Here is a 55,543-nt window from a genome sequence, read left to right on the forward strand (position 1 = left end):
CTGCCCTACTGCCCTACTGCCCTACTGCCCTACTGCCCTACTGCCCTACTGCCCTACTGCCCTACTGCCCTACTGCCTTTCCCCCCATCCAGCCGTTGATTTGATCGAACCTTGGCTGTACGTGTCCCAGAACAAGGGTGGCCAATGGCAGTGATCCCGAAAATCCTCGTCTTCGCCGGCTCGGTGCGCGGCGGCGCCTATAGCGGCAGGACCGCCGACGTGGCGCAGAAGGAACTTGCGGTGCAAGGTGCCGAGGTGACCCGTATTTCGCTTGCCGATTACCCCTTGCCGATTCTCGACGAGGACCTGGAAAAGGAAAACGGCGTTCCTGAAAACGCCCAGAGGCTGGCGCGGCTGATATCAGCCCATGACGGGCTGCTGATCGCGACGCCCGAATATAACGGTTCGATCCCGCCGCTGCTCAAGAACACGATCGACTGGGTGAGCCGGGTGCGACGGGATGGCGGCCGGTCGGTCAGGCCGCTTGCCGGCAAGGTCGCCGGCCTCTGCTCGTCCTCCAACGGGCACTTCGCCGGCATCCGCTGCATCAACCATTTGCGTGCCGTGCTGGTGCGCTGCCAGATGGAAGTGGTGACACCGGAATGCTCGGTGCCGGAGGGTGGCGACGCCTTCGACGGGGACGGCCATTTCCGTGACGAAAGACTGCACAAATCGATGGAGCACCTATGCCGCACGCTGATCGAAACCTCGCGCATGCTGTCGACCAGGGTCGAGGCGTGACCGCCGCACCCCTGCAGCCTCATTCCATGCAGGAGCGATTGATCGTCGGCCTCGACGTGCCGACCGTGAAGGAGGCCGAGCGAGCGGTGCGCGAGCTCGACGGCGTCGTCTCCTTCTACAAGATCGGCTATCAGCTGGCTTTTGCCGGCGGCCTCGACTTCGCCAGGGAGCTGGCCAGCGGCGGAACGAAAATCTTCCTCGACATGAAGCTGCTCGACATCGACCACACGGTGGCCAAGGGCGTCGAGAACATCGTCAGGATGGGCATGACCATGCTGACCATCCACGCCTATCCCAAGGCGATGCAGGCGGCGGTGGAGGCGGCGCGCGGCAGCGAGCTTTGCCTGCTCGCCGTCAGCGTGCTGACCTCGATGGACGAGCAGGACATGATCGATGCCGGCTATGAATATGACCCGCACACGCTGGTGCTGCGGCGGGCCGAACAGGCGCTCCATGCCGGCATGGGCGGCATCGTCTGCTCGGCCGCGGAAGCCGAAGCGGTGCGCCGCATCGTCGGCCCCGACATGGCGGTGGTGACGCCCGGCATCCGGCCTGTCGGCAGCGACCATGGCGACCAGAAGCGGGTGGTAACGCCGGGGCAAGCGATCCGCAACGGATCCAGCCACCTCGTCGTCGGCCGGCCGATCGTTGCCGCGGCCAGCAAACGCGAGGCGGCCGAGGCCATCCTCGATGAAATGCGCTCGGCCTGAGGTCCCAGATTAAAACCGGAGAACAATCATGCCCAAGGGATACTGGATCGCTCGCGTCGATGTGCGCGACACAGAAGGCTACAAGGACTATGTCGCCGCTTCGAAGCTGGCCTTCGACCGTTTCGGCGGGAAATTCCTGGCGCGCGGCGGTGCGCATGAAAAGGCCGAAGGGCCTGGTCGCGGGCGCAACGTCATCATCGAATTCGAATCGCTTGCGGCCGCGCATGACTGCTACCACTCGCCGGAATATCAGCGCGCGGTGGCCATCCGCCAGAAGGTCGCCGACGGCGAGATCGTGCTGGTCGAAGGGATTTAGGTCCGCGCGGAAAGTCGATTGGCTGCCGTCTCGGCCATGGCGTCGGTAAGGCTCAGCCCCCATTGCCGGCGGCAATAGTCGCGAAAATCGAAGCAAGGCAGGCCAGGACAGACCTCGAACTCGATGAGGTGAGCCGTGTCGTCGGCCTCCACCCTGAGATCTATGGAAAACACATCGCGCAGGCCGAGCCCGATGATCAGCCGTTCGGCGATCCCCCTGATCCTCGCATCGGCCACCGGCTGGCTGTCCGCGACCGCAGCGAGTTCGGGTTCGGCGTATTGCCCGGCAGCCTTCGCCGCCTCGCCGGTCTCGCCATAGAGCGCCAAACTGTCTTCCATGGTCTGGAAATCACCTCCCGACTCGACAAAGGCGACGCCGAGCGCTTCGACGCCGGTATCCGGCATCAGCCCTAGGAAGCTGGCGCGGACGTTGCGGCCGGAGACATAGGGCTGGACCACGACATCGTCGCGATAACAGGCGAAAACACGCCGGCTAAGCTCCAGCGCGTGAGCGAGATCGGTTACGCGCGAATCCGGCCAGATGCCGATCTTGGCGCCGAGCCGGTTGGGCTTGACGAACCAGCCGGCGGCGGAGGCCGGCGCCTCGACCAGCCATTTGCCATCCCGCGCGAGACCGGCCTGCGGCACCGGAAGGCCGAGCGCGCCAAGCACGGCGCCGGAGCGGAACTTGTCCTGGCAGAGCGCGAACAGCGAATCGTCGGCGCCGATGGTGTTGAAACCGCGCAGTCTTGCCAAAGCGGGTGCCGCGCCGCCACGGAAATAGGCGACGCCGTCGGTCAGCGTCCAGACCAGCGCGCTTCGCGGATCCTCACCGTCGAGCACCTTGGCCGCATCGTCGAGCACCACCGGCGCAAAGGACAGGCCGCGCGCCTCGCAGGCGGCGGCCAGCGCATCGAATTCGAGAGCGAGATCGGTCGACTGCGCCAGATAGGACGAGATTTCGGCGGCACGCCGCGATGCATGACCACCGGCGAGCAAGCGGTCGAAACAAGCCTTTTCGGGCTCGTGGACAAGGACCAGTTTCGGCTTGTGCGTTGGCATGATGTGGCGGTTCCCGACGGTGCGATGACCTACCATCGCACGGCCCGCACAATCGGCTTTCGCGAAATCGACGCGCCCCGGGCGCCTGTGTGACAGCGCCAGGATTGCGACCGTAGCCCCGGGTCCGCGTCCGGCAATGTCAGGCGATCAGCACGCGCGGTTCCAGGCGGCCATTGACAGGAATGTCGAGCAGGAAGGTCATGCCGCCCTGCAGGTCGAGCAGACGCTGCTTTTCATTCTTGCCCGACCAGGCCGAGGTCACGGCCAGCCGATCGGCATTCCTGCCGACGAAGGCCGGGCAGGATGGCTGCGTCACCGGCATGGCGACCGTGCGGACGAGCTCGCCGTCCGGCCCATAGGCCTCGATGACGCTGCCACCCCAGACGGCGTTCCACAGGATGCCGTCGCGGTCGAGCACCGAACCGTCGATATAGCCCTTGGCCGAGCGGTGATCGACGAAGATCTTCGGCTCGCCGACGGGCAGGCCGGTCGCCGGATCGCAGGCAACGCGCATCAGCAATCCGGTCGAGGTGTCGGTGTAGTAAGCAAGCGTGCCGTCTGATGAAAAGCAGATCGAGTTCGAGACGGTGATATCCGAAAACAGGCGGCGCAGTTCGCCTTTGAAAAACCAGTAGATCGAGCCCGCGCCCTTCTCCTCGCCCTTGCCCATGGTACCGACCCACAAGGCACCGCAGGGATGGACGCGGGAATCGTTGGAACGGGTGACCGGGTTGTCGGCCTCGATGGCGGTGTGCAGCGTCATTCCGCCGGTGGCGACGTCGCGGACAAAAAGCCCGGTTTCGGTGGCGATCAGCTGTCGCTTGTCATCGATGATGGCGATCGCGCTTGCCATCTGGCCAAGCTCGTGGATTTTCAGCGCGCCGCCTGCCAAGGGCTTTTCCAGGAGCTGGCTGTTGACGATGTCGAACCAGAATAGCGCATCCGTGCCGGGATCGTAACTTGGCCCTTCGCCGAGCTGGCAGACATGATCGGAAAAGACGGAAACGATCGGTTCACTCATCATGCTTCTCCGAATACCGCATCCCAGGCAGTGACGGCTGCGTGGGCGCGCGCCGCCACATCATCGACGCTCATGCCTGGCTTGAACAGGCTGGAGCCGAGCCCGAAGACCGTCACGCCAACCGCCTTGTAGCCGGCAAAGTCCTTTTCCGAAACGCCACCGACCGCGCCGACCAGCGTCTGCGCCGGCAGCACCGCCCGGATCGCGGAAATGCCCGATGCGCCGAGCACGCTGGCGGGGAAGAATTTCAGCGCCGAGGCACCGAGCCGGATCGCCTGGAAGGCCTCGGTGGGAGTGAACACGCCAGGCATGGTGACCATGCCGTAATGCGCGGCGCGGCCCATCACCTCGGCATCGATGTTGGGGCTGACCAGCAGTTGTCCGCCGGCCGCGTGAAGACTATCGACGTCGGCCGCGGTCAGCACCGTGCCGGCGCCGACCAAAGCTGTCTTCGGCAGCACTTGAACAAGCCTGGCGATCGACGAAAACGGCTGGGGCGAATTGAGCGGCACCTCGATAGCCTCGATGCCGGCATCGAACAATGCCTGGCCGATGGCGATCGCCTCGCTTGCCTTGAGGCCGCGCAGGATGGCGACCAGACCGCGCTTAAGTTTTGGAAAGGGTGCGGTCTCGGTCATATGGCGGCTCCACTTCTGGCAATCATGCCATTCTCCCGCGCGGCCTCGATGAGACCGGCGCGTACAGCCTCGTCCGCGTCGACTGTCCGCACACCAAGCCCGGCAAGGCCGAGGGCGGCCTGGTAGAGCCCGGCCAGCGCGCCCGAGGCAATCAGCACGACCGATGTCGCGCCGGCGCCATGCCGGCGCCGGGCAGACGCGATCTCGCCGCCGATCAGCAAGCCGGACAGGCAGGCGGCGGCATCATCGGCCTGGAGGTCCTGGAGCAGGCCGGCGGCGCGGATGGCAAACAGCCGAGAGGTGACATCGCCGCCATCGCCTAGCGCTGTTTCGCACCAGCGGCGGAAGAACGGATTGTCTGGAGCAACCGGGCTTGGATGTTCACCCAGCGAATGGCGCAGGATCGAGTGCGCGGCAAGCACGGAAAACAGCTCGCCCGTCGGCCAGGTACCGAAGCCGGCGACGGCGCCGTCCTCGACCAGCACCCATTTCGAATGCGTGCCGGGCATGCAGACCAGTTCGCGGCCCTTGGCCGGCAGGCCGGCGCCGGCAAGCTGCGTCTCCTCGCCGCGCATGACATCGGGCGCGTCGGCCAGGCGCTGGGCAAGGCCGGGAATGATTCGGATGTCGCGCTTCTGCCCGGGCACCCTAGCGGCGCCGCCGAGAATGGCACCGAGCGGCGACGGAACGCCGACATAGGGCGCCTCCAGCCAGCCCTGGCGGGAGCCAGCCATGCCGCAGATGATGACTGGCAATTCCTCCGGCGCGCCCATCGCTGCCAGATGGCCCTCCAGAACGTTGGCGAAGCCCTTTTCGCGCGCGGTGATCAGGCCATCGTCGCCGCGACGCTCGGCAAGCACCTTGCCGCCGCCGTCGATCAGCCAGGCCCGAAGCCGGGTCGTGCCCCAATCGAGCGCCGCGACTGCCGGCACGCTGCTGGCAAACCCCGGGCTCACAGGAAACCTCCATCGACGATCAGCATCTGCGCGGTCAGCATGCGCGAGGCATCCGAGGCCAGGAACAGCACCGTGCCGACCATGTCGTCCGGCCGCATGACGTCCCTGATGCACTGCTTGGCGACATGGGCGGCAAGCGCCTGTTCGGTGACCCAGAGCTGCTTCTGCCGCTCGGTGATCACCCAGCCGGGCGCGATGGCATTGACGCGGATGCGGTCGGGCCCGAGCTTGCCGGCCAACCCCTTGGTGAGGCCGAGGATGCCGGCCTTGGCGGCGGTGTAGGCCGGCAGGTCGGGATGATTGATCAGATAGGACGTCGAGGTGAAATTGATGATTGAGCCGCCGCCGGCGCGCTTCATGCCCGGCGCCACCGCCTGCGCGGTGAAGAAATGCGGCCGCAGGTTGATCGCCTGATTGTTGTCCCAGAACTCCACCGTCACGTCTTCGATGGCGTGGCGTTCGTCCCAGGCGGCGTTGTTGACCAGCACGGTGACGTCGCCATGCGCTTCGGCCGCCTTCGCGGCGGACGCCCGCAGTGCTTCGATATCGCGCAGATCGGTCCTGAGATAGAGCGGCCGACGGCCGAGCTCTTCCTCGATACGGTCGGCGAGTGCGATGCTGGGCTTGTCGGCGATGTCGATGAAGGCGACCTTGGCGCCCTGGCGCATGAACCCTTCGGTCAATGCCGCGCCGATGCCGGAGCCGCCGCCGGTGATCAGCACCGAAGCGCCTTCGAGGTCGGCAAAACGCGCCGATGGCATCATGATTTTTCGTCTCCCGGGTCAACCGGCGCGCATCCTAGCCAGACACGTCCGGCGGGCAAGGGCGAAAAGACCGATTTCGGGGCTTATGTCTGACAAAAAGGCGATCGCGCCCGCGCTCGACCCCGCCAGGCGGCATCGCCGCATCGCGGGCAGGGCCGAAACCTGCCGCTCAGATCGCCTTGGCGCGCAAGGCGCCACGGAAGGAATCACGGAGGTAGCCCAATGTCGCGTCGGCATCGGCCGGCTTGCCGAACAGATAGCCCTGCCCGCCGGCGCAACCGAACTGGACCAGGCGATGGGCCTGCGCCTCCTCTTCGATGCCTTCGGCGACCACGTCCATGCCAAGCCCTTCGCACATGGCGAGGATGGCGCGGATGATGTGTTCGGACGGCCGGTCGTCGAGAATGGAGGAGACGAAGGCGCGGTCGATCTTGAGCTTGTCGAAATGGAATTCGCGCAGGCGGCCGAGCGAGGACTGGCCGGTGCCGAAATCGTCGAGCGAGACACGAATGCCGACGCGGCGCAGATCCTCGACGATCTGCGCGGCCGAGGCCGGGTCGTTCATCAGGCCGGTCTCGGTGATCTCGATCTCCAGCCGGCGCGGGTCGAAGCCGGTACGGTCGAGGATCGCCAGTATGTGCAGGCCGGTGTTCTGGTCGACGAGCTGCGAGGGCGACAGGTTGAAGGACAGGAACAGGTCTTTCGGCCAGCTCCTGGCGGCCTCCGTGGCCTTGCGCAGCACAAGCTGCGACAACGGGCCGATGATGCCGCGCTCCTCGGCGATGGGGATGAAGACGGTCGGCGGCACCGAGCCGAGGTCGCGGTCTGTCCAGCGCGCCAGCGTCTCGAAGCCGATGGTGCGGCGCGTGGTGAGATCGACGATCGGCTGGAAATGCGGCTCCACCTCGCCGGCCGAGACGGCGCGGCGCAGCGCCTGTTCGATGCGGGTGACGCGCTTGGCGGCCTCCTCCATCTCACGGGTATAGACGACGACGCGGCCGCGACCGGAGCGCTTGGCATGGTAGAGCGCCGTTTCGGCCTTGTTGATGAGGATCTCGGTGGTCTCGTCGCCGGAATAGAACAATGAGCAGCCGACCGAGGCCGAGAGCCTGGCGGTGCGTTCGCCGACATCGTAGGGCGCCGACAGGATCTCGATCAGCATGCGGGATTTTTCGGCCGCCGCCTCCTCCGAGAACACCAGCGGGTAGAGGAAGGCGAATTCGTCGGCGCCGATGCGGCAGACCGTCGAATGGCCGTCCATCGAGGCGCGCAGCCGCATCGCGACCTGGATCAGGATGTCGTCGCCGGCCTTGTGGCCGAACAGGTCGTTGATCGGCTTGAAGCCATCGAGGTCGAGAATCCCGACGGTGAAGGGCGCGGGATCGTCGGAACGGTCGCTGATCAGACGATCGACCTTGTCGAAGAAGCGGCGATGATTGCCAAGCCCGGTCAACGGATCGGTGAACGCCAGATCCGTACTTTCCCTGTTTGCCTGACCGGTGCCAAACGGAGTTTGCATCGGTGTCCCTGTTCGTCCCTGCTTTTGTAGTCGGAATTTATTTCCAGACTGGCAGCAAACCCTTTAGGAAACGTATCCCACGGACCGATTTTTGTGGCCGGAGCATGATCCCGAAAAACGGGGTCCGGCTTTCGCCGTGAGCCGTGCCCAACAGGAAGCCGGACTGCTTCGCGAGCCGGCTATTGGATCCGTCAAACACTTGGATTTTCAGCCGTTTGGCTTGACGCGATACAGTTCCAGGGGGCTGCCCTTGGTCTCCGCCACCGGCTCCAGCCAGTCCGGCACATCGCCGCTCATCAACCTGTCTAAAAATCCGTCCGGCGCCCTGGCCAGGAGCAGGCGGCTTTCCGCATTGCCACGGCAGAGTGCGACAAGGCCGACATGGTGGCTTTCGATGACGGCTTTGGCGTCCGCCTCCGAGCCCAGCCAGGCATCCAGCGCGACCAGATTTCCCGTGACATTGCGGTGGTAGAGCCCAGCGAGCACGCGATGACTGGTAAAGGCCAGAATCGGAGAGCCAAGGTTGGACAGCGAAAGGACTGTCGTGGCCGGCATCCGGCCGAGCGCCGCGAACGATGCCTTGCCGAGGCAAGCCGTGTCTGCGGCCTTGGCACCGGTGGCAGCCGCGTCGGTTTGGAAAGCACTCGACGCCGCCCCGGCAACGCCTGCCCAGATTGCATTTACCGATATCAGCCAGGCTGCGGCCATCCTGAGTAACGAGCCGTTGGACGGACTGGTTTGCGCGCGCTGCCGCCAGCGGGCGATCCATGCCGCAAGCGGGATCACCGCGAAGAGGATGGAGAAGGTCGAGCCGCGAACTTCCCAGGCGCTGACCAGGAACGCCACCACCAGCAGCGAGCCGACAAGGCTGTCCTGCCGACGCCAGCCGTGGCCGATACGGAGCGCCATCAGGATGATGGCCACCAGCGGGGTGGCAAACCGGGCCACCGCCCTGGCCGGATCATCGGTGACGATCTGGAAAATCGGCTGCGCCTCGTCGATATGGCTGAGCCACATCTCCTTCAGGCGCGGATCGATGTTGGCATACGGCGAGGCCAGGCATTGCGGGAACAGGAATACCACGACAGCCGCAATGGCTAGCCCAAGCAGGCCGAGCGAGGCCAGGCGGCCGGCGACGGTGGCACTGGTGGCCTTCCATGAAGCGATGATCGCCAGCCCCGCGCCGGCAAGTCCGGCGACGGCGAACTGCACAATCGAAAATGTGTCGCACTGTGCCTGGGTCCATGCGGATGCCGGGACGGTGGCGACGAAGACGAGAGCCGAAACAGCGGCGACGCCGAGGCCAAAGTCCCTCGCGGTCAGCCTTTCCCGAGCGCCATTGCCAAGGAACAGCAGCGCGACGGCGGCGCCAAGGGTTCCGGCGTAGGGAGCGCTTTCCATGCCGATGGCCACGCTCAGCGTGGCGCAGATGCCCGAAAGCAAGGCGGCCGGCCGCAGCAAGGGAGCCTCGAGCAGCAAGGCAAGGCTCGCCAGGATCAGCATCAGCTGCACATTGTGATGATCCAGCGAACCTGGGGAGAAAATGCCGAGGTAATAGAGCGCGGCGCCACCGACGACGGCGGCGGGCAGGACAGCGTGGCCGCCGGCGAAAGCGCGCGCGGCGCGGATAATGAAGAAGACCGCCAGCCAGAACAGCAGGGCAGGCCAGGCCACCTGCACGACCTGTTCAGCCAGGGCGACGTTGCCCGTCAGGGCCGATACGGCAAGGACGCCAAGGGCCAGTGGCGCGTCGAGCAGCCGCGACCAATGCATGACGAAGCCGCCGTCCAGTCCCATCCTGTACTGGTGCAGGTCGAACCAGCCCTGGCCGGCCAGAAGATCGCGGACCTCGACCAGTTGCAGCAGGCTGTCGTTGTCGCCCGCCGGGTTGGCCAGTTGCGGAAATCCGGTCACGGCAAAGACCGTGAGCGGCACCAGGGCCGCGAGCAGCGCCGCCAGCATGTCCGCCCGCCAGGAGGGACGGGCGGTGTCCTTGGAAGGCATCGCGGCATGTCCAGCGGTCATTTTGCCGGGATAGCCGTGGCCGCGCGCCGGAAACACCCAAAGCCTCGAAACCAGATAACTGATGGTGCTTGTCACGACCGTCGTCAGCGCCGACATCGCGACGGGCGACAGGCCGAAACGCGTCACCGCCACCTGCGAGACGAGGCCGGCAAAAGCGGCGCATCCGGCTTGCAGGGCAAGATAGCGCGGGAACGCGACCTTGTGATCGTGTTCCGCACCGAACGTCCAGCCCCGCTGCGCCCGATAGGCAACGACGAACGCCGTCGCATAAGCGACGGCACTGCCGGCGAACGGCGGAACGCCCAGCGAAACCAGCAGCCACGAGAGCGCGAAAAACAATCCCGCCGCACCGATGCCCACCACCATGAAGCGGAACGCGCGCGCCTGGACAAGCGCCGGCAGCACGTCGGTCATTGTTGCTCGCGTGCCGTCGTTTCCCGCGACAGCCCGGCCTTCAGCCGCTTGACAGGTATCTCCAGCACACCGAGCAGGAATGCCGAAAAGAAGACCTGGAACGAAATGACGATCAGGCTCAAGCCCAGCACGACGATGCGCGGAATTTCGGAATCGTTCAGCGGACCGAAGCCGAGATGGGCCCAGCGGGCCACGGCATAACCGAAGAACAGGAAGCCGGCGGCAAAGCAGATGCCGGCATTGGCGGCGAGACGGTCGGTGCTGATGGTCCTGGTCAGCCAGTCCGATCCGCGGCTTGGCGGCAGGATGCCGGTAATTTCGGCATAGTATCGCGAAATGGCACCGAAGGTGATGAGCTGGATGCCGGTGACGATCATGAAACAGGCGGCGACGAAGGTGTTGAGATCGAGCGAAAGATTGTCGACCACCCGCAAGGGGCCGAACACCAGCAGCGCCGCGAACAGCGTGCCGAGGCCGGAAAGCACCGCCCCTGGAATGAAGAACATCCAGCGCGGATTGTAGACCAGCAGGAATTTGAGGTGCCGCCAGCCGTCGCGCCAGGTCCTGAGATGCGGCGGCCGGCTGCGGCCGTCGGGCTTGAGCGTGGTCGGCACTTCCTCGATACGCAGGCCGGCAAGCGCGCTGCGCACGACCATTTCGCTGGCGAATTCCATCCCGGTGGTCTGCAGATCGAGCTTCCTGATGCTGTCGGCGTTGAAGCCGCGCAGGCCGCAGTGGAAGTCGCCGGTCTTGATGCGGAAGAACAGGCGGCCGACGAAGCTCAGCACCGGATTGCCGAGATAGCGATGCAGAGCCGGCATGGCGCCAGCCTCTATGCCGCCGCGGAAGCGGTTGCCCATGACCAGGTCGGCGCCGCCGCGCAGCCGCGCCACGAATGCCTCCAGTGCACCGAAATCATAGCTGTCATCGGCATCGCCCATGATGATGAAGCGTCCCCTGGCGGCGGCGATGCCGCCCAGAAGGGCCGCGCCATAGCCCTTCTGCGCCACCGGGACGACACGAGCACCGCCTTGCGCGGCGATCTCCCGCGAGCCGTCGGTGCTGCCATTGTCTGCGATCAGCACCTCGCCCGCTATGCCGGATTGGTCGAGAAAGGCCTTGGCCTTGCCGATGCAGACGGCGAGCGTCTCGGCCTCGTTGAGGCATGGCATCAGGATGGTGAGTTCGAGCTGCTGGGTCGAGACTGCGCGGACGGCAGTGAGCGCGTTCATGATCGTCGTTCCATCGGGTGCCCGGCGCTGCGTCAGGTCGGCCGGCTGCATTCGGAGCCTACCGTCGCACGGCAAGGCTTAAGAAAGCGATGATGTCAGTCCTCGTCTTGTCTGCAACCGGCAGGCGCGCCTTGCTGATCCCAACGTTCAAAAGGTCGCGATTGGCAGAACGCGCCGCGACGCTTATATCGCTTGCGTCGACTATGCTGGGGACCTGCCATGAAGTTGAAAATCGCCGTCCAGATGGACCATGTCTCCACCGTGTCGATCGCCGGCGACACCTCGTTCGCCCTGTCGCTGGAGGCGCAGCGGCGCGGTCACCAGCTGTTCCACTACACGCCTGACCGGCTGTCGATGCGCGACGGCAAGGTGTTTGCCCGCGTCGAGGAGATGACGGTGCGCGACGAAAAGGGCAGCCACTATTCGCTGGGCGAAAAGGTGCGCACCGACTTGTCCGAAATGGACGTCGTCCTGCTGCGCCAGGACCCGCCCTTCGACATGAACTACATCACCACGACCCACATCCTCGAGCGCATCCATCCAAAGACGCTGGTCGTCAACGACCCGGCCTGGGTGCGCAACAGCCCGGAAAAGATTTTCGTCACCGAGTTCCCGGACCTGATGCCGGACACGCTGATCACCAAGGATCCGCTCGAAGTCGCCGCCTTCCGCAAGGAATTCGGCGACATCATCGTCAAGCCGCTCTACGGCAATGGCGGCGCCGGCATCTTCCACATGCTTGAAGCCGACCGCAATCTCGCCTCGCTGCTCGAAATGTTCGGCCAGATGTTTCGCGAGCCCTATATCGTGCAGCGTTACCTGAAGGATGTGCGCAAGGGCGACAAACGCATCATTCTGATCGACGGCGAGGCGGTCGGCGCCATCAACCGGGTGCCGGCCGAGCACGACTCCCGCTCCAACATGCATGTCGGCGGCCGCGCCGAGAAGACCGAGTTGACGACACGCGAGCGCGAAATCTGTGCCCGCATCGGGCCGTCGCTGAAAGAGCGCGGCTTCATCCTGGTCGGCATCGACGTCATCGGCGACTACATGACCGAGATCAACGTCACCTCGCCGACCGGCGTGCGCGAGGTCAAGCGCTTCGGCGGCGCCGACATCGCCGGCCTGTTCTGGGACGCGGTGGAGGGGAAGCGGACATAATTTGTTTTCAGTTTGTGTTAACCATGTTCCGCTTTTGCAGCCGGGCACAACCGGCGCGCAACCTGGGCGGCTACCGGTTGCGCCAATGTTCCCGATTTGATCAAGGGTGGCGCCTCAAAGCCGGCGCTGTTCGCGCTCCCTGACGTCAGCCGTCTGGGCCAGGACCCAATCTCGGAACAGCTTGATCTTAGGCGTGTTGCGGCGGCTTTCGGAATGCACCGGCCAGTAGCCGCTCCATGCGCTCACCTCACTTGTTCCTGTAATGTTCTTGCCCTGGGCTGAAATCTGTGGTTGTCTTGCGTTGACGTCGCTCGCGGCCTGTTCACAGAGGCAAGGGCGAGCCGGCATCGGGGGCAGACAATGGTGGCGCGGGTTCGTACGGTTGCTTTCCAGGGCATCGAGGCAGTGCCGGTCGACGTGCAGGTGATGATCGCGCCCGGCAAGGTCAACATGCATATCGTCGGCCTGCCAGACAAGGCGGTGGCGGAAAGCCGCGAGCGGGTGCAGGCGGCATTGCATGCGTCGGGCCTGTCGATGCCGTCGAAGAAGGTGACCGTCAATCTGGCGCCCGCCGATCTGCCGAAGGAAGGCAGCCACTACGATCTGCCGATCGCGCTCGGCTTGATGGCAGCCCTTGGCGCCATTCCGGGCGACATGCTGGCTGGCTATGTCGTGCTGGGCGAGCTGTCGCTCGACGGTACGATCACCGCCGTTGCCGGTGCCTTGCCGGCGGCGATCGGCGCCAATGCCGAAGGCAAAGGGCTGATCTGTCCCTTCGCTTGCGGGCCGGAAGCGGCCTGGGCGGGGCGGGAATTCGACATTCTCGCGCCCCGCAGCCTGATTGCGATCGCCAATCATTTTCGCGGCACGCAGGTGCTGTCGCGCCCGGAGGCCGGCATCCGCGCGGCGGCGCGCGACCTGCCCGACCTTGCCGACATCAAGGGCCAGGAGACGGCGAAGCGGGCGCTGGAAGTGGCGGCCGCCGGCGGACACAATCTGCTCATGATCGGTCCGCCAGGCTCAGGCAAATCGATGCTGGCGCAGCGCCTGCCGTCGATCCTGCCGCCACTGGCGCCGAAGGAACTGCTCGAAGTCTCGATGATCGCCTCGGTGGCCGGCGAGCTCGGCGAAGGCAAGCTGACCGACCGGCGGCCGTTCCGCGCCCCGCACCATTCGGCCTCGATGGCGGCGATGGTGGGCGGCGGCATACGCGCGCGGCCAGGCGAGGTGTCGCTCGCTCATCACGGCGTGCTGTTCCTCGACGAGTTCCCCGAATTCACGCCGCAGACGCTCGATGCGCTGCGCCAGCCGCTTGAAACCGGCGACTGCATGATCGCACGGGCCAACCATCGCGTCACCTATCCGGCTCGCATCCAGCTGGTGGCGGCGATGAACCCGTGCCGCTGCGGCATGGCCGGCGAACCGGGTTATCGCTGCCTGCGCGGCGATCGTTGCCGCACCGATTACCAGGCGCGCATTTCAGGTCCGCTGCTCGACCGCATCGATCTCAGGATCGAAGTGCCGGCGGTCTCGGCCAGCGACCTGATCCGGCCGGATCGAGCGGAAAAGAGCGCCGACGTGGCGTTGCGCGTGGCGCGTGCCCGCACCATCCAGCGCGAGCGTTTCGAGCGGCTCGGCGTCAACAGCGCTACCACCAACGCGCATTGTTCTCCAGCCGTCATCGAGACGATCGCCATGCCCGACGCCGCAGGCCTGTCGCTGCTCAAGGATGCCAGCGAAAAACTCGCCTTTTCGGCGCGGGCCTACCACCGGGTGCTCAAAGTGGCGCGCACGCTCGCCGACCTCGACGCCAGCGAATGTGTCGGCCGCATCCATCTGGCCGAGGCGATTTCCTATCGCATGAGTTCGGAGCGCATGGCGCAGGCGGCGTAGCCGCGTTCCGCGCAGCTCCGGTTAGCTATCGCAAGGTCGCGATGAAATGCAGGCGACGGTCGAAAAACACGCTGGCCGGGAACGGATAGAGCGACAGCTTCTCACGCCAGGTGCGGGGTGTGATGCCCGCGGCGGCAAAAATGGTGTCCCACTCGGCCTTGGAGAGATAGTTGTAAGGCAGGCGCACGTTGTGCCCCTTGTTGCCCACCCAATCCATGAAACGAAGCGTCTGGTAGGCCGCGAAGCCTTCGCGCAGGTGATCCTTGATGACAACGCCCTTGCGCGCCACCCGGGCCGCCTCGCGCACGAGATGGCCCGGGTGGTCGGCATGATGCAGCACATCGACAATCGTCACCCAGTCATAGGAGCCATTCGCGGCGGGAATGGTGCTGCCATCGAACAGTTCTACCGGGATATGGGTTTGCGGCCTGATCAGCACGTCAATGCCGCGAAACGTCAGCCCCGGCTTTTTTTCCATGATCGCCTTGGCGATGGAGCCGTCGCCGCAGCCGAGATCGAGAACGGTGCCGGCCGGGCCCAGTTCGTCGGCCAGCCGGTCGGACAGGATGCGCACGCGGCGCTGGAAAACCGCCCGGTCATGGACGGAATTCAACAGTTTCTTTTCGATCGCCATCGTGTTGGCCATGCCAATGCTCCCGAGCCTTCCAGCCAGCACTAACTGAAAAAAGCAAAGGAACCGTATCCAGCCATAAGAGCCTGCCGCCTTCGGCACGACATTGCCGCTGGGGCTGACGCCGCCGTCTTCGCCGCTCGATGGCCGACTACGCGGACCGGCGACATCCAGTCGGCGCTCCAAACCCTTTCAACGTGGCATCGCCCTACCTTGACGGGCCTTCAACTCCAGCCTGCGCTTGTGCAGCACAGGCTCGGTGTAGCCGTTGGGCTGGCTTGTTCCCTTGAACACCAGGTCGCAGGCGGCCTGGAAGGCGATGGAAGCGTCGAAGTCGGCGGCCATCGGCCGGTAGAGCGGGTCGCCGACATTTTGCAGATCGACAATTGCCGCCATGCGCCGCAAGGAATCCATTACCTGGATTTCCGAGCAGACCTTGTGGCGCAGCCAGTTGGCGATGTGCTGCGAGGAAATGCGCAGCGTGGCGCGGTCTTCCATCAGGCCGACATCGTTGATGTCGGGAACCTTGGAGCAGCCGACGCCCTGGTCGATCCAGCGCACGACATAGCCCAGAATGCCTTGGGCATTGTTGTCGAGTTCGCGCTGGATCTCGTCGGGCGTCCAGTTCGGCCGCACGGCCACCGGCACCGACAATATGTCGTCGAGCTTGGCCTTGGGCCGGCTCTTCAGCGCCGCCTGGACCGCATGGACATCGACCTTGTGATAGTGCGTGGCGTGCAGCGTCGCCGCCGTTGGCGATGGCACCCAGGCGGTGTTGGCGCCGGCCTTGGGGTGGGCGATCTTCTCGGCCAGCATCGCGGCCATCAAGTCGGGCATCGCCCACATGCCCTTGCCGATCTGGGCGTGGCCGGCGAGCCCGCATTCCAAGCCCGTGTCGACGTTCCAGGCCTCATAGGCGGAAATCCAGGCGGCCTGCTTCATGTCACCCTTGCGGATCATCGGGCCGGCTTCCATCGAGGTGTGGATCTCGTCGCCGGTGCGGTCGAGGAAGCCGGTGTTGATGAACACCACGCGCTCCCTCGCGGCGCGGATCGCTTCCTTGAGGTTGATTGTGGTGCGCCGCTCCTCGTCCATGATGCCCATCTTGATGGTGTTCCGGGCCATGCCGAGCAGGGCTTCGACACGATCGAACATCTCGACGGCGAAGGCGACTTCCTCCGGGCCATGCATCTTGGGTTTCACGACATACATCGAGCCGGCGCGAGAGTTCATCCGCCGTCCCTTCGGCCCGACATCGTGCAGCGCGATCAGGGCCGTCATCGCCGCGTCCATGATGCCTTCCGGCACCTCGTTGCCGTCGCGGTCCAGGATTGCCGGATTGGTCATCAGGTGGCCGACATTGCGCACCAGCATCAACGAGCGGCCAGGCACTGTCACCGTGCCGCCGGCAGGGGCGATGTAGGCGCGGTCGGGGTTGAGCTTGCGGACGAAACTCTTGCCGCCCTTGCTGATTTCTTCGGCGAGGTCGCCCTTCATCAGGCCGAGCCAATTGCGGTAGACCACGACCTTGTCCTCGGCATCCACGGCCGCGACCGAATCCTCGCAGTCCTGGATGGTGGTCAGCGCCGATTCCAGGATGACGTCGGCAATGCCAGCCGGATCGGTGCGGCCGATCTGGTTGTCGCGGTCGATGACGATCTCGACATGCAGCCCGTTTTTCACCAGGAGCACGGCTTGCGGATTGGCGGCGTCGCCGCGATAGCCGACGAATTGCCTGGGATCGGCCAGCGTCGTCGAGCCGGCGCCGGCGCTGAGCTTCAGGGCGGCGTTGGCAATCGACAGGCCGTTGACCCCTGCCCATTTGCCCGAGGTGAGCGGCACCGACTGGTCGAGAAAGTCCTTGGCCCAGGCGATGACCTTGGCGCCGCGCGCCGGGTTGAAGCCCTTGCCCTTCTCAGCGCCATCCGTTTCGGGGATGGCGTCCGTGCCATAGAGCGCGTCATAGAGCGAGCCCCAGCGTGCATTGGCGGCGTTGAGCGCATAGCGCGCATTCATCACCGGCACCACCAGCTGCGGTCCGGCCACGACCGCGATTTCCGGGTCGACATTGTCGGTCGAGACGCTGAAGGCCGGCCCTTCCGGCACGAGATAACCGATCTCCTTCAGGAACGCCTTGTAAGCGTTCATGTCGATGGGCGCGCCATTGTCGCGATACCAGCCATCGAGCTTTTCCTGCATGGCATCGCGTTTTGCCAGCAGCGCCCGGTTCCTGGGCGCCAGATCATGGACGATGACCGAGAACCCGTCCCAGAAACGCGCCGCTTCGATGTCGAGGCCGGGCAAAGCTTGGTCGACGACGAAGTCATGCAGCTCGCGGGCAATGCGCAATCCGGCGATCTCGATGCGATCGGTCATCAGGCTACTCCAGATGAAAGGCTTTGCGGGCGTTTGGCATGTCAGGGGTGCAGGGTCAATTCAGCTTAGGGTGTAGGTGGGGCATTTTGGGCGGTTGGCCAATCTCCCCGAGGAGGGCGGAGATGCTCTTCTTCCTCAAACCGCGATCCTCGGCCTGCCCGAGGCCACCGCCACGATATGCGCTTCGATGAACATGCGCTGCGCTTCGACAGTCGAGACCCGGAACTCCGTCGCCACATCGATCTCGGCGCTGTCGGTGCCGGCATCAAGAGCCCGCTGGGCGACAATGGCGCGCACATCGGCCTCGGCGGCCGCGATCGCCGCCGCCTCGTCGAGGAAATCGCGCACCATCTCACCCGAGGCAAGCCGGAACAGGCCTTCCTTGGGTTGGCTGACGCGGGCCTCCGCCGAAACCCTGACCTGGCCGACGACGGCGCCGAGCGCGTTGGCGACGTCGGTATCCCGGGGCACGACGCAGTCATTGCCGACCAAGGGCGCCAGGCCGGCATAGTGCAGCGGCGCCGAAGCGCCGAGCCCGATGACCGGCCGGTCGAGCGCGACGCTGAGGCGGGCGATGCCGGGGTGAGCGTCGACGGCGCGCTGCACCAGCGCGTGCGCCACCGTCGCCGCGCCGTCGAGCCCGTCCTCGGCAAAAGCGGTTTCCAGGATGTATTCGGCCGACCAGCGCGTCAGGGTCAAGAGCACCCGTTCAGAGATCACTTCCGGCGAGGCCGCGATCGCCTGGCCACGGCCGTCGCGCCTGCGGGCGAACAGTTCGGCGCCAAGGCGGGCGGCGGCGGCATCCCAGTTCGCCTGTTTGCCAAGCACGTGCGCGGCGTCCGACGGGGTGAAGCCCGAGATATGCACCAGCCCGCGCGAGACCAGCCGGTTCAGCGTGGCATTCTGGGCATTCGAGGTCAGCAGCCTGTCGAGGGCAAGCGGCGTCGCGCCGATCGCTTCGTAGAGCTTTGCCTCGGGGGCGGTCAGCCCTGCGGCAAGCCTGTCGGGCACGCCGGTGCGGACCGCGAAGCGGCCATCCATGCGGCCTGTGTTGGGCGCGCGCAACTGGCGTTCGAGTTCTGCGGTCACCGCCTCGCCATGCGCCATGCCGGACAGCGCCAGCGGCACCAGGCGGCGCGGCCCGAGCAGGATTTTCGGATTGAGCGCGCCGTCCTCGAGCATCACTTCGGAATCGCCGCCGAGGCCGAAAGTGCGCATCGCGACCGCCTCGACCATGGTGCGGAAACCGCCGACGGTGGCGCCTTCCGGATCGAGCCGCGGCCGGCCGCCATCGAGCACGGCAACGTCGGTGGTGGTGCCGCCAATGTCGGAGACCACCGCGTTGTCGAGCCCGGTCATGTGGCGGGCGCCGACCAGGCTGGCGGCGGGGCCGGAGAGGATCGTCTCGATCGGCCGCTGGCGGGCAAACGCCGCCGAAACCAGCGCGCCATCGCCGCGCACCACCATCAACGGAGCGGCGATGTTGCGGGCCTGAAGGAACCCCTCCGTCGCCGCCACCAGCCGGTCAATCATCGAGATCAGCCTGGCATTGAGCAGCGTGGTGAGCGCCCGGCGCGGACCGCCAAGCTTGGCCGACAGCTCATGGCTCGCCGTAACCGGCAGGCCGGTCCTGTCGCGGATCAGCTCGCGGGCGGCGATCTCGTGCGCCGGATTGCGGGTGGCAAAATAGGCACAGACGGCAAAGCCGGACACCGACACGCCGAGTTCCGGCAGCATCGCCTCCAGCCCGGACAGGTCGAGCTTGGCGGCATTGCCATGCACATCATGGCCGCCCGCGCAAAACACCACTGGGTCGGTGCCGAGTGCCGTCTTCAAGCCGTCGCGGGCAAGATCGGCCTCGGAAAAGCCGATCATGACCAGAGCCACGCGGCCGCCCTGGCCCTCGACCAGCGCATTGGTTGCGAGCGTCGTCGACATCGAGACCAGTTTGATATCGGCCGGATTGGTGCCCGCCTTTTCCAGCACAGCATCGACGGCGCCCGAAATGCCGACGGCCAGATCATGCCGCGTGGTCAGCGCCTTGGCCTTGGCCAGCACCTTGCCCTTGTTCGGCCCCTCCCGTGGACCTTCGGTCTCGGACCACAACACGGCATCGGTGTAGGTGCCGCCGGTGTCGATGCCGAGGAAGAGAGGGGCAGACTTGGTCTTGGCGGTCATTTTGGGCGAAAGTCCGGGCAGATTGTTTGGTTGCCTGCCCTTAGCCGATACCGGCTTGCGGATAAAGCCGGGAGAGATAGGCCACAAGCGATCTCCCCCCTCGTGGGGGAGATCGGCTACCCATCTATCCCACAAACCCAACCTTCTTGTGGCTGCCATCGCAGAACGGCTTGTTGGCCGAGTGGCCGCAGCGGCACAGGAAGACCTTTGTGGTGCGGTCGATCGTGTGGCCGGTGCCGGTGACGATCTCGACATTGCCTTCGAGCTTGAGCGGGCCGTTCGTGGTCGGCGTCGCCTGCAGCGGTCCGTCGCGGACCTCCAGCGCCGGCGTGTCCTTCAGCGCCGGTTCTCCGGTGGCGGCAAAGCCCGCCTTGATATGGCTGTTGTCGCAGAACGGCTTGTTCTGGGAGGCGCCGCAGCGGCAAAGCGTGGCGCGGAAAAACGTCTCGGCGCCAAGCACGATCTCGGCATGCACCGCCAGCGGGCCGTTTTCGCGCAGCCGCACGGTGTTGACCACGGGCGGCTTTTCCGGCGGGCCGCCATCCTTGCGCGCATAGGTGATCGCGCCCGAGGGGCAGTTCTCGGCCAGTGCGACGATCTTCTCGACGCTGGCCGCCTCGGGATGGATCCACTGGCCCGGCGCGTTGGGCACGAAGACATGCGGGTCGCCGAGCACGCAATTGCGCGAATGGATGCAGCGCTTGCCGGAAAACCCGACGTCGATTTTTTCGCCCTCGACCGTGCCGGCCATCGCGGTGCTCCTGTTGCCTGGAGTACGCCGCTCCTGAATGCACAGGCGCGGCGTGCCCTTGGTATGGTCTTGTTTCGACGCATGTCGTCGCGCCAAAACCGGAAGCCGGTTTTGGGCGGCATGCATGGCCAAGCTATGGCTCGAACAGGAAAACCGTCAAGCTGGCAAACCGGTCAGGGGACCAGGTCGATCTCCTCGGTCTCGCCGCCGCTGCAGGTGTAGCAGCAATCCTCGCATTTTTCCTTGTTGCCGGGGCCGACGCCCCAATATGTACCCTCGTCGCCATCGACCCAGGCCCCGTAGCAGATCGATTCGCCTTCGTTGCAGGAAATCGGCAGCTGCTTGGTCTCGCCGTCGTCGAGATAGAAATCCTTGCCACTGCCGGGCCAGACATAGTCGCGGTCCTGGCTATAGAGTTCCAGACGCATGGCATTGGGATGGCTGTTCTTGACAGCGAAGGTGACGTCGCCGGCCTGGGCGGCTGGTACAAACAGGACAGCAAGCGAAAACGCGGCGGCGAGCCGGCGCGCGAATGTGAACGACATGGAAAACCCCCGATGTAGAATCGGCCCCCACGGCCGATAGGGGATCATGGCACGACACGGCCCGCCGCTAAAGGGATGATGCCGGCGATTGTTTCCAGATCGTCGCGGCATTTCGCCTTAGCGCTGCCAGAATGGCAGCTTGGCGATCTCAGCCTTGGCCTGCAATTGCGTCAGGCCAATATCGTCGATCAGATGCGGACTGACCTCGGACATTCGCTTGAGGTCCCAGCGAAAGCGTGTCCGCTCGCGCCAGCTTGCCACCATGCTTCGCAGGGAGCGCGGACGCGACGATCGTTGGACGGGCACACCCGGCCGCACTGCCCGATGCTGGACCGATGCGATTGTATTGTTCATGGCAACCTCCATTGGGTTTGGCGGCCCACACCGTTGGGAACCGTGGACCTCACCCGGAAAGAGATTGAATTCTGCAGGATACGAGCGGCGCCGTAATTAAGCCCTCCCAAATAGTTCTCAAAAGTTCCAAACTTGCGCTAACTCTTTGTTTTGACGCCACTCTCGGGAGGGCTAGCCCCGCGTTTTCTGGCGAAACCGCTTCGCACTTTTCCCGGAATTGTCTATAGATGCGCCAATGCAGGGAGAGCGCTTCGCCTTTGGTCCGTTCGTGCTTGATCCGGGTGCGGGAACGCTGCTTCGGAACGACGATCCCGTCGCCGTCGGCTATCGCGGGCTGAAGCTGCTTGCGGCGCTCGTCGCAAAACCCGGCGAAATCTTGGGAAAAGCCGAACTGATGGACGCGGCGTGGCCGGGCGCGGCCGTCGAGGAAGGCAACCTCACCGTCCAGATCGCGCAGCTGCGCAAGCTGCTCGGCCGGCCTGGCATTGAGGGTGAAGGGGGCGGGGAATGGATCACGACCGTTCCGCGCGTCGGCTATCGTTTCACGGGGGCCGTGAAACAGCTCGCCGGCGCCAAGCCAAAACCCTTGCCGCTGCCGGACAAGCCTTCGATAGCGGTGCTGCCCTTCGTCAATTTCAGCAACGATGCCGGGCAGGACTCTTTCTGCGACGGCTTGACCGAAGACCTGATCACCGACCTGTCGAGGATCTCCGGCCTGTTCGTCATCGCGCGCAATTCGACCTTTGCCTACAAGGGAAAGGCAATGGACGTGCGCGCGATCGCCCGGGAACTCGGCGTTCGTTATCTGCTGGAGGGCAGCGCGCGGCGCGATGCGGGGCGGGTGCGCATCAACGCGCAGCTGGTCGACGCGGCGAGCGGCGACCATCTATGGGCGGAACGCTTCGACCGCGGCCTGGACGATATCTTTGCCGTCCAGGACGAGGTGACCGCCAAGATCGTGGAGGCGCTGCTCGGCCGGCTGCGCGCACCGCCGCCACGCAACCGGCCCGCCAATCTCGACGCCTACGACCTGTGCGTGCGGGCGCGCAAGCTGATCGATGATTCGCCGCAGACCGCACGGGAAGCGCATCTGATGCTGACGCGCGCGGTTGCGCTCGATCCCCACTACGCCGAGGCCTATCGCTGGCTTGCCATGAACCACTGGATGGGATGGGTGCATTGGGGCGAGCCTATCGACCCTAACCGCCGCATTGCCCTGGAGCTGGCGCGCAAGGCGGTCGCGATCGATCCCAACGATGCCGGGTGCCACTGGGTGCTCGGCAATTTGCTTGCCTATGAGCATGAGTTCGCCGAGTCGGAGGCCGAATTCTCCAAGGCGTTCGAACTCGACCCGAACGAGGCCGATGCCTGGGCGACATTGTCCGACATAACGACCCTGGCCGGGCGGGTCGAGGAGGCCCTGGAGCAAATCCGCAAGGCGTTCCGGCTGAACCCGTTTCCACCGAGCTGGTACTATCTGACGCTCGGCCAGGCGCAATATGCGGCGCGCGACTACGCAGGCGCCGTCGAGACGCTGCGCCGGGACGAGACCTACCGCACCAGTTCACGCCGCTTCCTGGCGGCAAGCCTTGCGCAACTTGGCCGGCTCGAGGAGGCGCGCACGGAGGTGGAACTGTTCCTCGTCGGCAACCCGCATTTCACGACCCGCCATTGGGTCTGGACGGAGCCCTTCCGCGACGACGCGACGCGCGAGCACTTCGTCGATGGCTTTGGCAAGGCCGGCCTTCCCGACTGACGCGCCGGGGTGGCTCCTGCACCGAAGCGCCGCTACGGCACCAGGTCGATGGTTTCGGTCGTGTGCTCCACGCAGATGAAGCAGCAGGCATCGCAAGGCTGGTCGTTGTCTGGCCCGACGCCGGCGGAAATCTTGTCATTGCCGTCGACCCAGGCGCCATAGCAGATGCGTTCGCCCTCATTGCAGGAGATCGGCACTGATTTCTGCGAGCCCGGATCGACAACGAACACCTTGTCGTTGCCCGGCCAGACGGTCTCGCGATCGCGGCTGAACAGCTCGACCGCGACCCCCTCCTTGCGCAGGTTCTTGACGAAAAAGGCCATGTCGGCGGCCTCGGCCGAATTGGCCAGGACCAGTGCCGCCAGCGCAAGCATGCGAAACAGCGTCACCGCCGATCTCCCCGAATCACCGCGGGCAGGTTCGCACGGCGGCCCGGAACTAGGAAGACACGTGGCCCTGCGCGGTGATCTCACGTCCCAGCCTCACCACTTCACGCGCCAGCAGATCGAGATCGTCGCGTCGGGTGCGATGGTTGGTGATCGCCACACGCAGCCAGTGCCCGCCATGCACGGTGGTGTCGGAGAGTGCAGCGATGCCTTGCTCCTGCAGCCGCAACATGATCTCGGTGTTGAGCGCCTTCAGCGCTTCGCCCGCCAAACCGGGCTGATAGCGGAAGCAGACGATGTTGATGGTCGGCGCCGCCGCAAGCTCCAGCGAAGGCTCGGCCTCGATCAGCCCGGCCAGATAGGAGACCTGCGCGATGTTCTGGTCGATCAGGCGGCCGAATTTTTCGACGCCATGTTCCTTCAGTGCCATCCACACTTTCAAGGCACGAAAGCCGCGCGACGTCTGCAGACCATAATCGTGCAACCATTCGCCGGAAGCGAGGCCGCGCGGCGTCGATTCCAGATATTCCGGCGTCACCGCGAAGGTCCGGCGGTGCGCGGCGGCGTCCCTGACCAGGGCACAGCCGACCTCGAAGGGCGAATGCAGCCATTTGTGGGGATCGAGCGCGACCGAATCGGCCCATTCGATGCCGGCGACGCGGTGGGCGTTTTGCGGGGCGATGGCGATCAGCGCGCCGATGCAGCCATCGACATGGAACCAGAGGCCTTCCTCGTGAGCGAGTTTGGCAAGCGCCCGCAGGTCGTCGATCGCCCCAGTGTTGACCGTGCCGGCATTGCCGACGACGCAGGCCGGTTTGAAGCCGGCTGCCCGGTCCTCGACGATCGCCGCGCGCAACGCGTCGATATTGATCCGCAGCCCGGCATCTGTCGGGATGCGGCGCAGCGCCCGATTGCCGAGGCCCAGCGCTTCCATCGCCTTGCGGTGGCAGGAATGGATCTGGTCCGAGCCATAGAAGCGCAGCGGCTTCTCGATGGCTGAAACGCCGTGCTCGCGCACGTCGACGCCGGCCTTGACGTTGCGCGCCACCGTCAGCCCGATGATGTTGGCCATCGAGCCGCCGCTGACCAGCGTGCCGGAGGCCGAGTCTGGAAAGCCCAGCATCTGCTTGCACCAGTTCACCACCTGGCCGTCCATCAGTCCGGCGGCATGGTTGCCGCCACCGAGGTTGGAGCCCTGTATCGCCGCGAGGAAATCGCCGAGCGCGCCGGTGAAGTTGCTGGACCCCATATACCACGACCAGAACCGTGGATGGATGTTGCCCATCGGATAGGACATCACGGTGCGGGAGACCTCGCCATAGACGACGGCAAGCGGTGCCGGCGAGCGCGGCAGGGGTGCGGTGAAAAGATCCCGCACCTCGCCGGGCATCTCCCGCCAGACGGGGCGCTCGCGCACCTCACGCAGGTAGTCTACCGCATCGTCGATGATTCGATGCGAGAAGGCCTGCACATCGGCCCAGTCGGCGGGGTCAAGCGTTTCCTCGGCCGCCATGCCGAGGCTTTCCTGCGCGATGTCCATGACAGCCTCCCGTCAAGCCGCCGGAAACTGGCAGCCGGGCGTCGAGCGCGAGAGCGCCAGCTCATCGGCATCCATTTCAGCCTCGACGCCGTCGAACAGCGGCGTCGACATGTAGCGCTCGCCCGTGTCGGGCAGCATGCACAAGATCACCGATCCGGCCGCCGCCTTCTCGGCGGCCTGGCGCGCGACGGCGAAGGTGGCGCCGCCGGAAATGCCGGTGAAGATGCCTTCCTTCTGGGCCAGCGCCCGAGCCCATTTGATGCCTTCTGGCCCGGCGATCGGCATCACCTCGTCATAGAGGCTGGCGTCGATCGCCTCCTGCAGCACGTTGGGGATGAAGTCCGGCGTCCAGCCCTGGACGGGATGCGGCTCGAAGGCCGGGTGGCTGGCGGCAGGGGCGCCGCCGGCCCCCCGCTGCTGCGCCTTGCCGCTGCCGACCAGTTGCGCATTGGCCGGCTCGGAGAGCACGATGCGGACATCGGGCCGTTCGCGGCGCAAGACCCGCGCCACGCCGACGACCGTGCCGCCGGTGCCATAGCCGGTGACGAAGCAGTCGAGCCGCGAGCCGGCGAAATCATTGATGATTTCGCGCGCGGTCGTCGACTCGTGGATGGCGGCATTGGCGGCCGTCTCGAACTGGCGGGCAAGGAACCAGCCATTGGCCTCGGCCAGTTCGACCGCCTTCTTGTACATGCCAAAACCTTTTTCGGCGCGTGGCGTCAGCACCACCTTGGCGCCCAGCATGCGCATCAGCTTGCGGCGCTCGACGGAAAAGCTGTCGGCCATGGTAACGACCAACGGATAGCCTTTCTGCGCGCAAACCATGGCAAGCCCGATGCCGGTATTGCCGCTGGTCGCCTCGACCACGGTCTGGCCGGGCTTCAGCGCGCCGCTGCGTTCGCCCTCTTCGACGATGTTGAGCGCCAGCCGATCCTTCACCGAGGCGCCCGGGTTGAAGAACTCGGCCTTGACGTAGATGGTCGCATGGGCCGGCGCGAGATTGTTGATGCGCACCACCGGCGTGTCGCCGACGGTGTCCAGGATGCTGTCGAACAATCGGCCGCGCCCCGCGGTGGTTCTGATTTGTTGTTTGTTCAACATCGTCGATCTCCTCGATCGTGTTCTCACGGGCCGGTTACAAACCGGCGGCCTGGGCGGCGAGGTTTCGACACCTTGCCGCGATATGACGTGCCGCTCATACGGCAAAGGTGACATCGGGCGCGAAAGCATCGCCACCGGATGCGCCGTGTCGGGTCTGTGATAGAGTAAGGGCCGACAGGCCAACGTGGGAACAGGCGTGGAAACCGACGTGGAAACCGCACAGGCGAGGCGGGACGGCAGGGCAACGGCCCCGTCCGTGCGCCTGCTCGGACCGCTGGCGATCACACGCGACCAAGTGCCAGCCACCCTGCCGGGCTCGCGCAAGCTGCGGGCGCTGTTGGGTTATCTGGCGCTGGCGCCGCACCCCGTCGGCCGCTCCCGCCTGTGCGAGCTTTTGTGGGATGTGCCCAACGATCCGCGTGGCGAGCTGCGCTGGTGCCTGAGTAAGTTGCGCACCGCTCTGGACGGGCCGGAACGGGGTCGGGTCGTCACACAAGGCGATACGGTGGCGCTCGATCTCGAGGATTGCCCTGTCGATGCGCTGGAGGTCAGCCGCGCCTGCTTCGAAGGCATCGCAACGCTTGGTGTCGAGCGCCTGCGGGCGCTGGCGAAATTGTTCGCCGGCGAGTTCCTTGACGGCCTGGAGCTCGAGCGAAGCCCGCTTTTCAACAGCTGGCTGACGGCACAACGTCGTCGCTTCGGTGCCTGGCACGTGGCCGTGCTGGAAAGGCTCGTCGAAACCTTGCCGGCGGATTGCGACGAAGCGGTCGCTCATCTCGACAGATGGCTGGAACTGTCGCCGTTCGAGGAGCGCGCGCACCGGGCGCTGCTGGCCAGTCTGGCGCGGCGTGGCGCCGTCGGCGCGGCCGAGCAACATCTGGCGGCGGCCGAGCAGCTGTTCGGGTCGGAAGAGCTGGATTTCGCGCCGCTGCACGCGGCCTGGCAAGCGATCCGCGAGCGGCGGCCGGCCGGCTTGTCCATGGTATCGCAGCCGGTGGCCGGGCCGACCGTCGCCGAGACCACCGAGCCGAGCCACGCTTCGCTGGCGGTGATGCCGTTTGCCGGAGAGGCGCGCGGCGGACCGGCCGACGGTTTCACACACGACATCATCACCCGGCTGGCCAAGCTTCGCGATTTCTTCGTAATCGCGCGCGGGTCGGTGTTTGCATTGGCCGAGGAAGCCATCGCGCCCGAGGAGGCGGGCCGCCGGCTAAATGTCGACTATGTGGCCACCGGCGCGGTGCGCAACCCGGCCGGCAGGCTGGTCGTCAACATCGAACTGATCGAGGTGCGCACGGCCAGAATCGTCTGGGCCGAAACCTTCGAGCGACGGTCGGACGATCTCTTCACCGTGCTCGACGAGATCGGCGACAGCATCGTGTCGTCGATCTCGTCCGAGATCGAGACGGTCGAGCGCAACCGCGCCCTGCTCAAGGCTCCCAACTCGCTCAATGCCTGGGAGGCCTACCACCGCGGCCTCTGGCACATGTACCGTTTCACGCAGGCCGAGAACGAAACGGCGCGGCACTTCTTTGCCAGCGCCCTGCGGCTCGATCCAACCTTCGCCCGCGCCTATGCCGGCCTGTCCTTCACCCATTGGCAGAACGCCTTCCAGCGCTGGGGCGACCGCGATCGCGAAAGCGCGCTGGCCTTCGAGAGCGCCGGGCAGAGCTTGCTGGTCGATGACCACAATCCGGCCGCGCACTGGGCGATGGGGCGGGCGCTGTGGCTGCGGGGCGAACAGGACGGCTCGCTCGGTGAACTGGAACAGGCGGTCAAGCTCAGCCCCAATTTCGCGCTCGGCCACTATGCGCTGTCCTTCGTCCATTCGCAGTCGGGCGACCCGCGGGCGGCGATCGGCTCTTCCGATCATTCGCGCCATCTCAGCCCTTTCGATCCGCTGCTGTTCGGCATGCTGGGGGCGCGGGCCATGGCGCATGTCCGGCTCGGCCAGTTCGAGGAGGCGGCCGGATGGGCGCTGAAGGCAGCCGCCCGGCCAAACGCGCACGCCATCATCCTGGCGATCGCAGCACATTGCCTGGCGCTGGCGGGGCGGCTCGAAGAGGCGCGCGGCTTTGCCGCCGCCATTCGCAAGGCGTTGCCGGACTACCGCGCCGACGATTTCATCGCCACGTTCCGCTTCGAGCCGGACGCCGAGGCGTTGTTCCGGCAAGGCGCCAGGCGGATCGGGCTCGGCTGAATTTCGTGCTCGAACCCTGCGTTAACGAAGTCGGAAGGAGTTGTTTAACCGTTGACGGCTATGTGACCTCGCGGGGGGGTCCATGGCAAAGTGAGTATGATGAGCGACAGCCCCGACAAGCGCAGCGAATGGCGCGCCATCCTTCATGTACAGGCCCGCATCGCCGTGCTGTTCGTTCCGGTCGTGGCCAGCCTGCTGCTCATCGCTGCCCTTGCCGGCAACGATCGCAAGTCCGTTCCGGATGTCGACCGAACTGTTACGGGCTCGGTGCGATAAATCAGGCCGAACCCGCTTTCCCCCTGCTCTTCGCAGCATTCAATAGAAGCGCGGGATCGGGCCGTTCTGCGGGGTGGTGCGGTCGCCGAGGTCCAGAAAAACCTCGTCGACGTAGCACCAGCCCCAGCCTTCCGGCGGGTCGTAACCCTCTATGACGGGATGGCTGGTGGCGTGAAAATGCTTGGTGGCGTGGCGGTTTGGGGAGTCGTCGCAGCAGCCGACATGGCCGCAGGTGCGGCAGAGCCGCAGATGCACCCACCACGAACCGCTCTTCAGGCACTCCTCGCAGCCGAGCGCGCTCGGCGTTACGTCCTTGATCCCAGCGGCGTGTCTGCATTCATCCGCCATCACACTCTCCCGACCTATCTCTCAATTGAAGCATGATCTTTTCCGAAAACCGGTTCCCACCTTTCGGGATCATACTTGAGGCGCGTCGGCCTGGCTGCCGTCCCGCGCAAGAAATGCATGCAGCGCCGCCACCACCTGGGCGCCCTCGCCGACAGCCGCCGCGACGCGTTTGACCGAGCCGGAGCGCACGTCGCCGATGGCGAACACGCCGCTGCGGCTGGTCTCCATCACGCCATGGGCCCATGCTATGTCCGATCCGGTGCGGATGAAACCCCTGGCATCCAGCGCCACGTCGGATTGGGCGAGCCAATCGGTGTTCGGGTCGGCGCCGATGAACAGGAAGAGATGGCGGATCGGCCGCGTCGTCGAGGCGCCGCTCGAGCGGTCGCGCCAGCGTACCGTGGCGAGATTGCCTGCCTCGCCGTCCAGCGCCTCGATTTCGGCGCCGGTCAGCACCTCGATGTTCGGCTGCGCCCTGATGCGCTCGACGAGGTAACGCGACATCGAGGCCTCGAGGCTGCCGCCACGCGCCAGCAGCGCTACTTTCCTGACCTGGCTGGCCAGGTAGACGGCCGCCTGGCCGGCCGAATTGCCGGCGCCGACCAGCGCCACTTCCTGGCCGCCGCAAAGCCGTGCTTCGATGGGCGAGGCCCAATAATGGACGCAGGTGCCCTCGAACTCGGCGAGATTGGCGACATCGAGGCGGCGATAGCGCGCGCCGCTGGCGATCACCACCGAGCGCGTGCGCACCGTCTCGCCGTCGCCGACCGCGAGCTGATAGCGCGCGCCGTCGGTGGCGGCACCGAGCAGCTTCACCTCGTCGGGGATGACCATCTCGACGCCGAATTTCTGCGCCTGGTTGTAGGCGCGCGCCATCAGCGCCATGCCGGTAATGCCGGTGGGGAAGCCGAGATAGTTCTCGATGCGAGCGGAGGCGCCGGCCTGGCCGCCGAAGGCACGGCAATCGAGCACGATCGTCGACAGCCCTTCCGAGGCCGCGTAGACCGCCGCCGCCAGACCGGCCGGTCCGGCGCCGACGATGGCGACGTCATAGACCTTGCTGGCGTCGACGGGCCGCAGCAGGCCGATGCAGCGGGCGAGGTCTTTCTCCGCCGGATTGAGCAGCAGCCTGCCATTCGGGCACAGCACGACCGGCAGGTGGTGGGGATCGACCTGGAAGTGCTCGAACAGCGTCTTCGCGCAAGGATCGGTTTTGGAATCGAGCACGCGGTGGGGCTGGCCGCTGCGGACGAGAAAGCCTTGCAGGCGAAGGACGTCGCCATTGTCGGCAGGTCCGACGATGATGGGACCGATCGTGCCACTCTCGAGCAGCCCGACGCGGCGCAGGATCAGCGCCCGCATGATGCGCTCGCCGAGATTGGCCTCCTGCACCATCAGGTCGCGCAGTCGCTGCGACGGGATGACGAACGCCTCGACCGGCTCGGTCGCCTGCGCATTGACCAGCGAGGGACGGGCCGAAAGCTGCGCCAGCTCGCCGGCGAAGCTGCCCGGGCCATGCGTGACGATCGTCTCGCGCCGGCCAAATTTGCCGTCCTGGGTGATATCGACCTTGCCCGCCAGCACCACGATCAGCCCCGGGGAAACATCGCCGGCCTCGAAAATGTGCTCGCCGGCGGCATAGGCGCTGGCCTCGCCGAACCGGCGCATGCGCTCGATGTCCGCCTCGGCTAGGACGGGAAAAGCCTGGTCGCGGCGGGCGCCGAAGATCGCGGTGCTGGATTGAGACATGGTCGCGAGCGTAGCGAAGGGGGCGCGCGGTTTGAAGCGGTTTGTTCGGGGACTGGCCAGGAGGGCAGGTCATCGGGCAAGAAAAAAGCCCGGACGAACCGGGCTTTTTCTCAGGGTTCCTGAACCGATCGAATGGTTCGAAACGGGAATTTGGTGCCCAGAAGAGGACTCGAACCTCCACTCCTTGCGGAACACGGACCTGAACCGTGCGCGTCTACCAATTCCGCCATCTGGGCTGGTGCGGGCTCAATAAGCGGGCAAGCGATTGCTGTCAACGCGCTTTTTTAAACCCGCTGCTCGCTTGCCGGCTTAGCCTTCCAGCACTTCCTTCGAAGCCACGGTCGAATCGGCGTTGAGCTGGTAGATCACCGGCACGCCGGTGCCGAGTTCCAGCTTGACGATCTCCTCGCCTGACTTGCCGTCCAGCGCCATGATCAGCGCGCGCAGCGAATTGCCATGGGCGGCGACCAGCACCGTGCCGCCGCGCAGCACATGCGGCTGCAGATCGTGCAGGTAATAGGGCCAGACGCGGGCGCCGGTGTCCTTCAGGCTTTCGCCGGCAGGCGGCGGCACATCATAGGAGCGGCGCCAGACATGCACCTGCTCCTCGCCCCATTTCTGGCGCGCGTCGTCCTTGTTGAGGCCGGAGAGGTCGCCATAGTCGCGCTCGTTCAGCGCCTGGTCGCGAACGGTCTGCAAGTCGCTCTGGCCGACCGCATCGAGAATGTGCTGGCAGGTTTTTTGCGCCCGGATCAGCGCCGAGGTGAAGGCGATATCGAACTTCAGGCCGCGCGCCTTGAGTTTTTGGCCGGCGGCCTTGGCCTCGGCATGGCCTTGCTCCGTCAGGTCGACGTCGCGCCAGCCGGTGAACAGGTTCTTCAGGTTCCATTCGCTCTGGCCGTGGCGCACGAGCACGAGGGTTCTCGACATTTTTGCTCCTCTGGGGTCTGAGCATTCCAGGAAAAGTGTGTAGTGGTTTTCCGTTCTGCGTAAGAACGAAGATGGTTCAGGGTCGTTTCAGGCAAGCCCAAGCACGTCCCGCATTGAATACAGTCCCGGCTTCTGGCCATGCGCCCAAAGTGCGGCCTTGACGGCACCGCGGGCGAAGATGGCGCGGTCCTCGGCATGGTGCGACAGCGTGATGCGCTCGCCGGTGCCGGCCAGGATCACGCTGTGGTCGCCGACCACCGAGCCGCCGCGCAGTGTGGCAAAGCCGATCGAGCCGGTTTGTCGCACACCCGTATGGCCGTCGCGCGAACGCACATCATTGCCGGCCAGCGCGATGCCGCGCCCGGCGGCGGCCGCTTCGCCGAGCAGAAGCGCCGTGCCCGAAGGCGCGTCGACCTTGTGCCTGTGGTGCATTTCGAGGATCTCGATGTCGAAATCGTCGGCGTCGAGCGCGCGTGCCGCCTGTTCGACCAGCACCGCCAGCAGATTGACGCCGAGGCTCATATTACCCGACTTGACGATGGTCGCGTGGCGGGCGGCGGCAGCGATTTTCGCGTTGTCGTCGGCCGAACAGCCTGTCGTGCCGATGACATGGACGATGCGCGCCTGCGCCGCGTAACCGGCGAACTCGACCGTCGAGGCCGGGGTGGTGAAATCGAGCACGCCGTCGGCCCTGGCGAAGACCGGCAACGGATCGCTGCCGATCGCCACGTCGATGCGGCCGACGCCGGCGAGTTCCCCCGCATCCTTGCCCAGGTGAGGCGAATCCGGGCGCTCCACCGCGCCGATGACGCGGGCGCCAGGAATGGCGTGGATGGCGCGGATCAGCGTCTGGCCCATGCGGCCGGCCGCGCCGACCACCACAAGGCCCATATCGCCGGCCGGCTCGCCTGATGTGGTCTCGCTCATGGCGTGCTCCCGGCGATGTCCTGGGTCTCTAGTTCCTGAACCGAAGTTTCGGCCGGGGCGCTGTCGTCGACAAGCCCCAGGCCCTTGACGCCCTGTATCCGGTGGAAACGGGCATAGACGCTGTGCGGGTCGGCCATCAGCGAGGCATGCGTGCCCTCTTCGACCAGATGGCCCTGTTCCAGCACGATGATGTGGTCGGCATTGACCACGGTGGACAGGCGGTGCGCTATGACGATGGTGGTGCGCCCTTCCATGACCTTGGTGAGCGCCTGCTGGACGCGCGCTTCGGCCTCGTTGTCGAGCGCCGATGTCGCCTCGTCGAGCAGCAGGATCGGCGCCTGACGCACGATGGCGCGGGCGATCGACACGCGCTGGCGCTGGCCGCCGGAAAGCGTAGCGCCATTCTCGCCGACCGGCGTGTCATACCCTTGCGGCTGCTGGCGGATGAACTCGTCGGCCGCCGCCAGCCGCGCGGCCTGCTCGATCTCGGCATCGGTGGCCGAGGGGCGGCCATAGCGAATGTTGTCGCGGATGGTGCCCTCGAACAGATAGGGCGCCTGCGAGACATAGGCTATCGAGCCGCGCAGCGACTGTTTGGTGACCTTGGAAATGTCCTGGCCATCGATCTCGATCGTACCGCTCTCGACGTCGTAGAAGCGCTGCAGCAGCGCCACCAGTGTGGTCTTGCCGGCACCGGAGGCGCCGATGACGGCAGTCATCTTGCCGGCGGCGGCGACAAAGCTGAGGTCCTGAAGGACAGGCGTCTCCTCGACATAGCGGAAGGACACGTTGTTGAAGCGAACTTCGCCCGTGGTGAAGTTTGCCTTGGTGGCGCCAGGCGCGTCGCCCTGCTTCGGCTCGAGGTCGAGCAGCTCGTAGATCATGCGTGCATTGACCAGAGCCCGTTCCATGCCGACCTGCATGCGTGCCAGGCGGCGCGCCGGATCATAGGCCAGGATCAGCGCCGTGATGAAGGAGAAGACCGCGCCAGGCGGCTGCCCGAGAACCAGAGCCCGGTAACCGGAATAGGCGATGACGGAGGTGACGGCGAAGCCGGCCAGCATGTCGGAAATCGGCGACAGCCGTTCGGAGACGCGGGCAATCTTGTTCGAGCGCTGTTCGGCGTCGCTGGCGAGCTTGCCGATGCGGCTGGACAGTTCGTCCTCCATGGTGAAGGCCTTGACGATGGCGATGCCTTGCGTGGCTTCCTGAACGGCGCCGATCAGGCGCGAATTGATCAGCACGGATTCGCGGGTAATGCGCCGCACGCGACGGGTGAGATAGACGACGGCCCAGATCAGCGGCGGTCCGATCAGCAGCGAACTAAGTGACAGGACCGGATCCTGGTAGACCATGACGCCGAGCAGGCCGAGCAGCGTCACCGCGTCGCGGGTGATCGAGGTCAGCGTCAACGACAGGAGGTCGCGGATGCCGCCGACGTTTTCGTTGACCTGCGCCGCCAGCCGGCCGGAGCGTGTATCATTGAAGAAGCCGACGCCGAGCTTCATCAGGTGATCGAAAATGCGCTTCTGGTAGCGCGCCACCAGATTGTTGCCGATCTTGGCCAGCGCCACCGCCTGGCCATAGCCGGCAAAGCCGCGCAGCAGGAAGGCCGCCATGAAGCCTGCGCAGATCCACACGATCGCGTCGCCACGCCGTTCGTAGAAGATCTGGTTGACCATCGGGGCCATGATCCAGGCCGTGAAGGCGGTCGTGCCCGAAACGATCAGCGAGCAGGTGATGACCATCACATAAGTCCAGCGATAGTCGTGGCTGTTCTCAGCGAGAATGCGGCGCAGCACCGCTGTGACCTCGCCGGGCCGGGCTTTCAGCTTGTTTGGAGTTTGAAGTGTCAAATCAGAGGGCTTTGTCGGTTTCGCTTCCCGTGGCCGGGCAATTCGGCACCCCTATTACCGCCAAGCAGCCGGCTTGCCTATGCCTTGGGGTGACTAACTTCGTCGCGCCAGCGCCGGCCCGATGTCTGGACGCCGAACAGCGAGGGGTTCCTGGCATAGGCGGCAAGGCCGAGAAGGGCAGCCAGCGGATGGGTGATGACATAGACCGGCATGGTGCGCATCAGCGCGCTGTGCGGCGCCTTGTCCTCGAAGGCAGCGCGGAAATTGCCTTGCTTCAGCGCCGGCACAATCTTTTGCGCGATGCCGCCGGTTAGGAACACGCCGCCCCTGCTCATGAACACCAGCGCCAGGTCGCCGGCGGTGCGGCCGAGGCAGGTGACGAAGGTCTCGAGGGCTTCCTGCGCCACCGGATCGGTCTTGGCCAACGCCGCACCGGTGACTTCGGCCGGCGTGGTGAAGGGCGACGGCTTTCCATCCGCCCTGGCCACCGCCCGGTAGACGTTGACGAGACCGCGTCCGCACAGGATCTGTTCGCCCGAAATGCGGCCCTCGAGCTTCTCGATATGCGGGAAAACCTCGAAATCGCGCGGCGTGCGCGGCCCGATGTCCATATGACCGCCTTCGCCGGGCACCGGGATCCAGTGATGCAGCGCGTGGACCAGCCCGGCGACGCCGAGCCCGGTCCCGGGGCCAAGGACGACGCGGCCGGCATTGGGCTCCGGCGCGCCGCCGCCGATCTTTTCCATGTGCTCTTCGCCAAGCGCCACGACGGCCAGCGCCTGCGCCTCGAAATCGTTGAGCACGACGATGTCGCTCAGCCCCAGATTGGCGAACATCTGCCTCGGCTTGACGACCCAGGGACAGTTGGTGAGCTCGATCTCATCGCCGTCGACCGGGCCGGCCACGGCCAGCACCGCCGAATTTGGCCGGACCGACGAGCGGTCGAGCACCGCCGCCTGGATCGCCTCGTCGATGGTGTTGTAGTTGGCGGTCTGGACGATGATCGGCTCGCCGGCCTCGGAATTGGCGTCGAGCACGATCGAAAAGCGCGCATTGGTGCCGCCGATATCGCCGATCAGGATCGGAAACCGCAGCAAAGTCTCGTCATCGCCTGTGCTTGGCATGCTCTCGTCCGTCCCCCGGCGCCCGCGACGGCATTCGCCGTTCCTGCGTTGACTAGCGCATGAGTTTGAAAAGGGAAACGGTTTTCGGGCCTGGTGGCGCGCAGGGAGAGGTTCTGCGGCCAAACGGCCACTGTTTCATGAAAACGGGGGCTAAACCGATTGAGCCTGCGGGTGGCGCGCCAATCACTTCGCTGGCGGCCGTGGCCGCGGCACCGGTACGCCGACCTCGGGCGTCGCGGTGAAGGCGTTCACCGCGCTTGGCAGGCCGGCGGTGCCGCTTGCCGTGACGGCGGGCAGCGACGGCGCTTCCGGCTCAGGCACCGCCACCGCGACCGGCACGGCGTCGCCGTGATAGGTCGCGGCCTCGGCCGAGGCAGGCCCCGGCGCGTCGAGCACCGCGCGGCATTCCTTGGGCAGGTTGGCCATCGTCATCAGGTCACGTGCCTTGGGCGCATCCGGGTTCTTGTTCGGTCGCCACGGCTCCTGCGTGAACCACCAGGCCAGCGGCTTGCCGCAGCCATCATCCTCCGGCGTTGCTTCCTGCGCCTTGCAATTGGGCGAGCCAGGCTGGCAGCCGATGCGCATGTGGAAATGGTAGTCATGGCCCCAGAACGGCCTGATCTTGCGTAGCCACGAGCGGTCACCCCTGACCGTGTCGCAGAGCTTTTTCTTGATGCCGGGATTGACCAGGATGCGCTCGACCTCCGGATAGCTCGCCGCGCGCTTCAAAAGCCGCGTGTGCGCCGGCGTCCACAGCGCGTCCTTCACAAGATGCGTCTTGTCGTCGACCATCAAGGTGGCGCTCATGGTCTCGCGCTGCGCCCTGGTCATGGTGCGGTCGGGCATCGGCGTCAGCCAGATGTCGGCGTCGAGCCCGATCTGGTGCGAGGCATGACCTGATAGCATCGGGCCGCCGCGTGGCTGCGCGATGTCGCCGATCAACAGGCCCGGCCAACCGTCGGCGACGGCGTCGCGCGACAATCTCTCGATCAGCGCGATCATCGCCGGATGGCCCCAGCGGCGGTTGCGCGATGGCCGCATCACCTGCCAGGTCGGACCATCCATGGGAATGGCGACGCCGCCGGCAAAACAGCCCTTGGAATAGAAGCCGAAGGATTGCGGGGCGGTGGCCGTCGGCAGCTTCTCGGCGCCGAACAGGTCTTTCGCCCGCTCCTCGGCCGCTGCCGGCTGCGCGGCCAGGCCTGCCAGAGCCAGCGCTGCCGCCAATACCGCATTTCTGGGGCAAAGCGACCGCATCGATGATTTCATGAACCGCACCCCCGTGCCTGCAATCGCCGAATCATACCACGCCAAGCGCCACGCTTCGATCATCCTATCCCTTCACGCCCCTCATCGGGCTGCGCGGCGCACCGTCACGCCAGTCGCCGCTTGCCCACATATGGTCGAAAGCGGCGCGATAGTCGGGAAAGCGAAACCGATAGCCCGCCGCCTTGATCGCCGCATTGGCGACCCGCTTGTTCTCGCCATAGAAGGACCGCGCCATGGGCGAAAGTTGGGCGGTGTCGAAGGGAATTTCGGGCGGCGGCTCAACGCTCATCAGATGTGCGGCGTAGGCGACGACATCCTGCGGCGGCGCCGGCTCATCGTCGGTGACGTTGAAGATGCCGCCTCTATTGCCGCTGATCAGAAGCCACAGCGCGCCTGATATGTCGTCGCAATGGATGCGGTTGAACACCTGGTCCGGCTTGACCAGCCGCCTGGCAGTGCCGTTCTCCAGATTGACCAGCGCGTTGCGGCCGGGGCCGTAGATGCCGGACAGCCGCAGGATCGCCACTGGGCGCCCGATGTCCTCGCCAAGCCTCAACCACGCCCGCTCGGCCTCGACCCGCATCACCGAACGCTTCGACACCGGCCGGCAGGCGGCCGTCTCGTTGACCCAGGCGCCGCCATGATCCCCATAGACGCCAACGGTCGAGAGATAGCCTATCCATTCCAGCGCCGGCATCCCTGCGATTGCCTGGCGAGCGGCATTCAACACCGGATCGCCGGCTTCTTCCGGACCGACCGAAACCACCAGATGCGTGGTTTTCTCCAGCGCAGCGCCGATTTCGTTCGTCAACTTGCCGTCGAACAGCAGTGGGACGATGCCGGCCTGGCGCAGCGCTTCGAATTTTTCCTCGGAGCGTGTCGTGCCGAAGATGCTGGCGGTTCCCCTATTGGCGCGGGCAAAGGCCTTTCCGGAATAACCGGCACCGAAAATGAAGACCTGTTTTCCGCTCATGCATGTGCCCTGTTTGGCCGCGCCAGGCGCCATTCCTCGCGCACCGCCGCGTCGTCCTCACTGTTCAAGCCGTTCGCGGCCCGTTCGGCATATTCGGTTTCCGGCACCAGCCGCGCCAGCGCCCATATTGCCGCGCCCCGCACCAGGGGAGAAGCATCGCCGAGCAGGTCCCGGACGACGCCGGCAAGCGCGCCGTCGCCGGAATTGCCGGCGGCGATCAGCACGTTGCGGACGAAACGGTCGCGGCCGATGCGTTTGATCGGCGAACCGGAGAAGAAGGCGCGAAAGCCAGCATTGTCGAGGGCCAAGAGATCGGCGAGCGGCGGCTCGCGCAGATCGTCGCGCGCGGCGAGCTTGGCCTCGGACGCGGCACGGGCGAATTTGTTCCAAGGACAGGCGGCGAGGCAGTCGTCGCAGCCATAGATGCGGTTGCCGATCTTTTCCCGAAATTCATGCGGGATCGGCCCCTTGTTCTCGATCGTGAGATAGGAGATGCAGCGCCGCGCATCGAGCCTGTAGGGCGCGGGGAACGCGTCGGTCGGGCAGGCGTCGAGGCAGGCGCGGCAGGAGCCGCAATGGTCGATCTCGGGCTTGTCCGGTTCCAGTTCGGCCGTGGTGAAGATGGTGCCAAGGAACAGCCAGGAGCCGTGCTCGCGGCTGACCAGGTTGGTGTGCTTGCCTTGCCAGCCCAGCCCCGCTGCTTCCGCCAACGGCTTTTCCATCACGGGCGCCGTGTCGACGAAGACCTTCACGTCGCCGCCGGCGCGCGCGACGATCTTGCCGGCGATCTCCTTCAGCCGGCCCTTCATGACCTCGTGATAGTCGCGGTTTTTCGCGTAGACCGAGATCGCGCCGCGATCGCGTCTGGCCAGCACGTCGCGCGGATCATGGTCCGGCCCGTAATTCATCGCCAGCACGATGATCGAGCGCACGTCGGGCCACAGCGTGGATGGCTCGCCGCGGCGCGCAATCGTCTCGGCGATCCAGTCCATCGAGCCGTGAAAGCCGTCGGCGACGAATTCGGCCAGGCGCGCCGGCGCCAGCGGGATGGCATTGGGGGTGGTGACGGCGACCGCGTCGAAGCCGGCGCCCCGCGCCTCCGCGTCGATCAGCGCGCGCAGTTTCGACGCGTCAGAAGTCGAGATCCGCATAGTGCGATACCGGTGACAGGCCGCGCACGCGGTCGGTCAGGAGCGGCCGGAAGGAGGGCCGCGACTTCACCCGCGTGTACCATTCGCGCGCGGCGGGGTGTTCGCGCCAGTCGATCTCGCCGAGATAGTCGAGCACCGACAGCGTCGCGGCGGCCGCCAGATCGGCATAGGTGACCCTGCCGCCGGCCAGCCAATGACGGGTGCCCGCCAGCCAGTTGGTGTATTTCATGTGCTGGCGGATGTTGGCGCGCGCGGCGCGGATGGCGCCTGAATCGGGCGAGCCGCCGCCCGCCGTTTCCGGCATCACCGGCTTCAGCACGCGTTCGCGCACCAGATGGCGCGTCACTTCGCTTTCGGCCTTGTTGAGATACCAGTCGATCAGCCGGCGGATTTCGGCGCGCTGCATCGGGTCCTCGGCGAACAGCCGCTTGTCGCGCTTGAGCACGCCGCGCGTCTCGTCGAGATATTCGGAAATCACCGTCGCGCCGATGATCGGCACGTCGCCTTCGGCCAGCAGGATCGGCAGTGTTCCGGCCGGATTCAGCGCCAGGAACTCCTTGCGCCGCGTCCACGGCTTTTCCTCGATCAGCGCCAGCTCCTCGCCATACTCGCCAAAGGCGAGGCGGACGAAGCGGCAGGTGGCGAACATGGGATGGTGGAAAAGCGTCAGCATGGTTCCGCGGTGATAAAGCGCACTGGTGTCGTTCAGAATCCGGAATTCGCGCATCGCGCTCGTCCCAGGTGTGGCGAATTCCGGATTGCCACACTGGCGAATCGCAGGGCGCACCGGTAAGTCTTGGCCGCCCGGCTAGCGGGCCGTCAGGGGTGTTGCGACCTATAGGGGGACTTCGGCGCCATGACAAGCAAGCCATTCTGTTAGCCGTCACGCCAATGCCGAGGTAGAAATGGAAAGCCAGACCATCGTCGAAGCCCTGCTGCTTGGCCTGCTGGAGGGGTTGACCGAATTCATCCCGGTGTCCTCGACCGGCCACATCCTGCTCGCCGGCCATTTCCTCGGGTTCCAGTCGACCGGCAAGGCCTTCGAGATCCTGATCCAGCTCGGCGCCATCCTGGCCATCCTCAGCGTCTATTTCCGGCGCCTGTGGCAGATGCTGCTCGACCTGCCGCATGACCGGCTGACGCGGCATTTCGTCATCGGCATCCTCATCGCCTTCCTGCCGGCGGCGATCATCGGCGCGCTGGCGCATGATTTCATCAAGACTGTGCTGTTCGAATCACCCCGGTTGATCTGCATCATGCTGATCATCGGCGGCGTCGTGCTGCTGGTCGTCGACCGAATGAACCTCAAGCCGGTCTATCGCGACGTCGAGCGGTTCCCGACCAGACTCTACCTGCAGATCGGCCTGTTCCAGTGCCTGTCGCTGATCCCCGGCACGTCGCGTTCGGGTTCGACCATCGTCGGCGCGCTGCTTCTGGGTGTAGACAAGCGGGCGGCGGCGGAATTTTCCTTCTTCCTCGCCATCCCGACCATGGTCGGCGCCTTCGCCTTCGACCTGTTCAAGAACCGCAACGTGCTGACCTCGGCCGATCTGCCGATCATCGCCATCGGCTTCGTCGCCGCTTTCGTCACGGCCTTGGTCGTGGTGCGCTACCTGCTCGACTACGTCTCGCGCAACGGCTACTCGCTGTTCGGCTGGTGGCGCCTGGTGGTGGGGATCGTCGGGCTGGTGGCGTTGATGATCTGGGGCTGAACGTGCGTTGTTGCAGGCCCCTCACCGGGATTGCCAACCGAATTGAGAGGGGCAATTCGGGGCAACCCGAGCTCTCCCCTAGCGGCCGGATGAGGGGGCTGCCTCGCACGGATTTCTGTCAACTCCTTCCGTAAAACGCATTCGGGACATGCACCGGCCAGCGCCACGGCAGCACGGCGACCATGTCGAAGCGCATCGACAGCCTGCCATAGTCGGGCTGGCGGGACAGCCAGATATCGGCAGCACCCTCGATGCGGCGCTCCGATTCGTGACCGATCGCCTCCATGGCCTCTATCAGCGTGCGGCGCGCCTTGACCTCGACGAACAGGACGAGGTCGCCGCGCCGCGCAATCAGGTCGATCTCGCCGAAGCGGGTGCGGTGGCGGCGCGCGAGAATCCGGTAGCCCTTCAACATCAGCGCGGCCGCCGCCAGCCATTCGCCGCGATGGCCGCGCCGGTAGGCCTTTTGGCGGCTGGCGCTCGGGCGCTCAGCCACCGCTGGTTTCTCGTTGCTCGGCCATGACTTTTGGACAAACGGAACCGTTTGTCCGAGAAAACCGGTTTCCGCTTTTCGCGATCATGGTCTGTCCTTGAGCTCGAGCAGCCGCCGATACAGCGCCTGCTTCTGGCCGCCGGTCATTTTCGCCGCTTCCGCCGCCGCCTTGGAGGCGGGCATTTCAGCGGCGAGCGACAAGAGCAGGCGATCGATGTCTTCAGGTTCGTCGGCCTTGGCCTCGGCGGCGCCGACGCAGACGACGATCTCGCCCTTGGGCGTATCGGCCGCCGCATAATGCTCGGCAAGCTTCCGCAGCGTGCCGGTGCGCATCTCCTCGAACGTCTTGGTCAATTCGCGGCCGATGGCGGCCTTGCGCTCGCCGCCGAGCGCCTCGACCATGGCGCCGAGCGACTCGGCCAGCCGGCGGGGCGATTCGAAGAAGATCAGCGTCGCCGGCACGGCTCTCAGCGCCTCCAGCCGGGCCAGGCGTTGTCCGGATTTAACCGGCAGGAAGCCGGCGAACAGGAAAGCGTCCGACGGCAGGCCCGACGCCGTCAGCGCGGCAAGCGGCGCCGAGGGGCCGGGGATCGGCACGACGCGGATGCCGTGGTCGAGCGCCTCGCCGACCAGCCGGTAGCCGGGATCGGAGACCAGCGGCGTGCCGGCATCCGAAATCAGCGCCACGCTCTGGCCGGCTTCGAGTGCGGCGACCAGCTTCGGCCCGGCCTCGCCCGCATTGTGTTCATGATAGGCCGTGGTGCGGCGGCGAATGCCGTAGCGGTCGAGCAGCACGCGCGACACGCGCGTGTCCTCGCATGCGACGATGTCGGCGGCGGCCAGCGTCTCCAACGCGCGCAGCGTGATGTCGGCGAGGTTGCCGATCGGCGTCGCCACCAGATAGAGCGCCGGGTCGAGCGGACGGGCCGCGATCTCGGTCTGCCCGACCACATAGCTGCGCTTGCCCGTCTCGCCAGTCACCGATGCCGTCTCCGTTCAGCCCTGTTTGGCCTGCCAAACCCATTTGGCATGGCTGGCGCCGGCTTGCAAAACTCACACCGATGTAAGGCAATCGCCATTCCTTCGCCACAGTAGGGAACGAAACCGGTTTTGGCAGATTTAGCCCCTGATTCCCAAGGGAGGACAGGATGGACAGCCTGACGATACAGGACGCTTTCGAGCCCTACTATGCCGGCCGCGGCCGGATTGTCGCACGCCAGGACAAGCGGCTGCCGGCCCGGGACGACACCAGCCTGACCAAGCAGGCCTCGATTGCCTTGCCGACGGATGTCAGGCTTTCCGACAACAAACCCGACAGCACGACGGAGCACTGACCGGACGATGCCCAATCGCTTCGATATTTTCATCACCCGTCTCGAAACGAAAACCGCGCGCCACGGCGTGCCGCTATCTCCGATAGGCGACCAGCACCGAGGGCGCCGCGACAAGGACAACGCCAAGCCGGTGCGCTCCGGAGAATCCCACGCCGAGAAAGACCGCGGAAAGCATCGCCACAAACACGACGCCTGATCTGGTTCAGATCGGCGAGACGACCATCAGTTCGTCGTCATGGACGGAGCAAGGCGCGACGCAACGCATGCCCGAAAGCAACGGGCTCCTCGGTCGGCCGAAAGGCACTCAGCCTCCCAGCGCCCGATCCAGATCGGCGATCAGATCGTCGCCATCCTCGATCCCCGCCGACAGCCGCACCAGCGAATCCGATATGCCGATCTCCGCCCGCTTCTCGGCGGGAATGGAGCCATGCGTCATCAACGCCGGGTGCTCGATCAGGCTCTCCACCCCGCCAAGACTTTCGGCCAGCGTGAACAGCTGCGTGCGTTCGAGAAAGCGTTTTGTGCGGGCAAGGTCGCGATCGAGCACAGCCGTGATCATGCCGCCGAAGGCATGCATCTGCTGGACCGCGATGGCGTGCTGGGGATGGCTGGCGAGGCCGGGATAGATGACGCGGCGAACATCTTTTCGCGCTTCCAGCCATTGCGCGATTTTGAGGCCGTTGGCGGAATGACGCTCCATCCTGAGCGCCAGGGTCTTCAAACCGCGCAGCGCCAGGAAACTATCAAACGGGCCGGATATGGCTCCGATGGCGTTCTGCAGGAATTTCAGGCGATCGGCCAAATCCTTTTTGTCGCCGACAACTGCGACGCCGCCCACCATGTCGGAATGGCCGTTCAGATATTTCGTCGTCGAATGGACCACGATGTCGATGCCGAGCTCCAGCGGCCGCTGGATGTAGGGACTGCAGAAGGTGTTGTCGGCGACGGACAAGATCCCCTTGCGCTTCGCCAACGCCGCGACGCCTTCGAGATCGACGATGCGCAGCAATGGATTGGTCGGCGTCTCGACCCAAAGCATTTTTGTTTCCGGCCGGATCGCGGCTTCAACCGCGGCCAGATTGGTGAAATCGACGAAGGAAATTTGCAGACTGGCCGAGCGCTTGCGCACCCGCTCCATCAGCCGGAACGAGCCGCCATAAATGTCGTCGGTGGCGACGATATGCGCGCCGGAATCGAGCAATTCGAGCACCGTGGCGATCGACGCCAGGCCGGAAGCGAAGGCGAAAGCCGCCGAGCCGCTTTCGAGATCGGCCACGGCGCGCTCGAAGGCGAAGCGCGTCGGGTTCTGGCTGCGGGCATATTCGAAACCCTTGTGCACGCCGGGCGACTGCTGGCCATAGGTCGAGGTGGCGTAGATCGGCACCATCACCGCACCGGTGAGCGGGTCGTGGCTCTGGCCGCCATGGATGGTGCGCGTCGAAAACGCCAGGCGGTTCTTTCCGGATGTTGTCATCGTGCGCGCCTCAGATGGTTGATCAGGTCGATGCGGGTAATCAGGCCGACGAACTCGTCGCCGTCGAAGATGATGGCAACCTCGTTGCGGTCGAACACCGGCAGCAGCGCGTCCAGCGTCTGGCTGGCCTGCAGCGTGTGCAGGTTCGAGGTCATGGCTGTGCGCACCGGGCCGTTGAAGCGCTCCCAGCGCCCGTCATAGGGGCCGTCGACATGGGCAAGGATGTCGCTCTCGTCGACGATGCCGACGAGCTTACCATTGTCGAGCACCGGCAGTTGCGAGACATCGGAGCGGCGCATGCGTCCATAGGCATTGAGCAGGCTCTCGTCCGGCCCGACATAGACAGTGTCGCCGGTGCGGTGAGTGCGCATCACGAGGTCGCGCAGGTCGCCATGCTGTTCGTGTTCGGCCAGGCCCTGCTCGGCCAGCCAAAAATCGTCGAACACTTTGGACAGGTACTTGTTGCCGCTGTCGCAGACGAAGGTGACGACGCGCTTGGGCACCGTCTGTTCGCGGCAGTAGCGCAACGCCGCCGACAACAGCGTGCCCGAAGACGACCCGGCCAGGATCCCTTCGCGGGACAACAGATCCCGCACCGCCAGCATGCTCTGCTTGTCCGTGATGGAATAGGCCTTCTTGACCAAAGACAGATCGGCATTGGGCGGTACGAAATCCTCGCCGATACCTTCCACGGTCCAGCTTCCCGCCTCTTCCATCTTGCCGGTCTTGATCAGCGGCGCCAGCACCGAGCCGACCGGATCGGCCAACACCATCTCCGTCTTCGGCGACACCTCGGCGAAGTAGCGGCCAAGCCCGGTCAGCGTGCCGCCCGAGCCGACGCCGACCACCACCGCGTCGACATCCCCGTCAAGCTGCGAGAAAATCTCCGGGCCGGTGGTCGTCTGATGCGCCAGCGGGTTGGCCGGATTGGCGAACTGGTTGGCGTAGAAGGCGCCGGGCAGTTCGGCGGCGATTTTTTCCGCCATGTCCTGGTAATATTCGGCATGGCCCTTTCCGACATCGGAACGCGTCATGCGCACTTCCGCGCCGAGCGCGCGCAGATGCTGGATTTTCTCGCGCGACATCTTGTCGGGCACGACCAGTATGATGCGGTAACCCTTGGGAATGCCGACCTGGGCAAGGCCAAGGCCGGTGTTGCCGGCTGTCGCCTCCACGATGGTGCCGCCGGGCTTCAGCTTGCCCTGTTTTTCGGCCGCCGCGATCATCGACAGCGCGATACGGTCCTTGATCGAGCCGCCCGGGTTCTGGCTCTCGAGCTTGATGAACAGCCGGCATTTTCCGGTGTCGAACTTGGTCAGCTCGACGATGGGCGTCTGCCCGATCAGATCGAGCAACGACGCATAGGGCGGCCGCAGGCGCGAGAGCGCCCTATCCGAGGAGCCACTGTCGGCCGTGGTTTTTCTATGCTCACTCATGTCGGAGCCTCCATGGGTCAACCCTAGCGTCTTTTCCAGCCGATCGCAGTTGGAAAGAAGATAGATCGTGCCAATCCGGTGGCCAGACGGGGAATGAAATTCCATGGGCCCGTCATCCAGGCGACGCGGTTCCGACCGAGACGCCAGCGGGACAGCGCCCCCTCTGTCCTGCCGGGCATCTCCCCCGCAAGGAAGCAGAAACTACACCGACGGCATCCCGCTGTCGAAGGCCGGGCTGCTGGAATGGCATTTTCCCGCCTTCGATAACGCTGTGGCGCGCCTTTTGCGGTGCGCGATGGCATCACCGGCCAGCAGAACCTTTTAGCCGCCGAGACCGCGCGCCGTATGTGAGGCATTGGGCTGAACGCCATCCCTCCGGCTGGTAGCTGGAGGGACTTCAGTCTTAGTTGAGCAATAGCTAATATATATGTAGCTTGGTCGTGCGGGGGACGATCCCAATCGAAGCCTAACCCGCGATGGCCGGTGCGACCTGCTTCCAACCCAAGCATCCCCGCACCGGCCATTCTTTTGGTCCGAGGGCATAGGAAAGCACTGGCTCGAAACCGGGCTGGGGAGGCATTGGGGCACTCGACGGAAGGAAGATCGCGCCTTTTGGCAGGCCGATTTCGCACCCCCATTACCGCGGCCCATATCAAACCACGTATATCTCGATTGACTAAAGTAATGGAACGTCCAATGGACAAGCATGGAACGTTCGAAGACCCCTCGGACCAAGGCCTGCTAGCGCGCAAGACTTTAGTCCTGCCGTTTTATAGTTAAGAACGGAAGTTGTTCAGACCGACATAGGGCCGCTCAGGACGAATACCAGACTACGCCCAGCCGAATATGGTGCGATCACGGAAGACGCTCGCCGCTTAAGGCGGGCACCACTTGCCAAAGACAATCGCCGCCTGGGGTTGTCTACCCCAGCAACCGCTTGCTCAGCCTGGCGCACTGGACTCGGATATCGGGAATGGCGTCGATCTCGAAGAAGGTGCCGCGCGTCAGCGGGCCGACGGCGAGAATTTTTCGCGAAACGGTGCCATCGGCGGCGATGATCTCGCAATTGGCCGAGACGTCGAGGCCGATGCGCAGCGGGTCCGGCCGCGCCAGGCCGCGGTCGACCAGCGAGCGCACCACGCTGTTCGACGAGGTCGAGATGTCGCGCACGATACCGGAGCAATCATAGATGCGGGCGACGCCGAATGTTTCGAGGCGCTGGGTGTGGCGCGACTGGACCTCCACCGCGAAACCGTCGCCCGGCGTGACGGCGACGACGCGCCCGGCGAGCGGCCGGATGCGGCCCGATTGCACGGCCTCCGTCACCCTGGCGTAGACCTCCGGTGCCATGCGGTGACGATGGATGTCCCACCAGGCCTTGGTGTGCTCGACGAAGCGGCGCTTGGCCGAGGCCGGCCAGTTCTGCCAGATCTTCTGGTTGAAGGGGCGCAGGCCGTCCACCACGTCGCGCCAGTCGACGCCGGCCTTCTGGTTCTGACGGATGAGGTCGCGGAACCAGCCGACGAAATAGGAAAGCTGGGTGCCGAGCGGGATGTCGGCGACGTCGAGCTTGATCGGATTGCCCTTGCGGTGCGGCGAGGGCAGCAGGCCGCGCCGCGACACCGCGATGATGTCGCCGCGATGGCCGCGCTGCTCCAGGGAAAGGAATGCATCGACCATGCTCAAGCCCGTGCCCAGCACCAGGATGCGGCTATCTGGATCGAGCGCGGTGTCGGCTTCCGAGCCCATCCGGATCGCGTGGCCCTGCGCGGGCTGTTCGTCATGGCCGGTGGCGAGCACGGCAAGATGGGCGACCACGCTGGTGCCGTTGGCGAGCGCCACCTCGACCCCGGACGCCGTCGGCGTGATCGACAGGCTCTCCTCACGGATCAGGCGCAGCCGGCCGCTCTCGCGCTCGCGCGTTTCCAGGTCGTCGAGCAATTCCTTGAGATAACGCGCATAGAGGCTGCGCGGCGCATAGACCGGAACCTGCTCCGGTGTCGCAAGCCCCCGCTCCAGCAGCCAGCGCCAGAAATTGCCGGGATCGTCGGCATAGGCGCTCATGCCTGCGGCGCTGACATTCAGCACATGCGCCGACAGCAGCGTCGAATAGGCAATGCCCTGGCCAAAATGCGGGCGTTTTTCGATCAATGTGACGCGCAGGTCCGGATTGGGCGATTTGAGCAGATGCGCGGCCAGCACGACGCCGCTGGCGCCGCCGCCGACGATGATGATGGAACGGGTCGGGTTCGTTCGCCCGGTCATGCGCAAGCGAGCCCCATGCGAAGTGCCGGCTTCAGGCCTGGACCTTCACCGCGACCGACAGGTCGTTCCGCACCACCGGCAGGTCGTCCCTCGCGACCGGGAGGTCGTCGGCAATGTCGCGCATCTCGGCGAGGCTGCGCTGGTCGAGCACCTCGGCGATCGCCTGCCGGACTTCCAGCATCAGATGTCGGACTTGGCATGTCGCCTCGTTGCAGTCTTCACAGCGCTGATACTGTGTGCGGCTGGCGCAGGGGATCGGAGCCAGCGGACCGTCGAGGACGCGCACGACGTGGCCGACCTTGATCTCGTCGGCGGGCCGGGCCAGGCGATAGCCGCCCTCCTTGCCCTTCCGGCTCTGGACGAAGCCGGCATTGCGCAGCTCGCCCAGTATAGCGTCGAGGAATTTCTTCGGAATGTTGTTGCCGGTCGCGATATCGCCGACGAAGGCGAGCCGTCCGGCCGGCATGTGCGCGAGATGGACGAGCGCCTTGAGGCCGTACTTGCCTTTTTTGGTGAGCATGAACCGAACGTTTCTCTGTCGTGCGATGGCCTTAGGCCATCCGTTGCGAAACGCCTCGCGTGCCTCCCCGCCGCGCCGAAGCCTCCACGACACATAAATTCCAGTGACATGATATACAAGCCAATTGCGGTTAATCTTGCTTGATTTTCAACTCGTTGCGGCGATTTTAGGCCCGCCTTGTGATTTCGAGGACACAGACGCCAAGCTTGCTCGCATGACGGCCCGCGGCTGGGAACCGACGACGCCAGCGATCTCCACGATACGCTTGGGATGCCCTGTCATCGGCACCCCGCACCTATGTCCATAAGATTACTATACTTAGGTGCCGACACGTGGAACCTCATTCTAAATTCCGTGCCATTCGAAGCATCAGTTTGCTGGAGGTAGGGAAAACCCGGAATTCTCGTTTGAACCTGTCTGTATCTGCAACGGTCGAGGTCGAGCCCTCGGGCAAAGTTGATGGGCTCGCCGCTCTTGGACGACGGCAACCGTCACTTCCGCCGTGGCGGCCCGCCGCCAGTGGCTTTTTTCCAACAAGCTCTCCTTCCTTGGAAGGATTTAACTCTACAAGAACCATGGAATTAGCGAACTATGGACATGCAATCCGGTTTTCCCTTTTCATGGAGCCCTTTGATGCCCACCATTTCGCGACGCATTCTCCTTCTGTCGTCGGCCGCCCTCGCCGGCGCCGCCTTCCTCAGCCCGGCGCTCGCCGAAGACCTGAAGATCACCATCGGCTACCAGACGGTGGTCGAACCCTCGAAAGTGCCGCAGGCCGATGGCGCCTATGAAAAGGCGACCAAGGCCAGCATCGACTGGCGCAAATTCGATTCCGGCGCCGATGTCATCGCCGCGGTCGCCTCCGGCTCGGTCGATATCGGCTATGTCGGCTCGAGCCCGCTGGCGGCCGCCGCCAGCCGCGAACTGCCGATCCAGACCATTTTCGTCGTCGGCCTGATCGGGCAATCCGAGGCGCTGGTCGCCCGCAACGGCGCCGGCATCAAGAAGGTCGCAGACCTCGCCGGCAAGAAGGTCGCCGTGCCGTTCGTGTCGACGACGCATTACAGCCTGCTTGCCGCGCTCAAGCACGAGAATGTCGATCCGAAATCGGTCCAGATCCTCAACCTGCGGCCGCCGGAAATCGCCGCCGCCTTCGCGCGCGGCGACATCGACGCCGCCTATGTCTGGGACCCAGCGCTGGGCCAGATCAAGACATCCGGCAAGGTGGTGCTGGATTCCTCGCAGGTCGCCGCCTGGGGCGCGCCAACCTTCGACGCCTGGATCGTGCGCACCGACTTCGCCGAGAAGAACCCGGAAGCCGTGCGCGACTTCGTCAAGGTGACGGGCACCGCCTATGCGGACTATCTCGCCAAGCCCGACGCCTGGTCGGTGTCGTCGCCGCAGGCCGCCGCGATCGCCAAGCTCACCGGCGCCAAGCTGGAAGAGGTGCCGGAGCTGCTCAAGGGTTATGTCTTTCCCACCCTGGAACAGCAGGCATCCGGGAAGTTCCTCGGCGGCGGTACGGTCAGTGCGATCGCGGCGGCATCCGCCTTCCTCAAGGAGCAAGGCAAGGTCGACGCGGTGCTGCCGGAATATTCGAAATACGTCACTTCGAAATACGTCACCGAGGCGCTGGCCTCGAACTGACGCGTCGCACACGCGGCTCTCCTTCCCTGACGCCACGTGTTGCCTGTCCCGAAGCCGCCGACGAGGCGCGGTTTCGGGGCAGGCGGATATTCTTCCAATCGACGAGGGCCCATGCCGCATCTCGTGCTCGACAAGATCTCCATCCACTATGACGGCCAGCCGGCACCCGCCGTCGAGCACGTGTCGATCGGCGTTGCCAAGAACGATTTCGTCGTCCTTGTCGGCCGCTCCGGCTGCGGCAAGACCTCGCTGCTCAACGTCGCCGCCGGCCTGGTCATACCAGCGCGCGGCAGTGCCACGGTCAATGGCAAGCCGATCACCGGGCCCGGTTCGGACCGGGCCGTGGTGTTCCAGAACGATGCGCTGTTTCCGTGGCTCACGGCGCGCGAGAACGTCGCCTTCGCGCTCAGGCTGCGCGGTGTGAGGCCAGCCGAACGGGCGCGCCGCGCCGATGAACTGCTGGCGCTGGTCAAGCTCGCTGAAGCCGGCGACAAAGGCATCTGGGAGCTGTCCGGCGGCATGCGCCAGCGTGTCGGCCTTGCCCGGGCGCTCGCCGCCGAACCCGAATTCCTGCTGCTCGACGAGCCGCTCGGCGCGCTCGACGCGCTGACGCGCGAGCGCATGCAGACGACGCTGCTCGACCTTTGGACGGCAAGCCATGCCGGCGTGCTGATGGTGACGCACGGCATCGAGGAGGCGCTGGTGCTCGCCACCCGCATCGTCGTGCTGGCGCCCGGCCCGGGCCGCGTGGTGCGAACCTTCGAGCCGAGCTTCTCCAGGCGTTACGCGGCGGGCGAGCCCATTCGCGCCATCAAGGCCGATCCGGCCTTCGCGGCGGCGCGCGGCGAACTGACCGACGCGATCTTCGAGGGAGAGGCGGCATGACAATTTCCTCCTACACCGAACGGCCCGGTTCAAGGACAGACGAAACCGACGGCCTGTCGGTGCCTTGGTCCAGGCCACGGGCGAAACGGACGGGCGTTTCGGCGCGCATGGTCAGCGCCGCCACCATCCTGGCGGTGCTGGCGCTCTGGACACTGTCGGCCCGCCTGCAACTGGTGTCGCCGGTGTTCCTGCCCTCGCCGCTTGCCGTGTGGAACAAGTTCATCGTGGTCATCAGCGACGGCTTCGTCGACGCGACGCTGCCGCAGCATGTCGTCGCCAGTCTGGGCCGGGTCTTTGCCGCGCTGGTCGCCGCCATCCTGGTCGGCGTACCGGTGGGGCTCGCCATAGGTATCAGCACGGTGGGGCGCGGCATCTTCGATCCGCTGCTCGAATTCCTGCGGCCGATCCCGCCACTGGCCTACCTGCCGCTGGTCATCATCTGGTTCGGCATCGGCGAGCCGTCGAAGATCCTGGTGATCGCCATCGCCATGCTGGCGCCGGTCGCGCTGTCGACCGCCTCGGGCGTCCGCGGCGTCTCGCGGGAGCGCGTCAACGCCGCGCGTTCGCTTGGTGCGACTCGACGCCAAGTGGTCCGCCACGTGATCCTGCCCAGCGCCCTGCCCTCGATCCTGACCGGCCTGCGCATCGCGCTCGGCGCCGGCTGGTCGACACTGGTCGCGGCCGAGCTGGTGGCGGCAACGCGCGGGCTTGGCTTCATGATCCAGTCGGCGGCCCAGTTCCTCGTCACCGACGTGGTGATCATGGGCATATTGGTGATCGCGGCCATCGCCTTCGTGCTCGAATTCACCATCCGCCGCATCGAGCGCGTGCTGGTCCCATGGGCGGGGCGGGAATGATCGGAAAAGGAGAATGACGATGACCCATTCCACCGCCGTGTTGTTTGCCCATGTCGGCGCCTGGCTGCTCGGCCTTGCTTCCGACGAGAACGCGGCAAGAGACGACAGCCCGCGCTCGCCGGCGCCGGTCCATCTCCGCGCCGGGCGCGATCGCCTGCCACCTCGCGACGAGAGTTTTTACTGGGCCTGGCAGTACTGGTCGCAGTGAACGCAGTCGCCACGGGCGGCGCGCTCAGCAGCGGGCGCGCTTGCTCGAAAATCAACCATGCCCACGGTTCGCCCATACCAGGCCGGCCAGGCCGACCAGCATGGCGGCGAGTCCGATATAGAGCCATTGCGATTGGCCGGTCATGAAGCTGCCGCCGACCACGCCGATCCCTTGCAGCGACCACAACGCACCGATCGCCAGCACAATCAACGCCAGCAGATTTTTGGTCAGTCTCATTGTCGGATCTCGCTTTCCCAGTCGATCGAGAGCGGCGCCACAGCCGCGATGAAAGAGCCAAAGGAAGTGGCTCGATCCCAGCGGTTTCTACTTGGAGATTAATCCCGGATCTTGTCAAACGGATCTCGGATATCGGCACGAACATCATCGATAACTGATGAAATCTGGTCCGAAAATCCCTGACAAACTGTTACCCCCTGACTCCAAACGTGTGATCTTGCCATGGAACCGCCAGATCACTGCCGCATTTCCTGCCTTATTTCCCACCTAACGGCTTGGGTCTGTCAAAAACGGAGCCATCCCCCAAATATGAAGACCACGAAACAGACCGCGCTTGTCGCGGTAACGATCGCTGCTGGCCTGATGGTCGGCGCCTCCGCCACTTCGGCAACCGCCGCCGCCGGTCAGTGTGGCCGCGCTTCCTGGTACGCGCTGCACTCGAGGACCGCATCGGGCGAGCGTATGAACCCCTCGGCGATGACCGCCGCCCACCGCACGCTGCCTTTCGGCACCAAATTGCGGGTCACCAACAAGAACAACGGCCGCAGCGTCGTCGTGCGCATCAACGATCGCGGTCCCTTCATCAAGGGCCGGGTGCTCGACCTGTCGAAAGGCGCCGCCGGCCAGCTCGGCTTCATCGGCTCCGGGCAGACCTCCGTCTGCATGGCGCGCGTCTGATCTGATCGTCTCCTGACCATGACCCCTTCCCGACCGCAGGACCATCATGGTCAGGTCGCCGCGAAAGCCTGACACATATCCTACACATTTCGGCACTGCACATTGAGCCGGCTGGGCCGGCCGTGCCGGGTTTTCAAGGCTTTCGGCGAAAGAAGCATTTGGTCACGCCACGTGACGTATTGCATCGCAGCAATTAGTTGTTAACTTCCCCGCGAGACATCTAGGGCTCGGCGCTGATCGTCGTCCCTTCGGTCGCGGGGTAACGTATGTTCTACCAGCTCTACGAAATGAACCACGCGGCCCTGCAGCCGGCGCGGCTCTATGCCGACGCGGTCCGGTTGTTCTACTCCAACCCGCTCAACCCCGTTTCGCATACGCCCTGGGGCCGTTCGATCGCCGCCGGCGCCGAACTGTTCGAGCGCACCACGCGCCGCTACGGCAAGCCGCGATTCGGCCTGGCCAAGACGGCGGTCGACTGGAAGAGCGTCGCGGTCACCGAGAAGACCGTCTGGTCGAAGCCGTTCTGCAATCTCGTCCGGTTCGAGCGCGCCGTTCCCGCCGGGCGCAAGGCCGACCCGAAGCTTTTGATCGTGGCGCCGATGTCGGGCCATTATGCCACGCTGCTGCGCGGCACGGTCGAGGCGATGCTGCCCTATGCCGATGTCCATATCACCGACTGGGTCGACGCCCGCATGGTGCCGCTGGCCGATGGCAGCTTCGATCTCGACGACTATATCGACTACGTCATCGACATGCTGCACACGCTGGGTCCGGACACGCATGTGATGGCCGTGTGCCAGCCTTCCGTGCCGGTGCTTGCGGCCGTGGCGCTGATGGAGGCCAAGGGCGATCCCTTCGTGCCTTCGACGATGACCCTGATGGGCGGGCCGATCGACACCCGCCGCAACCCGACCTCCGTCAATCTGCTGGCCGAGGAAAAGGGCATCGACTGGTTCCGCGACAACGTCGTCATGCGCGCGCCCTGGCCAGTGCCGGGCTTCGGCCGCGAGGTCTATCCCGGTTTCCTGCAGCTTTCGGGCTTCATGAGCATGAACCTCGACCGCCACATCATCGCCCACAAGGAATTCTTCATGAACCTTGTGAAGCACGATGGCGACAATGCCGAAAAACACCGCGACTTCTATGACGAATATCTGGCGGTGATGGATCTGACGGCGGAGTTTTATCTGCAGACGGTGGACACGGTCTTCGTGCGCCATGCGCTGCCCAAGGGCGAGATGACGCATCGCGGCACCAGGATCGATCCGTCCGTCATACGCAACGTTGCCCTGTTCACGGTCGAGGGCGAGAACGACGACATTTCGGGTCTTGGCCAGACCAAGGCGGCGCAGGATTTGTGCGTCAACATTCCCGCCGACAAGAAGGCCCACTACATGCAGCCGGCAGTCGGCCATTACGGCGTCTTCAACGGCTCGCGCTTCCGCTCCGAGATCGTGCCGCGCATCGTCGACTTCATCACCAGCTATGGCCGCCAGAACCGCGTCGCGGTGAAGCCGAAGCTGGTGCGCACCGCCAAGCGGTAGACGGTTTGAAACGGAACCGGCCGCGGGTCCGATTTGTTGCACAAGTGCCGCTCTGCCTCCCCGCGGGTAACCATGCTGCAAATCAGGCCGACGTCGTAATTGACACGGAGTGTAAATCGCCCTTAACGTTTCGTTAACAACAGGGCGAGCGGGGACAATGAATTCCTCAACCATGCGAAGGCTGCGCGTATGCGCGGCAGCAGGGCTGGCGTTAACGGGGGGCTGGATGGCACCGGCCTGGGCTTCGGGCGCCATGGCCACCGGGGGCCTCACCTCGCAGCCGATCGGCCACTACGATTTCTGCAAGCAGCGTCCGGGCGAATGTTCGATCCGCCCGGCCAATCTCGCGCCGGCGGTGCTGACCGACGGGTTGATGCGCAAGATGGTCAACGTCACCGCCAGGGTCAATGCCGCCGTCAAGCCGATGAGCGACATGGACATCTACGGCAAGGACGAGGTCTGGGCCTATCCGGACAAGGGCGTCGGCGACTGCGAGGACTATGTGCTGGAGAAGCGGCGCCAGCTGTCCCACATGGGCATGTCGCTCGCCGATCTCCTGATAACCGTGGTCCGCAAGCCCGACGGTGAAGGCCACGCCGTGCTGACGGTGCGCACCGACGGCGGCGACTATGTGCTGGACAATCTGACCGACAAGGTCAAGTTCTGGGACCAGACCGGCTACCGCTTCCTCAAGCGCCAGGCGATCGACAACACCGGCCGCTGGGTCTCGATCCGCGGCGGCCAGCAGGTTCTGGTCGGCTCGGTGCAGTAGGGCCATAGCGGGGCACCTGCCAGAGGCGGCGCCACCCCGGCGCTGCCATACCGTTACATTCTGCACGTTGCGAAGCTCGCAGATCGCGGCATGGATCCTCGGGGCTGCGCGTCCGCTTCGCTCCCGCTCCGCCCGTGGATGATGAACCGTGGAGGTTCCGCAATCCCTGGGGCCTCTGCCATTGCCGCACTGCCTTGACCCACGGCTCCCTTTGGGGACCCTCCAGAAAATTTCCGCATCCCTCCGTGAACCATTTCCGTTCGCCCGGCGACACACAGCCGTGAACCGAACCAACCCAAATCATGGAGACTTCAAATGACTGCTTTTCTGCGCAACACGCTTCTCGCCGCCGCCGCCGTTTCGGCGCTCACCGGATCAGCTCTGGCCGGGCAGACCATTCCAAGCTGCGCCAACGCCAACCTCAACGATTTGTGGGCCGGCCGCTGTTGCGGCGAGGCCGGCGCGTCGGACTGCCTGGGCGGTGGCAATGGCGGCCAGGGCCATGGCGACCATGGTCGCGGCGGCAATGGCGGCAGCACGGCCGGCAAGAATTGATCGCACCACGGCTGCCCGCTGGCTGCTCGCCGGCGGGCACTGTCTTCTACGATC

Annotated in this window: 56 protein-coding genes and 1 tRNA gene (1 of these 57 cut by a window edge); 20 read left to right on the forward strand and 37 right to left on the reverse strand. The window is 65.3% G+C overall.

Annotated elements, in window-relative coordinates:
• Positions 1–144 precede the first annotated feature (144 nt).
• Genes LB555_RS08800 through LB555_RS08810 form a run of 3 tightly spaced genes read left to right on the forward strand, consistent with a single transcriptional unit; the run spans position 145 to position 1,767 of the window.
• The gene (locus LB555_RS08800; RefSeq protein ID WP_224682698.1) at positions 145–741 is read left to right on the forward strand and encodes an NADPH-dependent FMN reductase; all 597 of its coding nucleotides are present in this window, start codon (positions 145–147) and stop codon (positions 739–741) included.
• 26 nt (positions 742–767) lie between these two features.
• On the forward strand, positions 768–1,451 hold the full coding sequence (gene pyrF, locus LB555_RS08805) for an orotidine-5'-phosphate decarboxylase (RefSeq protein WP_224682906.1): 684 nt from the start codon (positions 768–770) through the stop codon (positions 1,449–1,451).
• A 28-nt stretch (positions 1,452–1,479) separates the two neighbouring features.
• Entirely contained in the window at positions 1,480–1,767 is a 288-nt protein-coding gene (locus tag LB555_RS08810) for a DUF1330 domain-containing protein (RefSeq protein ID WP_140824626.1), read from the forward strand.
• Here LB555_RS08810 and LB555_RS08815 read toward each other — a convergent pair.
• The 8 genes from LB555_RS08815 to LB555_RS08850 all read right to left on the reverse strand — a co-directional run bounded on the left by LB555_RS08815 (position 1,764) and on the right by LB555_RS08850 (position 11,397).
• A complete protein-coding gene (locus LB555_RS08815; RefSeq protein ID WP_224682699.1) occupies positions 1,764–2,828 on the reverse strand; it encodes a D-alanine:D-lactate ligase-like protein in 1,065 nt (354 codons plus the stop codon). The genes LB555_RS08810 and LB555_RS08815 overlap by 4 nt on opposite strands.
• A gap of 139 nt (positions 2,829–2,967) precedes the next feature.
• Positions 2,968–3,849 carry an SMP-30/gluconolactonase/LRE family protein gene (locus tag LB555_RS08820; protein ID WP_140619798.1) on the reverse strand — a complete coding sequence of 294 codons (882 nt, stop codon included), beginning with the start codon at positions 3,847–3,849 and terminating at the stop codon, positions 2,968–2,970.
• Positions 3,849–4,487 carry a 2-dehydro-3-deoxy-6-phosphogalactonate aldolase gene (locus LB555_RS08825; RefSeq protein WP_224599552.1) on the reverse strand — a complete coding sequence of 213 codons (639 nt, stop codon included), beginning with the start codon at positions 4,485–4,487 and terminating at the stop codon, positions 3,849–3,851. Before LB555_RS08825 ends, LB555_RS08820 begins: the two co-directional genes overlap by 1 nt.
• Positions 4,484–5,443: a 2-dehydro-3-deoxygalactonokinase gene (locus tag LB555_RS08830; protein WP_224682700.1), complete on the reverse strand. Its 960-nt coding sequence runs from the start codon at positions 5,441–5,443 to the stop codon at positions 4,484–4,486. The genes LB555_RS08825 and LB555_RS08830 overlap by 4 nt, the downstream gene beginning before the upstream one ends.
• Complete coding sequence (locus tag LB555_RS08835) at positions 5,440–6,207, reverse strand: SDR family NAD(P)-dependent oxidoreductase (RefSeq protein WP_224682701.1); 768 nt, start codon at positions 6,205–6,207, stop codon at positions 5,440–5,442. Before LB555_RS08835 ends, LB555_RS08830 begins: the two co-directional genes overlap by 4 nt.
• Before the next feature lie 169 nt (positions 6,208–6,376).
• Entirely contained in the window at positions 6,377–7,726 is a 1,350-nt protein-coding gene (locus tag LB555_RS08840) for a putative bifunctional diguanylate cyclase/phosphodiesterase (RefSeq protein ID WP_224682702.1), read from the reverse strand.
• A 207-nt stretch (positions 7,727–7,933) separates the two neighbouring features.
• Complete coding sequence (locus LB555_RS08845; protein ID WP_224682703.1) at positions 7,934–10,165, reverse strand: GtrA family protein; 2,232 nt, start codon at positions 10,163–10,165, stop codon at positions 7,934–7,936.
• On the reverse strand, positions 10,162–11,397 hold the full coding sequence (locus tag LB555_RS08850) for a glycosyltransferase family 2 protein (RefSeq protein ID WP_224682704.1): 1,236 nt from the start codon (positions 11,395–11,397) through the stop codon (positions 10,162–10,164). The genes LB555_RS08845 and LB555_RS08850 overlap by 4 nt, the downstream gene beginning before the upstream one ends.
• Before the next feature lie 219 nt (positions 11,398–11,616).
• Between LB555_RS08850 and gshB the strand changes: the two genes are divergently transcribed.
• Positions 11,617–12,558, forward strand: coding sequence for a glutathione synthase (gene gshB, locus LB555_RS08855; RefSeq protein ID WP_224682705.1), 942 nt, complete (start codon positions 11,617–11,619; stop codon positions 12,556–12,558).
• 114 nt (positions 12,559–12,672) lie between these two features.
• Here the strand turns inward: gshB and LB555_RS29285 are convergent, their stop codons facing one another.
• Positions 12,673–12,804 carry a hypothetical protein gene (locus LB555_RS29285; protein WP_263488988.1) on the reverse strand — a complete coding sequence of 44 codons (132 nt, stop codon included), beginning with the start codon at positions 12,802–12,804 and terminating at the stop codon, positions 12,673–12,675.
• 114 nt (positions 12,805–12,918) lie between these two features.
• On the opposite strand from LB555_RS29285, the gene LB555_RS08860 reads away from it, so the two are divergent.
• Positions 12,919–14,451, forward strand: coding sequence for a YifB family Mg chelatase-like AAA ATPase (locus LB555_RS08860; protein ID WP_224682706.1), 1,533 nt, complete (start codon positions 12,919–12,921; stop codon positions 14,449–14,451).
• Positions 14,452–14,476: 25 nt separating this feature from the next.
• Here the strand turns inward: LB555_RS08860 and LB555_RS08865 are convergent, their stop codons facing one another.
• From LB555_RS08865 to LB555_RS08890, 6 genes are all read right to left on the reverse strand, one after another.
• A complete protein-coding gene (locus LB555_RS08865) occupies positions 14,477–15,097 on the reverse strand; it encodes a class I SAM-dependent methyltransferase (RefSeq protein WP_224682707.1) in 621 nt (206 codons plus the stop codon).
• Between the two features lie 177 nt (positions 15,098–15,274).
• Positions 15,275–17,458, reverse strand: a complete 2,184-nt coding sequence (locus LB555_RS08870; protein WP_224682708.1) for a malate synthase G — start codon at positions 17,456–17,458, stop codon at positions 15,275–15,277.
• Between the two features lie 135 nt (positions 17,459–17,593).
• On the reverse strand, positions 17,594–19,636 hold the full coding sequence (locus LB555_RS08875) for a hydantoinase/oxoprolinase family protein (protein ID WP_224682709.1): 2,043 nt from the start codon (positions 19,634–19,636) through the stop codon (positions 17,594–17,596).
• 124 nt (positions 19,637–19,760) lie between these two features.
• Complete coding sequence (locus tag LB555_RS08880) at positions 19,761–20,387, reverse strand: CDGSH iron-sulfur domain-containing protein (RefSeq protein ID WP_015314696.1); 627 nt, start codon at positions 20,385–20,387, stop codon at positions 19,761–19,763.
• A 173-nt stretch (positions 20,388–20,560) separates the two neighbouring features.
• Positions 20,561–20,932: a hypothetical protein gene (locus LB555_RS08885; RefSeq protein WP_224524825.1), complete on the reverse strand. Its 372-nt coding sequence runs from the start codon at positions 20,930–20,932 to the stop codon at positions 20,561–20,563.
• Between the two features lie 117 nt (positions 20,933–21,049).
• Positions 21,050–21,286, reverse strand: coding sequence for a DUF1127 domain-containing protein (locus LB555_RS08890; RefSeq protein ID WP_224682710.1), 237 nt, complete (start codon positions 21,284–21,286; stop codon positions 21,050–21,052).
• Between the two features lie 235 nt (positions 21,287–21,521).
• Between LB555_RS08890 and LB555_RS08895 the strand changes: the two genes are divergently transcribed.
• Positions 21,522–23,042, forward strand: a complete 1,521-nt coding sequence (locus tag LB555_RS08895; protein ID WP_224682711.1) for a winged helix-turn-helix domain-containing tetratricopeptide repeat protein — start codon at positions 21,522–21,524, stop codon at positions 23,040–23,042.
• 32 nt (positions 23,043–23,074) lie between these two features.
• On the opposite strand, the gene LB555_RS08900 is transcribed toward LB555_RS08895, so the two are convergent.
• Genes LB555_RS08900 through LB555_RS08910 form a run of 3 tightly spaced genes read right to left on the reverse strand, consistent with a single transcriptional unit; the run spans position 23,075 to position 26,069 of the window.
• The gene (locus LB555_RS08900; RefSeq protein ID WP_224682712.1) at positions 23,075–23,431 is read right to left on the reverse strand and encodes a hypothetical protein; all 357 of its coding nucleotides are present in this window, start codon (positions 23,429–23,431) and stop codon (positions 23,075–23,077) included.
• Positions 23,432–23,480: 49 nt separating this feature from the next.
• Positions 23,481–24,968, reverse strand: coding sequence for a pyridoxal phosphate-dependent decarboxylase family protein (locus LB555_RS08905; RefSeq protein WP_224682713.1), 1,488 nt, complete (start codon positions 24,966–24,968; stop codon positions 23,481–23,483).
• Positions 24,969–24,980: 12 nt separating this feature from the next.
• Complete coding sequence (locus tag LB555_RS08910; RefSeq protein ID WP_224682714.1) at positions 24,981–26,069, reverse strand: PLP-dependent cysteine synthase family protein; 1,089 nt, start codon at positions 26,067–26,069, stop codon at positions 24,981–24,983.
• Here LB555_RS08910 and LB555_RS08915 point away from each other — a divergent pair.
• The 3 genes from LB555_RS08915 to LB555_RS08925 all read left to right on the forward strand — a co-directional run bounded on the left by LB555_RS08915 (position 26,011) and on the right by LB555_RS08925 (position 28,545).
• Positions 26,011–26,229 (forward strand): hypothetical protein, encoded by a 219-nt coding sequence (locus tag LB555_RS08915; RefSeq protein ID WP_181172879.1) that lies wholly within the window; start codon positions 26,011–26,013, stop codon positions 26,227–26,229. The genes LB555_RS08910 and LB555_RS08915 overlap by 59 nt on opposite strands.
• A gap of 36 nt (positions 26,230–26,265) precedes the next feature.
• On the forward strand, positions 26,266–28,269 hold the full coding sequence (locus LB555_RS08920) for a BTAD domain-containing putative transcriptional regulator (RefSeq protein WP_224682715.1): 2,004 nt from the start codon (positions 26,266–26,268) through the stop codon (positions 28,267–28,269).
• A gap of 99 nt (positions 28,270–28,368) precedes the next feature.
• Positions 28,369–28,545: a hypothetical protein gene (locus tag LB555_RS08925; protein ID WP_023772044.1), complete on the forward strand. Its 177-nt coding sequence runs from the start codon at positions 28,369–28,371 to the stop codon at positions 28,543–28,545.
• A 39-nt stretch (positions 28,546–28,584) separates the two neighbouring features.
• Here the strand turns inward: LB555_RS08925 and LB555_RS08930 are convergent, their stop codons facing one another.
• The 11 genes from LB555_RS08930 to LB555_RS08980 all read right to left on the reverse strand — a co-directional run bounded on the left by LB555_RS08930 (position 28,585) and on the right by LB555_RS08980 (position 39,545).
• A complete protein-coding gene (locus LB555_RS08930) occupies positions 28,585–28,893 on the reverse strand; it encodes a UBP-type zinc finger domain-containing protein (RefSeq protein WP_095773379.1) in 309 nt (102 codons plus the stop codon).
• Between the two features lie 69 nt (positions 28,894–28,962).
• A complete protein-coding gene (locus LB555_RS08935; RefSeq protein WP_224682716.1) occupies positions 28,963–30,642 on the reverse strand; it encodes an FAD-dependent oxidoreductase in 1,680 nt (559 codons plus the stop codon).
• Positions 30,643–30,793: 151 nt separating this feature from the next.
• Positions 30,794–30,878 (reverse strand) — tRNA-Leu (locus LB555_RS08940).
• 73 nt (positions 30,879–30,951) lie between these two features.
• Positions 30,952–31,572, reverse strand: coding sequence for a 2,3-bisphosphoglycerate-dependent phosphoglycerate mutase (locus tag LB555_RS08945; RefSeq protein WP_140619831.1), 621 nt, complete (start codon positions 31,570–31,572; stop codon positions 30,952–30,954).
• A gap of 87 nt (positions 31,573–31,659) precedes the next feature.
• Entirely contained in the window at positions 31,660–32,499 is an 840-nt protein-coding gene (gene dapB, locus LB555_RS08950; RefSeq protein WP_015314708.1) for a 4-hydroxy-tetrahydrodipicolinate reductase, read from the reverse strand.
• A complete protein-coding gene (locus tag LB555_RS08955) occupies positions 32,496–34,355 on the reverse strand; it encodes an ABC transporter ATP-binding protein (protein WP_015314709.1) in 1,860 nt (619 codons plus the stop codon). The genes dapB and LB555_RS08955 overlap by 4 nt, the downstream gene beginning before the upstream one ends.
• Before the next feature lie 77 nt (positions 34,356–34,432).
• Positions 34,433–35,479 (reverse strand): glucokinase, encoded by a 1,047-nt coding sequence (locus LB555_RS08960; protein ID WP_140719480.1) that lies wholly within the window; start codon positions 35,477–35,479, stop codon positions 34,433–34,435.
• Positions 35,480–35,662: 183 nt separating this feature from the next.
• Positions 35,663–36,748 (reverse strand): penicillin-insensitive murein endopeptidase, encoded by a 1,086-nt coding sequence (gene mepA, locus LB555_RS08965; protein WP_224682717.1) that lies wholly within the window; start codon positions 36,746–36,748, stop codon positions 35,663–35,665.
• Positions 36,749–36,812: 64 nt separating this feature from the next.
• Complete coding sequence (locus LB555_RS08970) at positions 36,813–37,721, reverse strand: SDR family oxidoreductase (RefSeq protein ID WP_224682718.1); 909 nt, start codon at positions 37,719–37,721, stop codon at positions 36,813–36,815.
• Entirely contained in the window at positions 37,718–38,872 is a 1,155-nt protein-coding gene (gene queG, locus LB555_RS08975; protein WP_224682719.1) for a tRNA epoxyqueuosine(34) reductase QueG, read from the reverse strand. Before queG ends, LB555_RS08970 begins: the two co-directional genes overlap by 4 nt.
• Positions 38,853–39,545, reverse strand: coding sequence for a glutathione S-transferase family protein (locus LB555_RS08980; protein WP_015314714.1), 693 nt, complete (start codon positions 39,543–39,545; stop codon positions 38,853–38,855). Before LB555_RS08980 ends, queG begins: the two co-directional genes overlap by 20 nt.
• 232 nt (positions 39,546–39,777) lie before the next feature.
• Between LB555_RS08980 and LB555_RS08985 the strand changes: the two genes are divergently transcribed.
• Positions 39,778–40,584, forward strand: a complete 807-nt coding sequence (locus LB555_RS08985; RefSeq protein WP_015314715.1) for an undecaprenyl-diphosphate phosphatase — start codon at positions 39,778–39,780, stop codon at positions 40,582–40,584.
• A 118-nt stretch (positions 40,585–40,702) separates the two neighbouring features.
• Here the strand turns inward: LB555_RS08985 and LB555_RS08990 are convergent, their stop codons facing one another.
• Both LB555_RS08990 and rsmI read right to left on the reverse strand, forming a co-directional pair.
• Positions 40,703–41,080 carry a YraN family protein gene (locus tag LB555_RS08990; protein ID WP_015314716.1) on the reverse strand — a complete coding sequence of 126 codons (378 nt, stop codon included), beginning with the start codon at positions 41,078–41,080 and terminating at the stop codon, positions 40,703–40,705.
• A gap of 81 nt (positions 41,081–41,161) precedes the next feature.
• Positions 41,162–42,058, reverse strand: coding sequence for a 16S rRNA (cytidine(1402)-2'-O)-methyltransferase (rsmI, locus tag LB555_RS08995; RefSeq protein WP_140719487.1), 897 nt, complete (start codon positions 42,056–42,058; stop codon positions 41,162–41,164).
• 167 nt (positions 42,059–42,225) lie between these two features.
• Here rsmI and LB555_RS09000 point away from each other — a divergent pair, with 167 nt between their 5' ends.
• A complete protein-coding gene (locus LB555_RS09000; protein ID WP_140719488.1) occupies positions 42,226–42,411 on the forward strand; it encodes a hypothetical protein in 186 nt (61 codons plus the stop codon).
• A 7-nt stretch (positions 42,412–42,418) separates the two neighbouring features.
• Complete coding sequence (locus tag LB555_RS09005) at positions 42,419–42,607, forward strand: hypothetical protein (protein ID WP_015314719.1); 189 nt, start codon at positions 42,419–42,421, stop codon at positions 42,605–42,607.
• 108 nt (positions 42,608–42,715) lie between these two features.
• Here the strand turns inward: LB555_RS09005 and LB555_RS09010 are convergent, their stop codons facing one another.
• The 4 genes from LB555_RS09010 to LB555_RS09025 form a co-directional block, all read right to left on the reverse strand.
• Positions 42,716–43,885, reverse strand: coding sequence for a trans-sulfuration enzyme family protein (locus LB555_RS09010; protein WP_224682720.1), 1,170 nt, complete (start codon positions 43,883–43,885; stop codon positions 42,716–42,718).
• A complete protein-coding gene (locus LB555_RS09015) occupies positions 43,882–45,321 on the reverse strand; it encodes a pyridoxal-phosphate dependent enzyme (protein ID WP_140619846.1) in 1,440 nt (479 codons plus the stop codon). The genes LB555_RS09010 and LB555_RS09015 overlap by 4 nt, the downstream gene beginning before the upstream one ends.
• 921 nt (positions 45,322–46,242) lie before the next feature.
• Complete coding sequence (locus LB555_RS09020) at positions 46,243–47,586, reverse strand: FAD/NAD(P)-binding protein (RefSeq protein WP_140719492.1); 1,344 nt, start codon at positions 47,584–47,586, stop codon at positions 46,243–46,245.
• A 31-nt stretch (positions 47,587–47,617) separates the two neighbouring features.
• On the reverse strand, positions 47,618–48,106 hold the full coding sequence (locus LB555_RS09025; protein ID WP_140619852.1) for an RrF2 family transcriptional regulator: 489 nt from the start codon (positions 48,104–48,106) through the stop codon (positions 47,618–47,620).
• A 633-nt stretch (positions 48,107–48,739) separates the two neighbouring features.
• Here LB555_RS09025 and tauA point away from each other — a divergent pair.
• The 4 genes from tauA (at position 48,740) to LB555_RS09045 (ending at position 51,703) form a co-directional block, all read left to right on the forward strand.
• On the forward strand, positions 48,740–49,753 hold the full coding sequence (gene tauA, locus LB555_RS09030; RefSeq protein WP_224682721.1) for a taurine ABC transporter substrate-binding protein: 1,014 nt from the start codon (positions 48,740–48,742) through the stop codon (positions 49,751–49,753).
• Positions 49,754–49,864: 111 nt separating this feature from the next.
• Entirely contained in the window at positions 49,865–50,638 is a 774-nt protein-coding gene (locus tag LB555_RS09035; protein WP_224682722.1) for a taurine ABC transporter ATP-binding protein, read from the forward strand.
• A complete protein-coding gene (locus tag LB555_RS09040) occupies positions 50,635–51,495 on the forward strand; it encodes an ABC transporter permease subunit (protein WP_140660310.1) in 861 nt (286 codons plus the stop codon). Before LB555_RS09035 ends, LB555_RS09040 begins: the two co-directional genes overlap by 4 nt.
• 19 nt (positions 51,496–51,514) lie before the next feature.
• Complete coding sequence (locus tag LB555_RS09045; RefSeq protein WP_140719494.1) at positions 51,515–51,703, forward strand: hypothetical protein; 189 nt, start codon at positions 51,515–51,517, stop codon at positions 51,701–51,703.
• Positions 51,704–51,754: 51 nt separating this feature from the next.
• On the opposite strand, the gene LB555_RS09050 is transcribed toward LB555_RS09045, so the two are convergent.
• Positions 51,755–51,940, reverse strand: a complete 186-nt coding sequence (locus LB555_RS09050) for a hypothetical protein (RefSeq protein WP_015314728.1) — start codon at positions 51,938–51,940, stop codon at positions 51,755–51,757.
• Positions 51,941–52,249: 309 nt separating this feature from the next.
• Between LB555_RS09050 and LB555_RS09055 the strand changes: the two genes are divergently transcribed.
• The 4 genes from LB555_RS09055 (at position 52,250) to LB555_RS09070 (ending at position 55,489) form a co-directional block, all read left to right on the forward strand.
• A complete protein-coding gene (locus tag LB555_RS09055) occupies positions 52,250–52,618 on the forward strand; it encodes a septal ring lytic transglycosylase RlpA family protein (protein ID WP_015314729.1) in 369 nt (122 codons plus the stop codon).
• Between the two features lie 266 nt (positions 52,619–52,884).
• On the forward strand, positions 52,885–54,162 hold the full coding sequence (locus tag LB555_RS09060) for a polyhydroxyalkanoate depolymerase (RefSeq protein ID WP_224682723.1): 1,278 nt from the start codon (positions 52,885–52,887) through the stop codon (positions 54,160–54,162).
• Between the two features lie 157 nt (positions 54,163–54,319).
• On the forward strand, positions 54,320–54,934 hold the full coding sequence (locus LB555_RS09065) for a transglutaminase-like cysteine peptidase (RefSeq protein ID WP_015314731.1): 615 nt from the start codon (positions 54,320–54,322) through the stop codon (positions 54,932–54,934).
• A 315-nt stretch (positions 54,935–55,249) separates the two neighbouring features.
• The gene (locus tag LB555_RS09070) at positions 55,250–55,489 is read left to right on the forward strand and encodes a hypothetical protein (protein ID WP_224682724.1); all 240 of its coding nucleotides are present in this window, start codon (positions 55,250–55,252) and stop codon (positions 55,487–55,489) included.
• 46 nt (positions 55,490–55,535) lie between these two features.
• On the opposite strand, the gene LB555_RS09075 is transcribed toward LB555_RS09070, so the two are convergent.
• Positions 55,536–55,543, reverse strand: partial view of a helix-turn-helix domain-containing protein gene (locus tag LB555_RS09075; protein ID WP_015314733.1) — the 3' end only. Its footprint extends 361 nt past the window's final position; 8 of the gene's 369 nt are visible here — the last part of the coding sequence; its start codon lies beyond the right edge, outside the window; it ends in the stop codon at positions 55,536–55,538.

Source organism: Mesorhizobium sp. BR-1-1-10 (assembly GCF_020165595.1).
GTDB classification, from domain to species: Bacteria; Pseudomonadota; Alphaproteobacteria; order Rhizobiales; family Rhizobiaceae; genus Mesorhizobium; species Mesorhizobium australicum.

What these genes read in the sequence shown, in the direction of transcription:
- LB555_RS08800 (WP_224682698.1), top strand. Translation starts at nt 145, where the DNA reads ATGGCAGTGATCCCGAAAATCCTCGTCTTCGCCGGCTCGGTGCGCGGC.
- pyrF (WP_224682906.1), top strand. Translation starts at nt 768, where the DNA reads ATGCAGGAGCGATTGATCGTCGGCCTCGACGTGCCGACCGTGAAGGAG.
- LB555_RS08810 (WP_140824626.1), top strand. Translation starts at nt 1,480, where the DNA reads ATGCCCAAGGGATACTGGATCGCTCGCGTCGATGTGCGCGACACAGAA.
- LB555_RS08815 (WP_224682699.1), bottom strand. Translation starts at nt 2,828, where the DNA reads ATGCCAACGCACAAGCCGAAACTGGTCCTTGTCCACGAGCCCGAAAAG.
- LB555_RS08820 (WP_140619798.1), bottom strand. Translation starts at nt 3,849, where the DNA reads ATGAGTGAACCGATCGTTTCCGTCTTTTCCGATCATGTCTGCCAGCTC.
- LB555_RS08825 (WP_224599552.1), bottom strand. Translation starts at nt 4,487, where the DNA reads ATGACCGAGACCGCACCCTTTCCAAAACTTAAGCGCGGTCTGGTCGCC.
- LB555_RS08835 (WP_224682701.1), bottom strand. Translation starts at nt 6,207, where the DNA reads ATGATGCCATCGGCGCGTTTTGCCGACCTCGAAGGCGCTTCGGTGCTG.
- LB555_RS08840 (WP_224682702.1), bottom strand. Translation starts at nt 7,726, where the DNA reads ATGCAAACTCCGTTTGGCACCGGTCAGGCAAACAGGGAAAGTACGGAT.
- LB555_RS08845 (WP_224682703.1), bottom strand. Translation starts at nt 10,165, where the DNA reads ATGACCGACGTGCTGCCGGCGCTTGTCCAGGCGCGCGCGTTCCGCTTC.
- LB555_RS08850 (WP_224682704.1), bottom strand. Translation starts at nt 11,397, where the DNA reads ATGAACGCGCTCACTGCCGTCCGCGCAGTCTCGACCCAGCAGCTCGAA.
- gshB (WP_224682705.1), top strand. Translation starts at nt 11,617, where the DNA reads ATGAAGTTGAAAATCGCCGTCCAGATGGACCATGTCTCCACCGTGTCG.
- LB555_RS08860 (WP_224682706.1), top strand. Translation starts at nt 12,919, where the DNA reads ATGGTGGCGCGGGTTCGTACGGTTGCTTTCCAGGGCATCGAGGCAGTG.
- LB555_RS08865 (WP_224682707.1), bottom strand. Translation starts at nt 15,097, where the DNA reads ATGGCCAACACGATGGCGATCGAAAAGAAACTGTTGAATTCCGTCCAT.
- LB555_RS08870 (WP_224682708.1), bottom strand. Translation starts at nt 17,458, where the DNA reads ATGACCGATCGCATCGAGATCGCCGGATTGCGCATTGCCCGCGAGCTG.
- LB555_RS08875 (WP_224682709.1), bottom strand. Translation starts at nt 19,636, where the DNA reads ATGACCGCCAAGACCAAGTCTGCCCCTCTCTTCCTCGGCATCGACACC.
- LB555_RS08880 (WP_015314696.1), bottom strand. Translation starts at nt 20,387, where the DNA reads ATGGCCGGCACGGTCGAGGGCGAAAAAATCGACGTCGGGTTTTCCGGC.
- LB555_RS08885 (WP_224524825.1), bottom strand. Translation starts at nt 20,932, where the DNA reads ATGTCGTTCACATTCGCGCGCCGGCTCGCCGCCGCGTTTTCGCTTGCT.
- LB555_RS08890 (WP_224682710.1), bottom strand. Translation starts at nt 21,286, where the DNA reads ATGAACAATACAATCGCATCGGTCCAGCATCGGGCAGTGCGGCCGGGT.
- LB555_RS08895 (WP_224682711.1), top strand. Translation starts at nt 21,522, where the DNA reads ATGCAGGGAGAGCGCTTCGCCTTTGGTCCGTTCGTGCTTGATCCGGGT.
- LB555_RS08905 (WP_224682713.1), bottom strand. Translation starts at nt 24,968, where the DNA reads ATGGACATCGCGCAGGAAAGCCTCGGCATGGCGGCCGAGGAAACGCTT.
- LB555_RS08915 (WP_181172879.1), top strand. Translation starts at nt 26,011, where the DNA reads ATGCTGTCGAACAATCGGCCGCGCCCCGCGGTGGTTCTGATTTGTTGT.
- LB555_RS08910 (WP_224682714.1), bottom strand. Translation starts at nt 26,069, where the DNA reads ATGTTGAACAAACAACAAATCAGAACCACCGCGGGGCGCGGCCGATTG.
- LB555_RS08925 (WP_023772044.1), top strand. Translation starts at nt 28,369, where the DNA reads ATGAGCGACAGCCCCGACAAGCGCAGCGAATGGCGCGCCATCCTTCAT.
- LB555_RS08930 (WP_095773379.1), bottom strand. Translation starts at nt 28,893, where the DNA reads ATGGCGGATGAATGCAGACACGCCGCTGGGATCAAGGACGTAACGCCG.
- LB555_RS08935 (WP_224682716.1), bottom strand. Translation starts at nt 30,642, where the DNA reads ATGTCTCAATCCAGCACCGCGATCTTCGGCGCCCGCCGCGACCAGGCT.
- LB555_RS08945 (WP_140619831.1), bottom strand. Translation starts at nt 31,572, where the DNA reads ATGTCGAGAACCCTCGTGCTCGTGCGCCACGGCCAGAGCGAATGGAAC.
- dapB (WP_015314708.1), bottom strand. Translation starts at nt 32,499, where the DNA reads ATGAGCGAGACCACATCAGGCGAGCCGGCCGGCGATATGGGCCTTGTG.
- LB555_RS08960 (WP_140719480.1), bottom strand. Translation starts at nt 35,479, where the DNA reads ATGCCAAGCACAGGCGATGACGAGACTTTGCTGCGGTTTCCGATCCTG.
- mepA (WP_224682717.1), bottom strand. Translation starts at nt 36,748, where the DNA reads ATGAAATCATCGATGCGGTCGCTTTGCCCCAGAAATGCGGTATTGGCG.
- LB555_RS08970 (WP_224682718.1), bottom strand. Translation starts at nt 37,721, where the DNA reads ATGAGCGGAAAACAGGTCTTCATTTTCGGTGCCGGTTATTCCGGAAAG.
- queG (WP_224682719.1), bottom strand. Translation starts at nt 38,872, where the DNA reads ATGCGGATCTCGACTTCTGACGCGTCGAAACTGCGCGCGCTGATCGAC.
- LB555_RS08980 (WP_015314714.1), bottom strand. Translation starts at nt 39,545, where the DNA reads ATGCTGACGCTTTTCCACCATCCCATGTTCGCCACCTGCCGCTTCGTC.
- LB555_RS08985 (WP_015314715.1), top strand. Translation starts at nt 39,778, where the DNA reads ATGGAAAGCCAGACCATCGTCGAAGCCCTGCTGCTTGGCCTGCTGGAG.
- LB555_RS09000 (WP_140719488.1), top strand. Translation starts at nt 42,226, where the DNA reads ATGGACAGCCTGACGATACAGGACGCTTTCGAGCCCTACTATGCCGGC.
- LB555_RS09005 (WP_015314719.1), top strand. Translation starts at nt 42,419, where the DNA reads ATGCCCAATCGCTTCGATATTTTCATCACCCGTCTCGAAACGAAAACC.
- LB555_RS09010 (WP_224682720.1), bottom strand. Translation starts at nt 43,885, where the DNA reads ATGACAACATCCGGAAAGAACCGCCTGGCGTTTTCGACGCGCACCATC.
- LB555_RS09015 (WP_140619846.1), bottom strand. Translation starts at nt 45,321, where the DNA reads ATGAGTGAGCATAGAAAAACCACGGCCGACAGTGGCTCCTCGGATAGG.
- LB555_RS09020 (WP_140719492.1), bottom strand. Translation starts at nt 47,586, where the DNA reads ATGACCGGGCGAACGAACCCGACCCGTTCCATCATCATCGTCGGCGGC.
- LB555_RS09025 (WP_140619852.1), bottom strand. Translation starts at nt 48,106, where the DNA reads ATGCTCACCAAAAAAGGCAAGTACGGCCTCAAGGCGCTCGTCCATCTC.
- tauA (WP_224682721.1), top strand. Translation starts at nt 48,740, where the DNA reads ATGCCCACCATTTCGCGACGCATTCTCCTTCTGTCGTCGGCCGCCCTC.
- LB555_RS09035 (WP_224682722.1), top strand. Translation starts at nt 49,865, where the DNA reads ATGCCGCATCTCGTGCTCGACAAGATCTCCATCCACTATGACGGCCAG.
- LB555_RS09040 (WP_140660310.1), top strand. Translation starts at nt 50,635, where the DNA reads ATGACAATTTCCTCCTACACCGAACGGCCCGGTTCAAGGACAGACGAA.
- LB555_RS09045 (WP_140719494.1), top strand. Translation starts at nt 51,515, where the DNA reads ATGACCCATTCCACCGCCGTGTTGTTTGCCCATGTCGGCGCCTGGCTG.
- LB555_RS09050 (WP_015314728.1), bottom strand. Translation starts at nt 51,940, where the DNA reads ATGAGACTGACCAAAAATCTGCTGGCGTTGATTGTGCTGGCGATCGGT.
- LB555_RS09055 (WP_015314729.1), top strand. Translation starts at nt 52,250, where the DNA reads ATGAAGACCACGAAACAGACCGCGCTTGTCGCGGTAACGATCGCTGCT.
- LB555_RS09060 (WP_224682723.1), top strand. Translation starts at nt 52,885, where the DNA reads ATGTTCTACCAGCTCTACGAAATGAACCACGCGGCCCTGCAGCCGGCG.
- LB555_RS09065 (WP_015314731.1), top strand. Translation starts at nt 54,320, where the DNA reads ATGAATTCCTCAACCATGCGAAGGCTGCGCGTATGCGCGGCAGCAGGG.
- LB555_RS09070 (WP_224682724.1), top strand. Translation starts at nt 55,250, where the DNA reads ATGACTGCTTTTCTGCGCAACACGCTTCTCGCCGCCGCCGCCGTTTCG.